This window comes from Pseudomonas sp. GW456-12-10-14-LB2 (genome assembly GCF_002884345.1).
GTDB classification, from domain to species: domain Bacteria; phylum Pseudomonadota; class Gammaproteobacteria; order Pseudomonadales; family Pseudomonadaceae; genus Aquipseudomonas; species Aquipseudomonas paraglycinae.
The window spans coordinates 115,343-159,738 of record NZ_POHV01000013.1; the positions used below are offsets into that span (position 1 = coordinate 115,343).

At 61.4% G+C, this 44,396-nt stretch carries 48 protein-coding genes (1 of these 48 cut by a window edge); 33 read left to right on the forward strand and 15 right to left on the reverse strand.

Going from position 1 to position 44,396, the window contains the following annotated elements; translation table 11 throughout:
• The 13 genes from flhF to C1X29_RS11445 all read left to right on the forward strand — a co-directional run.
• Positions 1-263: the 3' portion of a flagellar biosynthesis protein FlhF gene (gene flhF / locus C1X29_RS11385; RefSeq protein ID WP_085747102.1), read on the forward strand. 1,078 nt of this gene lie to the left of the window's left edge; only the last 263 of its 1,341 coding nucleotides appear in the window; its start codon lies beyond the left edge, outside the window; the stop codon is at positions 261-263.
• Positions 264-376: 113 nt separating this feature from the next.
• The gene (gene fleN, locus C1X29_RS11390) at positions 377-1,207 is read left to right on the forward strand and encodes a flagellar synthesis regulator FleN (protein WP_003222917.1); all 831 of its coding nucleotides are present in this window, start codon (positions 377-379) and stop codon (positions 1,205-1,207) included.
• Positions 1,204-1,944 carry an RNA polymerase sigma factor FliA gene (gene fliA / locus C1X29_RS11395; RefSeq protein WP_011333070.1) on the forward strand — a complete coding sequence of 247 codons (741 nt, stop codon included), beginning with the start codon at positions 1,204-1,206 and terminating at the stop codon, positions 1,942-1,944. Before fleN ends, fliA begins: the two co-directional genes overlap by 4 nt.
• Before the next feature lie 167 nt (positions 1,945-2,111).
• The gene (locus C1X29_RS11400; RefSeq protein ID WP_003183998.1) at positions 2,112-2,483 is read left to right on the forward strand and encodes a chemotaxis response regulator CheY; all 372 of its coding nucleotides are present in this window, start codon (positions 2,112-2,114) and stop codon (positions 2,481-2,483) included.
• Between the two features lie 18 nt (positions 2,484-2,501).
• A complete protein-coding gene (locus tag C1X29_RS11405) occupies positions 2,502-3,290 on the forward strand; it encodes a protein phosphatase CheZ (protein ID WP_085605803.1) in 789 nt (262 codons plus the stop codon).
• A 39-nt stretch (positions 3,291-3,329) separates the two neighbouring features.
• The gene (locus C1X29_RS11410; RefSeq protein WP_102717475.1) at positions 3,330-5,600 is read left to right on the forward strand and encodes a chemotaxis protein CheA; all 2,271 of its coding nucleotides are present in this window, start codon (positions 3,330-3,332) and stop codon (positions 5,598-5,600) included.
• Positions 5,601-5,649: 49 nt separating this feature from the next.
• Positions 5,650-6,786: a chemotaxis response regulator protein-glutamate methylesterase gene (locus C1X29_RS11415; RefSeq protein WP_085747100.1), complete on the forward strand. Its 1,137-nt coding sequence runs from the start codon at positions 5,650-5,652 to the stop codon at positions 6,784-6,786.
• Positions 6,786-7,526: a flagellar motor protein gene (locus C1X29_RS11420; protein ID WP_064600715.1), complete on the forward strand. Its 741-nt coding sequence runs from the start codon at positions 6,786-6,788 to the stop codon at positions 7,524-7,526. The genes C1X29_RS11415 and C1X29_RS11420 overlap by 1 nt, the downstream gene beginning before the upstream one ends.
• A gap of 12 nt (positions 7,527-7,538) precedes the next feature.
• Positions 7,539-8,429: a flagellar motor protein MotD gene (gene motD, locus C1X29_RS11425; RefSeq protein ID WP_007959218.1), complete on the forward strand. Its 891-nt coding sequence runs from the start codon at positions 7,539-7,541 to the stop codon at positions 8,427-8,429.
• 43 nt (positions 8,430-8,472) lie between these two features.
• Complete coding sequence (locus C1X29_RS11430; protein ID WP_007959220.1) at positions 8,473-9,261, forward strand: ParA family protein; 789 nt, start codon at positions 8,473-8,475, stop codon at positions 9,259-9,261.
• A 2-nt stretch (positions 9,262-9,263) separates the two neighbouring features.
• Positions 9,264-10,217 (forward strand): CheW domain-containing protein, encoded by a 954-nt coding sequence (locus C1X29_RS11435; RefSeq protein WP_102717476.1) that lies wholly within the window; start codon positions 9,264-9,266, stop codon positions 10,215-10,217.
• Between the two features lie 73 nt (positions 10,218-10,290).
• On the forward strand, positions 10,291-10,776 hold the full coding sequence (locus tag C1X29_RS11440) for a chemotaxis protein CheW (RefSeq protein WP_007959223.1): 486 nt from the start codon (positions 10,291-10,293) through the stop codon (positions 10,774-10,776).
• Positions 10,777-11,172: a DUF2802 domain-containing protein gene (locus tag C1X29_RS11445; RefSeq protein ID WP_007959226.1), complete on the forward strand. Its 396-nt coding sequence runs from the start codon at positions 10,777-10,779 to the stop codon at positions 11,170-11,172.
• 56 nt (positions 11,173-11,228) lie between these two features.
• On the opposite strand, the gene C1X29_RS11450 is transcribed toward C1X29_RS11445, so the two are convergent.
• Both C1X29_RS11450 and C1X29_RS11455 read right to left on the reverse strand, forming a co-directional pair.
• Positions 11,229-11,558 (reverse strand): EscU/YscU/HrcU family type III secretion system export apparatus switch protein, encoded by a 330-nt coding sequence (locus C1X29_RS11450; protein WP_007959228.1) that lies wholly within the window; start codon positions 11,556-11,558, stop codon positions 11,229-11,231.
• A complete protein-coding gene (locus C1X29_RS11455; protein WP_102717477.1) occupies positions 11,555-13,129 on the reverse strand; it encodes a flagellar hook-length control protein FliK in 1,575 nt (524 codons plus the stop codon). The genes C1X29_RS11450 and C1X29_RS11455 overlap by 4 nt, the downstream gene beginning before the upstream one ends.
• A 197-nt stretch (positions 13,130-13,326) precedes the next feature.
• Between C1X29_RS11455 and ccmA the strand changes: the two genes are divergently transcribed.
• The 12 genes from ccmA (at position 13,327) to C1X29_RS11515 (ending at position 21,563) form a co-directional block, all read left to right on the forward strand.
• Positions 13,327-13,962, forward strand: a complete 636-nt coding sequence (gene ccmA, locus C1X29_RS11460; protein WP_007959232.1) for a cytochrome c biogenesis heme-transporting ATPase CcmA — start codon at positions 13,327-13,329, stop codon at positions 13,960-13,962.
• Positions 13,959-14,627, forward strand: coding sequence for a heme exporter protein CcmB (ccmB, locus tag C1X29_RS11465; protein ID WP_011333083.1), 669 nt, complete (start codon positions 13,959-13,961; stop codon positions 14,625-14,627). The genes ccmA and ccmB overlap by 4 nt, the downstream gene beginning before the upstream one ends.
• Before the next feature lie 78 nt (positions 14,628-14,705).
• Positions 14,706-15,461 carry a heme ABC transporter permease gene (gene ccmC, locus C1X29_RS11470; protein ID WP_102686055.1) on the forward strand — a complete coding sequence of 252 codons (756 nt, stop codon included), beginning with the start codon at positions 14,706-14,708 and terminating at the stop codon, positions 15,459-15,461.
• Positions 15,458-15,634, forward strand: a complete 177-nt coding sequence (ccmD, locus tag C1X29_RS11475) for a heme exporter protein CcmD (protein WP_011333085.1) — start codon at positions 15,458-15,460, stop codon at positions 15,632-15,634. The genes ccmC and ccmD overlap by 4 nt, the downstream gene beginning before the upstream one ends.
• On the forward strand, positions 15,631-16,086 hold the full coding sequence (gene ccmE / locus C1X29_RS11480; RefSeq protein WP_011333086.1) for a cytochrome c maturation protein CcmE: 456 nt from the start codon (positions 15,631-15,633) through the stop codon (positions 16,084-16,086). Before ccmD ends, ccmE begins: the two co-directional genes overlap by 4 nt.
• A 3-nt stretch (positions 16,087-16,089) precedes the next feature.
• The gene (locus tag C1X29_RS11485; protein ID WP_064594418.1) at positions 16,090-18,078 is read left to right on the forward strand and encodes a heme lyase CcmF/NrfE family subunit; all 1,989 of its coding nucleotides are present in this window, start codon (positions 16,090-16,092) and stop codon (positions 18,076-18,078) included.
• The gene (locus C1X29_RS11490; protein WP_007959246.1) at positions 18,075-18,611 is read left to right on the forward strand and encodes a DsbE family thiol:disulfide interchange protein; all 537 of its coding nucleotides are present in this window, start codon (positions 18,075-18,077) and stop codon (positions 18,609-18,611) included. The genes C1X29_RS11485 and C1X29_RS11490 overlap by 4 nt, the downstream gene beginning before the upstream one ends.
• Positions 18,608-19,078, forward strand: a complete 471-nt coding sequence (locus tag C1X29_RS11495; protein ID WP_011333089.1) for a cytochrome c-type biogenesis protein — start codon at positions 18,608-18,610, stop codon at positions 19,076-19,078. Before C1X29_RS11490 ends, C1X29_RS11495 begins: the two co-directional genes overlap by 4 nt.
• Positions 19,075-20,277 (forward strand): c-type cytochrome biogenesis protein CcmI, encoded by a 1,203-nt coding sequence (gene ccmI / locus C1X29_RS11500; RefSeq protein WP_102717478.1) that lies wholly within the window; start codon positions 19,075-19,077, stop codon positions 20,275-20,277. The genes C1X29_RS11495 and ccmI overlap by 4 nt, the downstream gene beginning before the upstream one ends.
• A gap of 25 nt (positions 20,278-20,302) precedes the next feature.
• Entirely contained in the window at positions 20,303-20,710 is a 408-nt protein-coding gene (locus C1X29_RS11505) for a hypothetical protein (protein WP_085605822.1), read from the forward strand.
• A 236-nt stretch (positions 20,711-20,946) separates the two neighbouring features.
• Positions 20,947-21,159, forward strand: coding sequence for a type II toxin-antitoxin system HicA family toxin (locus C1X29_RS11510; protein WP_085611511.1), 213 nt, complete (start codon positions 20,947-20,949; stop codon positions 21,157-21,159).
• Positions 21,159-21,563: a type II toxin-antitoxin system HicB family antitoxin gene (locus tag C1X29_RS11515; RefSeq protein WP_011333093.1), complete on the forward strand. Its 405-nt coding sequence runs from the start codon at positions 21,159-21,161 to the stop codon at positions 21,561-21,563. Before C1X29_RS11510 ends, C1X29_RS11515 begins: the two co-directional genes overlap by 1 nt.
• A gap of 45 nt (positions 21,564-21,608) precedes the next feature.
• Here the strand turns inward: C1X29_RS11515 and C1X29_RS11520 are convergent, their stop codons facing one another.
• Complete coding sequence (locus tag C1X29_RS11520; protein ID WP_011333094.1) at positions 21,609-22,796, reverse strand: MFS transporter; 1,188 nt, start codon at positions 22,794-22,796, stop codon at positions 21,609-21,611.
• A 241-nt stretch (positions 22,797-23,037) separates the two neighbouring features.
• Between C1X29_RS11520 and C1X29_RS11525 the strand changes: the two genes are divergently transcribed.
• A complete protein-coding gene (locus C1X29_RS11525; RefSeq protein WP_102717479.1) occupies positions 23,038-23,658 on the forward strand; it encodes a DUF5666 domain-containing protein in 621 nt (206 codons plus the stop codon).
• A gap of 55 nt (positions 23,659-23,713) precedes the next feature.
• Here C1X29_RS11525 and C1X29_RS11530 read toward each other — a convergent pair whose 3' ends face one another.
• The 8 genes from C1X29_RS11530 to gcl form a co-directional block, all read right to left on the reverse strand.
• A complete protein-coding gene (locus C1X29_RS11530) occupies positions 23,714-24,712 on the reverse strand; it encodes a sulfate ABC transporter substrate-binding protein (RefSeq protein WP_085747093.1) in 999 nt (332 codons plus the stop codon).
• Positions 24,713-24,818: 106 nt separating this feature from the next.
• Positions 24,819-25,643 carry an ion transporter gene (locus C1X29_RS11535; RefSeq protein WP_102717480.1) on the reverse strand — a complete coding sequence of 275 codons (825 nt, stop codon included), beginning with the start codon at positions 25,641-25,643 and terminating at the stop codon, positions 24,819-24,821.
• 21 nt (positions 25,644-25,664) lie between these two features.
• On the reverse strand, positions 25,665-26,579 hold the full coding sequence (locus tag C1X29_RS11540; protein WP_102717481.1) for an urea transporter: 915 nt from the start codon (positions 26,577-26,579) through the stop codon (positions 25,665-25,667).
• A gap of 144 nt (positions 26,580-26,723) precedes the next feature.
• Complete coding sequence (pyk, locus tag C1X29_RS11545; RefSeq protein ID WP_085710519.1) at positions 26,724-28,139, reverse strand: pyruvate kinase; 1,416 nt, start codon at positions 28,137-28,139, stop codon at positions 26,724-26,726.
• Entirely contained in the window at positions 28,136-29,410 is a 1,275-nt protein-coding gene (locus tag C1X29_RS11550) for a glycerate kinase (RefSeq protein WP_102717482.1), read from the reverse strand. Before C1X29_RS11550 ends, pyk begins: the two co-directional genes overlap by 4 nt.
• A gap of 177 nt (positions 29,411-29,587) precedes the next feature.
• Positions 29,588-30,481: a 2-hydroxy-3-oxopropionate reductase gene (locus C1X29_RS11555; RefSeq protein ID WP_039769769.1), complete on the reverse strand. Its 894-nt coding sequence runs from the start codon at positions 30,479-30,481 to the stop codon at positions 29,588-29,590.
• Positions 30,482-30,523: 42 nt separating this feature from the next.
• The gene (gene hyi / locus C1X29_RS11560) at positions 30,524-31,306 is read right to left on the reverse strand and encodes a hydroxypyruvate isomerase (protein ID WP_096822135.1); all 783 of its coding nucleotides are present in this window, start codon (positions 31,304-31,306) and stop codon (positions 30,524-30,526) included.
• An 88-nt stretch (positions 31,307-31,394) separates the two neighbouring features.
• Positions 31,395-33,170, reverse strand: coding sequence for a glyoxylate carboligase (gene gcl, locus C1X29_RS11565; protein WP_102717483.1), 1,776 nt, complete (start codon positions 33,168-33,170; stop codon positions 31,395-31,397).
• Between the two features lie 268 nt (positions 33,171-33,438).
• On the opposite strand from gcl, the gene C1X29_RS11570 reads away from it, so the two are divergent.
• Both C1X29_RS11570 and C1X29_RS11575 read left to right on the forward strand, forming a co-directional pair.
• The gene (locus C1X29_RS11570) at positions 33,439-33,879 is read left to right on the forward strand and encodes a heme-binding protein (protein ID WP_011333104.1); all 441 of its coding nucleotides are present in this window, start codon (positions 33,439-33,441) and stop codon (positions 33,877-33,879) included.
• A gap of 210 nt (positions 33,880-34,089) precedes the next feature.
• Positions 34,090-34,548 (forward strand): transposase, encoded by a 459-nt coding sequence (locus C1X29_RS11575; RefSeq protein ID WP_064384024.1) that lies wholly within the window; start codon positions 34,090-34,092, stop codon positions 34,546-34,548.
• A gap of 147 nt (positions 34,549-34,695) precedes the next feature.
• Here the strand turns inward: C1X29_RS11575 and C1X29_RS11580 are convergent, their stop codons facing one another.
• Positions 34,696-35,301, reverse strand: a complete 606-nt coding sequence (locus C1X29_RS11580) for a TetR/AcrR family transcriptional regulator (RefSeq protein ID WP_007959290.1) — start codon at positions 35,299-35,301, stop codon at positions 34,696-34,698.
• A 134-nt stretch (positions 35,302-35,435) separates the two neighbouring features.
• Between C1X29_RS11580 and C1X29_RS11585 the strand changes: the two genes are divergently transcribed.
• Positions 35,436-36,350, forward strand: coding sequence for a DUF808 domain-containing protein (locus C1X29_RS11585; protein ID WP_007959291.1), 915 nt, complete (start codon positions 35,436-35,438; stop codon positions 36,348-36,350).
• A 64-nt stretch (positions 36,351-36,414) separates the two neighbouring features.
• Here C1X29_RS11585 and C1X29_RS11590 read toward each other — a convergent pair whose 3' ends face one another.
• Positions 36,415-37,203 carry a VacJ family lipoprotein gene (locus tag C1X29_RS11590; RefSeq protein WP_085747085.1) on the reverse strand — a complete coding sequence of 263 codons (789 nt, stop codon included), beginning with the start codon at positions 37,201-37,203 and terminating at the stop codon, positions 36,415-36,417.
• A complete protein-coding gene (locus C1X29_RS11595; RefSeq protein ID WP_007959293.1) occupies positions 37,196-38,494 on the reverse strand; it encodes a serine protein kinase PrkA in 1,299 nt (432 codons plus the stop codon). The genes C1X29_RS11590 and C1X29_RS11595 overlap by 8 nt, the downstream gene beginning before the upstream one ends.
• Before the next feature lie 223 nt (positions 38,495-38,717).
• On the opposite strand from C1X29_RS11595, the gene C1X29_RS11600 reads away from it, so the two are divergent.
• Positions 38,718-39,089 (forward strand): hypothetical protein, encoded by a 372-nt coding sequence (locus C1X29_RS11600; protein WP_102686061.1) that lies wholly within the window; start codon positions 38,718-38,720, stop codon positions 39,087-39,089.
• 49 nt (positions 39,090-39,138) lie between these two features.
• On the opposite strand, the gene C1X29_RS11605 is transcribed toward C1X29_RS11600, so the two are convergent.
• Entirely contained in the window at positions 39,139-40,734 is a 1,596-nt protein-coding gene (locus C1X29_RS11605) for a beta (1-6) glucans synthase (RefSeq protein WP_102717484.1), read from the reverse strand.
• Between the two features lie 287 nt (positions 40,735-41,021).
• On the opposite strand from C1X29_RS11605, the gene C1X29_RS11615 reads away from it, so the two are divergent.
• The 3 genes from C1X29_RS11615 to C1X29_RS11625 all read left to right on the forward strand — a co-directional run bounded on the left by C1X29_RS11615 (position 41,022) and on the right by C1X29_RS11625 (position 44,070).
• Complete coding sequence (locus C1X29_RS11615; protein WP_102717485.1) at positions 41,022-41,873, forward strand: glycine betaine ABC transporter substrate-binding protein; 852 nt, start codon at positions 41,022-41,024, stop codon at positions 41,871-41,873.
• Between the two features lie 230 nt (positions 41,874-42,103).
• Positions 42,104-42,415 (forward strand): DUF485 domain-containing protein, encoded by a 312-nt coding sequence (locus tag C1X29_RS11620; protein WP_007959307.1) that lies wholly within the window; start codon positions 42,104-42,106, stop codon positions 42,413-42,415.
• Positions 42,412-44,070 (forward strand): cation acetate symporter, encoded by a 1,659-nt coding sequence (locus C1X29_RS11625; protein WP_064594474.1) that lies wholly within the window; start codon positions 42,412-42,414, stop codon positions 44,068-44,070. Before C1X29_RS11620 ends, C1X29_RS11625 begins: the two co-directional genes overlap by 4 nt.
• Positions 44,071-44,396: the final 326 nt, after the last annotated feature.

A 44,396-nucleotide genomic window follows, 5' to 3' on the forward strand; every position in this document is an offset into this window, starting at 1 on the left:
GTTGCGGGCTGGCTGGCTGCATCCTGACTAAACTGGATGAGACGGCCAGCCTTGGCGAAGTGCTGAGCCTGGCGATCAGTCATGAACTGCCGGTCGCCTACCTGACCGACGGCCCACGGATTCCGGATGATCTGCATCTGCCGCGCCGTCATCAACTGGTCAGCCGCGCCGTCAGCGTGCAAATGCAGGAAGAACCCAGCGAAGAAGCCATGGCTGACATGTTCGCTGATATCTACCACAGTCCGACCAAGCAGGTTGGCTGAGGTAATGAACCGTTTTTGTACCTACATCGATGGTCTGCCATGCATTGTTCCGGTTGTGAACGCGCAGCCAGTAATGTGGCCTCCGTCTATGCAAGACAAGGTAAAGAAATAACATGGGCAGCATGCATCCCGTACAGGTGATCGCGGTGACCGGCGGCAAAGGTGGCGTCGGCAAGACTAATGTGTCAGTGAACTTGTCCTTGGCGCTGGCAGAGCTTGGCCGTCGGGTCATGCTGCTGGACGCCGACCTGGGGCTGGCGAACGTCGACGTTCTGCTGGGCCTCACACCCAAACGCACCCTGGCCGACGTGATCGAAGGCCGCTGCGAGCTGCGCGACGTGCTGTTGCAAGGCCCCGGCGGAATCCGCATCGTGCCGGCCGCTTCCGGCACCCAGAGCATGGTTCACCTGAGCCCGGCCCAGCATGCCGGCCTGATTCAGGCGTTCAGCGACATCGGCGACAATCTCGACGTACTGGTGATCGACACCGCTGCGGGTATTGGTGACTCGGTAGTCAGTTTCGTTCGCGCAGCCCAGGAAGTGTTGCTGGTGGTCTGTGACGAGCCGACCTCGATCACCGACGCCTACGCGCTGATCAAACTGCTGAACCGCGATTACGGCATGAATCGCTTCCGCGTCCTGGCCAACATGGCCCAGAGCCCGCAGGAAGGTCGCAATCTGTTCGCCAAGTTGACCAAGGTCACGGATCGCTTCCTCGACGTCGCCCTACAATACGTCGGCGCGGTGCCCTACGACGAAAGCGTGCGCAAGGCGGTGCAGAAGCAGCGTGCGGTCTATGAAGCCTTCCCGCGTTCCAAGTGCGCACTGGCGTTCAAGGCGATCGCACAGAAGGTCGACACCTGGCCGCTGCCCGCCAACCCGCGCGGCCACCTCGAATTTTTCGTCGAGCGCCTCGTGCAGCAAACGGCAGGACCTGTGCTATGACCGCCAGCGGTATGAATTTCTACAAGAAGTCGGCGCGTGACGCGCAGTACGAGCTGATCGAGCGTTACGCGCCACTGGTCAAACGCATCGCCTACCACTTGCTGGCGCGATTGCCGGCCAGTGTGCAGGTCGAAGACCTGATCCAGGCCGGGATGATCGGCCTGCTCGAAGTCTCGACCAAATACGACGCCAGCAAGGGCGCCAGTTTTGAAACGTACGCGGGCATCCGGATCCGCGGTGCGATGCTCGATGAAGTCCGTAAGGGGGACTGGGCGCCACGCTCGGTTCACCGCAATACCCGTATGGTCAGCGACGCAATTCGCTCGATTGAAGCTAAAACCGGCCGTGACGCTAAAGATCACGAAGTTGCGGCCGAACTCCAATTGAGTCTCGACGATTACTACGGGATTTTGAACGACACCCTGGGCAGCCGGCTGTTCAGTTTCGACGATCTGTTGCAGGACGGCGAACACGAAGGGCTGCACGAGGATGGCGCCAGTGCTCATCTGGAGCCGTCGCGCGATCTGGAAGACGAACGTTTCCAGGCCGCGCTGGCGGACGCGATTGCCAATTTGCCGGAGCGTGAGCGACTGGTGTTGGCGCTGTACTACGACGAAGAGCTGAACCTCAAGGAGATCGGTGAAGTCCTTGGCGTCAGTGAATCGCGGGTCAGCCAGTTACACAGCCAGTGCGCGGCCCGCTTGCGGGGGCGTTTGGGGGAGTGGCGAGCGCGCTGAAGGCAGTGTGGGGACACTGCGAACGAGGCTGGTGCGGTGGTGAACGGCACCGGTCTCGATCTGTTGTGCTCCAGACAGTCATCGAGTGTTTTGCCGGATTGATTGAAATGGCGCGTCCAGGTGCTGGGCGCGTTTAAGACTGCTTGGAGGTCGAATTGAACAAAGACATGAAAATCCTCATCGTTGATGACTTCTCAACGATGCGGCGGATCATCAAGAACCTGTTGCGTGATCTGGGGTTCACCAACACCGTTGAAGCCGACGATGGCACCACTGCCATTCCGGTACTCAACAGCGGCAGCATCGACTTTCTGGTGACCGACTGGAACATGCCCGGCATGACCGGTATCGACCTGCTGCGCCACGTGCGTGCCGATGAAAAGCTCAAGCACCTGCCAGTGCTGATGGTGACCGCTGAAGCCAAGCGCGAGCAGATCATCGAAGCGGCCCAGGCCGGCGTTAACGGCTACGTGGTCAAACCTTTCACGGCCCAGGCGTTGAAAGAAAAAATCGAGAAGATTTTCGAACGCATCGGCTGATGAACGCGCGGGGGAGCTATGGAGCATAACGAATCTTCACAGGGCGATTTTGAGTCGACCCTGAAAAAACACGCGGTCGAACTGGTCGAGAGCCTTGAAAAAGGCAAGTTCGGCGACGCTGTGCAACTGATCCATGAGCTCAATCAGACCCGTGACCGTGGCCTGTACCAGGAAGTGGGCAAGCTCACGCGTGAACTGCACAGTGCGATCGTCAATTTCCAGATCGATCCGCACATGCCACAGGCTGAGGAAGTGTCGCAAATCACCGACGCTACCGAGCGCCTGGGCTACGTGGTCAAACTGACCGAAGCTGCCGCCAACCGCACCATGGATCTGGTGGAAAGCGCGACCCCTGTGGTCAATGGCCTGGCTGACGAAGCCCAGGCCTTGAGCGCCGATTGGAGCCGCTTCATGCGCCGTGAGGTCGGGGCTGAAGAGTTCCGTGAACTGGCGCGCCGGGTCGACGGTTTTCTGGCACGCAGCAGCGCGGACAACCGCGCGGTGTCGAGCAATCTGAACGACATTCTGCTCGCCCAGGATTACCAGGACCTCACCGGTCAGGTGATCAAGCGCGTGACCCAATTGGTCACCGAAGTCGAAAGCAACCTGCTCAAGCTCGTGCTCATGGCCAGCCAGGTGGACCGCTTTGCGGGCATCGAACATGACCGTGCGGCGATGCTTGCTGAAAAAGATCCACAAAAACATCTCTCGCAGGGTGAAGGTCCGCAGATTCATGCCGATAAACGAGAAGACGTTGTGTCCGGTCAGGACGATGTGGACGATTTGCTATCCAGCCTTGGATTTTGAGTTTTTTTGGGTTTTTAGACCTGTAGGAGCACCCCATTAATGAGCTTCGGCGCCGATGAAGAGATCCTTCAGGATTTCCTGGTTGAGGCCGGCGAGATTCTTGAGCAACTGTCCGAACAACTGGTCGAGCTGGAAAGCCGCCCGGATGACGCAGATCTGCTCAACGCAATTTTTCGCGGTTTCCACACTGTAAAAGGGGGCGCCGGCTTCCTTCAGCTCAACGAGCTGGTGGAGTGCTGTCACATCGCCGAAAACGTGTTCGACATCCTGCGCAAGGGTGAACGACGCGTCGATGCAGAACTGATGGACGTGGTGCTCGAAGCGCTGGACGCGGTGAACAGCATGTTCAGCGAAGTCCGCGATCGCAGCCCGATCACCGCCGCCACCCCGGAACTGCTGGCCGCCCTGGCGCGTCTGGCCGAACCGCAATCGGCGGATGAAGCTCCGGCTTCGCCGGTTGCCGAGATGATCGAAGAACTGGTCGTCGAAGGCGATTCGGGCGACATCACCGATAACGAATTTGAACAGTTGCTGGACTCGCTGAACGCCGTCAAGGCCGAAGCCGAAGCCCCGGCGGCTGCCGCTGCGCCGACTTCCAGCGAAGCGGCCAGCGATGAAATCACCGACGCCGAGTTCGAGTCGCTGCTCGACCAGTTGCATGGCAAGGGCCAGTTCGCGGCCGACGCCGTGGCACCGGCGGCCGCTGCACCTGCTGCTCCAGCGGCGGGCGACAGCTCGGACATCACCGACGACGAATTCGAGGCCTTGCTCGATCAGTTGCACGGCAAGGGCAACTTTGCCGTTGATGCGCTGGAGTCGGCGATTGCTTCGGTTCCTGCAACGGCTGCTCCGGCAGCGGCTGCGGCCGGTAGCGATCTGATCAGCGATCACGAGTTCGAATCGCTGCTCGACGATCTGCATGGCAAAGGCAAGTTCACTGACGTCGCCACCGGTGCCGTCGTGACGGCTGGCAATGCTTCTGCTGTTGCAGCGCCTGCTGCGAAGGCCCCGGCCGCTGCGGCAAAACCTGCTGCAAAAGCGCCTGAGCCGAAAGCCGAACCGGCCAAACCGGCTGCCGCTGCGGCACCGGCTCCGGCCCGTGCACCGGCGACGCCGCCACCGGAAAAACCGGCGAGCGAAGCCGAGACCACCGTGCGTGTGGACACTGCACGTCTCGACGAAATCATGAACATGGTCGGCGAGCTGGTACTGGTGCGTAACCGTCTGGTGCGCCTGGGCTTGAACAGCGGCGACGAGTCGATGCAGAAGGCCGTGTCGAACCTCGACGTGGTCACCGCCGACTTGCAGACCGCGGTCATGAAGACCCGGATGCAGCCGATCAAGAAAGTCTTCGGCCGCTTCCCGCGTCTGGTTCGCGACCTGGCACGCCAGCTCAAGAAAGAGATCAACCTGGAACTGGTGGGCGAAGAGACCGACCTCGACAAGAACCTCGTCGAGGCACTGGCCGACCCGCTGGTCCACTTGGTGCGCAACGCGGTTGACCACGGCATCGAGTCGCCGGAAGAACGTGAAGCTTCGGGCAAGGCCCGTGGCGGCAAGGTGATTCTGGCGGCCGAGCAGGAAGGCGACCACATCCTGCTGTCGATCTCCGACGACGGCAAAGGCATGGACCCGAACGTCCTGCGCGCCATCGCCGTGAAACGCGGTGTGATGGACAAGGATGCCGCCGATCGCCTGAGCGACACCGAGTGCTACAACCTGATTTTCGCCCCGGGTTTCTCGACCAAGACCGAGATCTCCGACGTGTCCGGCCGCGGTGTCGGCATGGACGTGGTGAAGACCAAGATTTCCCAGCTCAACGGTTCGATCAACATCTACTCGACCAAGGGCCAGGGCTCGAAGATCGTCATCAAGGTGCCGCTGACGCTGGCGATCATGCCGACCCTGATGGTGATGCTCGGCAATCAGGCGTTCGCGTTCCCGCTGGTGAACGTCAACGAAATCTTCCACCTCGACCTGTCGACCACCAACGTGGTGGATGGCCAGGAAGTGGTGATCGTGCGGGACAAGGCGCTGCCATTGTTCTACCTCAAGCGCTGGCTGGTCAGCTCTGCCGCTCACGAAGAGCAGCGCGAAGGCCATGTGGTGATCCTTTCGGTGGGCACCCAGCGGATCGGCTTCGTCGTCGATCAACTGGTCGGCCAGGAAGAAGTGGTCATCAAGCCATTGGGCAAGATGCTCCAGGGAACTCCGGGCATGTCCGGCGCCACCATCACCGGTGACGGCCGCATTGCACTGATTCTCGATGTTCCGAGCATGCTCAAGCGTTACGCCGCACGGCGTATTTGAATCCGGTGCGGCGGGGCGACAACGTCCCGCCGCACCTAATGGAGTGTTTATGGCAGTCAAAGTCCTGGTGGTGGACGATTCGGGTTTTTTCCGCCGCCGCGTCTCGGAAATTCTTTCAGCGGATCCGAGCATCCAGGTTGTCGGCACGGCAACCAACGGTAAAGAGGCGATCGATCAGGCCCTGGCCCTCAAGCCGGACGTGATCACCATGGACTACGAGATGCCGATGATGGATGGCATCACGGCCGTGCGGCACATCATGCAGCGCTGCCCGACCCCGGTGTTGATGTTCTCCTCGCTGACGCACGAAGGCGCCCGGGTCACCCTGGATGCGCTGGATGCCGGCGCGGTGGATTTCCTGCCGAAGAATTTCGAAGACATCTCCCGCAATCCGGAGAAGGTCAAGCAACTGCTGTGCGAGAAGGTTCACAGCATCTCGCGCAGTAACCGTCGTTTCAGTGCCTACAGTGCGCCGGCGCCTGCCGCTACACCTGCACCTGCGCCGACTCCGGCAGCAGCGCCGTCGAGCTTTGGCAGCCACAGTGCTCCGGCCCGTCCGGCACCTGCGCCTGCACCGACTCGCGCGCCAGCGGCCAGCGCTTCGTCGCCGGCCCCGAAACGCAAAAACTACAAGCTTGTGGCGATTGGTACATCGACCGGCGGCCCGGTAGCGCTGCAACGGGTTCTGACCCAGTTGCCGGCCAACTTCCCGGCACCGATCGTGCTGATCCAGCACATGCCGGCAGCCTTCACCAAGGCCTTCGCCGAACGTCTGGACAAGCTGTGCCGCATCAGCGTCAAGGAAGCCGAGGATGGCGACATCCTGCGTCCGGGCCTGGCGCTGCTGGCGCCGGGTGGCAAGCAGATGATGATCGATGGCCGTGGCGCGGTGAAAATCCTGCCGGGCGACGAGCGTCTGAACTACAAGCCGTGCGTGGACATCACCTTCGGTTCTGCAGCCAAGTCCTACAGTGACAAAGTTCTGGCGGTGGTACTGACCGGCATGGGCGCCGATGGCCGCGAGGGTGCACGCCTGCTCAAGCAGGGCGGCAGCACGGTCTGGGCTCAGGACGAAGCCAGTTGCGTGATCTACGGCATGCCGATGGCCATCGTCAAAGCTGACCTCGCCGACGCGGTGTACAGCCTGGACGATATCGGCAAGCACATCGTCGAGGCATGCGTCTGATGGATGTTCTAAGCCTTATCGGGATCATCATGGCGTTCGTCGCCATCATCGGCGGCAACTACCTGGAAGGTGGTCACCTCGGCGCGCTGGCCAACGGCCCGGCGGCGCTGATCGTGCTCGGTGGCACCGTCGGTGCCGCGCTGCTGCAATCGCCGATGAGCGCGTTCAAGCGCGCCATGCAGATTCTGGCCTGGATCTTTTTCCCGCCGCGTGTGGATCTGGCCGGCGGTATCGACCGCGTGGTCAACTGGAGCCTCACCGCGCGCAAGGAAGGCCTGCTGGGCCTGGAAGGCGTGGCGGATGCCGAGCCCGACGCCTACTCGCGCAAAGGCCTGCAACTGCTGGTCGACGGCGCCGAGCCGGAAGCGATCCGCAGCATCCTCGAAGTGGATTTCTACACTCAGGAAGCCCGCGATGTCGAAGCGGCCAAAGTGTTTGAAAGCATGGGCGGCTACGCGCCGACCATCGGCATCATCGGTGCGGTGATGGGCCTGATCCACGTGATGGGCAACCTGGCCGATCCGTCGCAACTGGGCAACGGTATTGCGGTCGCGTTCGTCGCTACCATCTACGGTGTAGCCAGTGCCAACCTGATCCTGTTGCCGGTGGCCGCCAAGCTCAAGTCAATCGCGTTGCGACAGTCGCGTTATCGCGAAATGTTGTTGGAAGGGATCTTGTCGATCGCTGAAGGTGAAAACCCACGCTCCATCGAGTTGAAGCTTCAGGGCTTCATGGATTAAGGGACTAACCTCATGGCACGTCGTCGCCAGCATGAAGAGCACGTAAACCATGAACGTTGGCTGGTTTCCTACGCCGACTTCATCACCTTGCTCTTTGCCTTTTTCGTGGTGATGTACTCCATCTCGTCGATCAACGAAGGCAAGTACAAGATCATCTCCGAAGCGCTGATCGGGGTCTTCACCGACTCCGACCGCGCGCTCAAGCCGATCCCGATCGGTGAAGAACGACCGAAGACCGTGACCCCGGCCAAGCCGCTGGTCAAGGACGCCGAACAGGTCGACGCCGGCATCGCCGGGGCCAGCGATCCGCTGAAAAGCATCGCCGATGACATCAGCGCCGCGTTCGGTGACCTGATCTCCTCGAACCAGATGACCGTGCGCGGCAACGAGCTGTGGGTCGAGATCGAACTGAACTCCAGCCTGTTGTTCGGCAGCGGTGATGCGATGCCCAGCGATATCGCGTTCAACATCATCGACAAGGTCGCAGCGATTCTCAAACCGTTCGACAACCCGATCCACGTCGAAGGCTTCACCGACGATCAACCGATCCGCACGGCGCAGTACCCGACCAACTGGGAACTGTCCTCGGCGCGTTCGGCGAGCATCGTGCGCATGCTGGCGATGCAGGGTGTCAACCCTGGCCGCATGGCGTCGGTGGGCTACGGCGAATTCCAGCCGGTGGCCAACAACGCCACCGCCGAAGGCCGGGCGAAGAACCGTCGTGTGGTGCTGGTGGTGTCGCGCAATCTTGATGTGCGCCGCAGCCTGACCGGCACCGGAACCGCCCATGCGCAACCGGATGCCGCGTTGAAGCGTGCTGGCACACAAACTGCACCGACCCCGGTCAAGACGCCGGGACGCGAGAGTGCCGTCAATTCTCCGTCGCCCGCATTAATACGCTGAACCATGTCTCGGCCGAGTATCCCGGCCGGGAGGAACGATCTGAATGAGAGTCTGGGCAGTCGCCAATCAAAAGGGTGGTGTTGGTAAAACCACTTCTTCCATCGCTTTAGCCGGTTTGCTGGCAGAGGCGGGCAAGCGCGTGGTCGTGGTCGATCTGGACCCGCACGGCTCGATGACCAGCTATTTCGGTTACGACCCCGACAGCCTGGAACACAGCAACTACGACCTGTTTCTGCACAAGGGCAGCGTGCCGCAAGGCCTGCCGGGCCAGCTGCTGCTGTCGACCAGCGATGAACGCATTTCCCTGTTGCCGTCGAGCACCGCGCTGGCCACCCTCGAGCGCCAGTCGCCGGGGCAGAGTGGCCTGGGTCTGGTGATCGCCAAGAGTCTGGCGCAGCTGTGGCAGGACTTCGATTACGCGATCATCGACAGCCCGCCGTTGCTCGGAGTGTTGATGGTCAACGCCCTGGCCGCGAGCCAGCAACTGGTGATCCCGGTGCAGACCGAGCACCTGGCCGTCAAAGGCCTGGAGCGTATGGTCAATACCCTGGCGATGATCAACCGCTCGCGCAAACAGGCGCTGCCGTTCAGCATCGTGCCGACCCTGTTCGACCGCCGCACTCAGGCGTCGATGGGCACCTTGCGCGTGCTGCGTGACAAATTCCCCGACGAGATATGGCAGGGTTACATCCCGGTCGATACCCGTCTGCGCGACGCCAGTCGTGCCGGTGTCACCCCTTCGCAGTTCGACGGCAAGAGCCGTGGCGTGCTGGCTTACCGCGCGCTGCTCAAGCATCTGCTGGCGCAGCAACTCGTTCCGCAGGTGGCTTGAGCATGAATCGGCCGATCAAGCTGACGTCCAAGCCGCAACTGGCGCTGCAGTCCTATCTGGACGGCTTGCTGCAGGAAGTGCCGGACGAGGTCGAGCAGCAAATCGCAGCCCCGGTCGAGGTGGTCGAGACCGCCGCGGCGCTCGATGAATTCCAGGCCGCCGTGCTTGAAGAGCAGGCCCGGGATGCGCAAAAAACCGCCCGGCCGATCGCCCCGGTTGCAGCGCCTGCCGCTGTAGTAGCGAAGGCGCCTGCGACGTTGATCAAAGAGCCTGAGCCGGTGCGCGTGGTATCGACCCTGGCGCCGCTGCTGCAAACCCAGCTTCTGCAAACGCCTCCGGCTCCCGTAGTCCCAGAGCCAGAATCTGAAGCACCTGCGCCAGCCCCGGTCGAACCAACCCTGGTTGCGCCGCTGGTGGAAGTGCATCTGCCGCCCAGCAACACGCCGCCACCGGTAGAAACCGACGGTCGTCCAGCCTGGGCTTCGGAAGCGTTCGAATGCCTGCTGTTCGACGTCGCCGGGTTGACCCTGGCCGTGCCGCTGGTGTGCCTGGGCTCGATCTATTCGCTGGCCGGCCATGAGCTGACGCCGCTGTTCGGTCAGCCGGAATGGTTCCTCGGGATTCTGCCGAGCCAGGCCGGCAACCTGAAGGTGCTGGACACCGCACGCTGGGTCATGCCGGATCGCTACCGCGATGATTTCCGTCAGGGCCTGCAATACGTGATTTCGGTGCAGGGTTACGAGTGGGGCCTGGCGGTGCATCAGGTCAGTCGCTCGTTGCGTCTGGAGCCGAATGAAATCAAATGGAGAAGTCACCGGGGTCAGCGGCCATGGCTCGCCGGGACGGTGATTGAACACATGTGCGCCTTGCTCGATGTTTCCGCACTGGCCGAGTTGATCGCCAGCGGTGGGGCAAAGCACATGTCCGGCAGTAAGCCGAACCACAAACCGACATAAAGACAGTACCGGCATTCAAATGCCGGCGAACGAAACACACACCGCCAGGCGCGGTTTTTCGAGGGGCTAGGGTATGAACGACAAGGCTACGGCGGCAAAGGGTTCCGAAGATCCGATCCTGCAATGGGTGACCTTCAAGCTGGACAACGAAACCTACGGCATCAACGTGATGCGCGTTCAGGAAGTCCTGCGCTACACCGAGATCGCTCCGGTTCCGGGTGCGCCAAGCTACGTGCTGGGCATCATCAACCTGCGCGGCAACGTGGTGACCGTGATCGATACCCGTCAGCGCTTCGGCCTGATGAGCGGTGAGATCAGCGACAACACCCGTATCGTCATCATCGAAGCCGACAAGCAAGTGGTTGGCATCATGGTCGACAGCGTGGCCGAAGTGGTTTACCTGCGTCAGTCGGAAATCGAAACCGCACCGAACGTCGGTAACGAAGAGTCGGCCAAGTTCATCCAGGGCGTGTGCAACAAGAACAACGAGTTGCTGATCCTGGTCGAGCTGGACAAGATGATGAGCGAAGAAGAATGGTCGGAACTGGAGAACATCTGATTGATTCTCGAGGTAGCGGTCATTGTCCTGTTCCTGTTCTGGGCAGGCACGCTGGCGATGTTTCTGGCGTACATCAAGGCGCAGCGGGTGATCGCTGCGCAACAGGCCCAGGGCGATGCGCTGCGTGATCAGCGCATCAAGGACCTGGCCAAGCGTGTCGACGATTACCAGAACGGCAACGTGCGCATGGGCGAAGCCCTGCACGAGCTGCGCTCGGTCGTCGGTCCGATCCCGGACAAACTCGCCCAGCTCGAGCAGCGTGATCCATCCAGCCTGTCATTCGCCCAGGCGGCGAAACTGGTGGGGATGGGCGCGAGTGTCGATGAGCTGACCCAGTCCTGCGGGTTGACCCAGGCTGAGGCGGAGTTGATGCGCAAGCTGCACAGAAGCAGCTAAAAGCCTCAGGTGGGAACGAAAAAACGCAGTCATCGATGACTGCGTTTTTTTTGCCTTCAGTAATCGTCGCCGCGTTCGGTGACGTCTTTCTCGACCATCGGTGCATCCGGGTTGTGTCCCGCCGGGAACTTGCCCTTGAGGTTCCAGGCGAACGCGATGATCTCGGCGATCGTGCGGTACAGCTCTTCGGGGATGCTGTCGCCCAGTTCCATCCGCGCCAGCAACTTCACCAGTTCGGCGTTTTCGTAGATCGGCACTTCACAGTCGCGGGCGATCCGCAGGATTTCTTCGGCCAGTTCTTCGTCGCCCTTGGCGGTGAGGGTCGGGGCGTGGCTGCCGTCGTATTTGAGGGCGATGGCCTGGCGTGGAGCGGTGGTGTCATTCATGCGGTTTCGTCGACCCAGCGGTGTTCGAGGCGGGTTTGGATGCCTTGCGGCGGGGTGCCGAGGTGGCAGTCGATGTCGCCGACGTTCAGCCCGGAATCCAGCAGGCGCTGGCGCAGTGCAGTCAGATTGCTTTCGATCAGGCTCGCGGTGTACGGCCGCTCGGCCCATAGCTGACTGGACAGGCTGCCGCTGATCAATTGCGCCTGAATCTGCATCGGCCCCAGCGGTTCCATGTCGAACGCCAGATCGACGCGCCACAGTTGTTGTTTCGGCTCGCGCTCATCGCGGCGCTGCTCGTTCGCTTCCTGTTTCTCCGGTGCTTCTTCGCGCTGGAACTTGACCTGCAACGGCACGATGTCCTGCAGGTTGCGCATCGGGATTTCCAGTTGCCAGGTGCTCAGCAGGCGGCCGTCGTCGGTGACGCCGGTCTGTTCCAGACTCGACAGCTGATGGCTTTGCAAGCGCGACACGGCGGCTGCGGCGAGGCGCAGCAAATGTTCCAGATCGCCTTCACCTTCCAGACTTTGCAGCAGCCGGTCGGGCAGCGGAAAACTGCTCGGCACCGGCTTCGCACTGACCTGACCGAGCATGCCCAGGGCGTTGCGCACAAAGCTCGGCAGCGCCTGGGCCAGCGTGTTGGCGGCGATGATCGCATTCAGGTTGGTATTGCCGGGCAGGCCGGGGGTTATCTGGGCGATCAGCTTGAGCAGATCGGCTTTCATGTCCGGGGCCAGTGTCGGGTTCTGTCCGGTCAGCAGTTTGGTTTCGAGGAACACGCCGCTGTTGGCCAGCGCCTGGGCCAGACCTTTTGGGGTGCTCAGTTGCTGCACGTCCGGCAGGTTGGCGAGCAGTTTGTCCACGGCGGCACGCAAATCCTGGGAGGTCTGATCGGTGGCGGGGGGCAGGCTCTGGAGCATTTTCAGCAAGCCGTCGAGCGAGCCCTGACGGCTTTGCTGACTGACCAGTTGCTGGCTGACCGCCAGTTGTTCCTGGCGATTGCTCAGCGGCAGGAACTTCAGGGTTTGCGAGTCCTGCACCAGCGCCGACAGCAAGGTGCCGATACGCAACGGTTGCGGGCTGTCGATGCTCAGGGTGGTGCCGCTCAACGCGGTGTTGAGCAGGCTGACCATCGAGCGATACACCGTCGGTTGCCCCGGCACCTGCGGCAAGACCTGAGCCGTCAGCACCTTGCCTTGTAGCAGCGTGCCGACCGGCAGTTGCGCGGTGTCGATGCGGGTGAGGGTGGCGACGCTGCTGGCGATGGCCTGTTGCACGGTGATCGCCAGATTGCCCGCCGACGGCTGGGTGATCGCCAGGCTGGTGCCCTGAGGCAGCGGCAGATTGCTGGTCGCCTGCACGGTGGTCTGACGGCCGCTGTCCAGCGTCACCTTGAGCAGCAACTGAAAGGTCTGATCCGCCTGCTTGAGCGACAACACCTCGGCCTTGGCGCTCTGGCCGGCGGCAATCAGCCCGTCGACCGGCGTCAGCAACTTCAGCAACTCACCCACCTGCGGGCGAACAGTCGCCGGGGTGGTGGGCGGGAGCGGGAGGATGTTCATTTCGCCTGTCATACGCGGACACAACCTGAGGAAAATGCACTCGGGAGAGAGGATGGCGACATGTATAATGCCGCCCGTCGTTCCAGGAGTGGCGAAAACATTGCAATTGTTTGACGCAGCTCTCTAGATCGAGCCGTCATTGCATTTATGCTGCAACTCTTTAACGGCCGCGCCAGAGCCGACTTGAACCGTATAAGGCCCGTAAACCCTTGACCAGTCCTGTCCTGCAAACCGTTGCCCTCGCGTGTGAACGTGATCTCAGACTGCTCTTCGACAATCTCGAATTGAGACTGGCCAGTGGCGATATGGTGCAGATCAGCGGCCCCAACGGCAGCGGCAAGACCAGCCTGCTGCGTTTGCTGGCCGGTTTGATGCAGCCGACCGACGGTCAGGTACTGCTCAACGGCAAGCCGCTGGGCGAGCAACGCAGCGAGCTGGCGCGCAACCTGCTGTGGATCGGCCATGCCGCCGGGATCAAGGATCTGCTCACGCCGGAAGAAAACCTCGCCTGGCTCTGCGCCCTGCATCAACCCGCCGAACGCGACGCGATCTGGCAGGCCCTGGCGGCGGTTGGATTGCGCGGTTTCGAGGATGTTCCCTGCCACAGTCTGTCCGCCGGCCAGCAGCGCCGCGTGGCATTGGCGCGGTTGTATCTGGACAGCCCGCCGTTGTGGATTCTCGACGAACCGTTCACCGCCCTCGACAAACAGGGCGTGGCACAGCTTGAAGAACACCTGGCCGGGCACTGCGAACGGGGAGGGCTGGTGGTGCTCACCACGCACCATACGCTGAGCCGGATGCCGGCCGGTTATCGCGACATCGATCTGGGGAATTGGGCGGTATGAGTGTGTTCGGCCTGCTGGTTGCCCGTGAATCCCGACTGCTGTTCCGCCGCCCGGCGGAGCTGGCCAATCCGCTGATTTTCTTCGCCATCGTCATCGCGCTGTTCCCGCTGGCCGTCGGACCGGAAACTCAAGTATTGCAAAACTTGTCCCCGGGGTTAGTCTGGGTGGCGGCACTTTTGTCGGTCCTGCTCTCGCTGGACGGGCTTTTCCGCAGTGATTTCGAAGATGGCTCCCTTGAACAGTGGGTCCTTTCGCCGCACCCCCTGCCACTTCTGGTATTGGCCAAGGTGCTGGCACACTGGCTTTTTTCCGGGCTGGCACTGGTTTTGCTCTCGCCGTTACTGGCGTTGATGCTCGGGTTGCCGGCTGCGTGTCTGCCGGTTTTGCTGCTTTCGTTGCTGCTGGGAACACCGGTGCTGAGCTTGCTCGGCGCGGTGGGCGCGGCGCTGACGGTCGGTCTGAAACGTGGTGGCCTGTTGCTGGCGCTGCTGATTCTGCCGTTGTACATCCCGGTGTTGATCCTCGGCAGTGGCGCCTTGCAGGCGGCATTGCAGGGCATGCCGGCGCTTGGTTATCTGTTGTGGCTTGGCAGCCTGACCGCCCTGGCGATAACCCTGACACCTTTTGCAATAGCGGCTGGCCTGAAGATCAGCGTCGGCGAATAATGAGGTCTGGTTAAAATTTAACCAGCAAAGACCCTGAGACTGCTCACACCGATGAGCGGCACCCGTGATGGAAACAGTATGAACTGGACCTGGTTTCACAAGCTCGGCTCGCCCAAGTGGTTCTACGGCATCAGCAGCAAGTTGCTGCCGTGGTTGAGCCTCGCCGCGTTGTTGCTGATCTGCGTTGGCGTCATCTGGGGCCTGGCCTTCGCGCCGCCGGACTATCAGCAAGGCAACAGCTTTCGCATCATCTATATCCACGTGCCCGCCGCGATGCTCGCTCAGTCGATCTACGTGATGCTGGCGGTGTGCGGGGTGGTCGGGCTGGTGTGGAAGATGAAACTGGCCGATGTCGCCCTGCAGTGCGCCGCACCGATCGGTGCGTGGATGACCGCCGTGGCGCTGGTCACCGGGGCGATCTGGGGCAAACCGACCTGGGGTTCGTGGTGGGTCTGGGACGCGCGTCTGACCTCGATGCTGATTCTGCTGTTCCTGTATTTCGGCGTGATCGCGCTGGGCAACGCCATCAGCAACCGCGACAGCGCCGCCAAGGCCTGCGCGGTGCTGGCCATCGTCGGCGTGATCAACATTCCGATCATCAAATACTCGGTGGAGTGGTGGAACACTCTGCACCAGGGCGCGACCTTCACCCTCACCGAAAAACCGGCGATGCCCGTCGAGATGTGGCTACCGCTGCTGCTGACGGTGCTGGGTTTCTACTGTTTCTTCGGCGCCGTGCTGTTGCTGCGCATGCGCCTTGAAGTGCTCAAGCGCGAAGCCCGCGCCAGTTGGGTGAAAGAAGAAGTGCAGAACAGCCTGGAGGCCGCTCGATGAGTTTCGCGTCATTCGGCGACTTCCTCGCCATGGGCCATCACGGCCTGTATGTCTGGTCGGCCTACGGCATCTGTCTGGCGGTACTGATCCTCAACGTGGCGGCGCCGATCGCGGCCCGCAAGCGTTATCTGCAACAAGAGGCGCGTCGTCTGCGCCGGGAGAACGGCAAGTGAATCCGCTGCGTAAAAAGCGTCTGATCATCATCCTGGCAATTCTGGTCGGGGTCGGCGCTGCCGTCGGCTTGGCCCTGAGCGCCCTGCAGCAGAACATAAACCTGTTTTACACCCCGACCCAGATCGCCAACGGCGAAGCGCCGCAGGACACCCGCATCCGCGCCGGCGGCATGGTCGAGAAGGGCTCGCTGCAACGCTCCACGGATTCGCTGGACGTGAAATTCGTGGTCACTGACTTCAACAAGTCCGTGACCATCACCTACCGTGGAATCCTACCGGATCTGTTCCGTGAAGGGCAGGGCATCGTCGCACTGGGCAAGCTCAACGCCGATGGCGTGGTAGTCGCCGATGAAGTACTGGCCAAGCACGACGAGAAATACATGCCGCCGGAAGTGACCAAAGCCCTGAAGGACAGCGGCCAATCCGCGCCAACCCCTGCGAAGGAGGGTTGATCGATGACCTCCAGCATTTTCATTCCTGAGTTGGGCCATCTGGCCATGATCCTCGCGCTGTGTTTTGCGCTTGTGCAGGCGGTGGTGCCGTTGCTCGGTGCCTGGCGCGGCGATCGTCTGTGGATGGGGCTCGCCCAACCGGCGGCGTGGGGGCAGTTCGCATTTCTGCTGTTCGCCTTCGGTTGCCTGACCTACGCCTTCATGACCGACGATTTCTCCGTGGCTTACGTCGCGATGAACTCCAACAGCGCGCTGCCGTGGTACTACAAGTTCAGCGCGGTGTGGGGCGCCCACGAAGGGTCGCTGCTGCTGTGGGCGTTGATCCTTGGCGGCTGGACCTTCGCCGTGTCGGTGTTCTCCCGGCAACTGCCGCAAGTGATGCTCGCTCGCGTGCTGGCGGTGATGGGCATGATCAGCACCGGTTTCCTGCTGTTCCTGATCCTCACCTCGAACCCGTTTTCGCGGATCCTGCCGCAGATCCCGGCCGACGGTCGTGACCTCAACCCATTGCTGCAGGACATCGGCCTGATCGTCCATCCGCCGATGCTGTACATGGGCTACGTCGGTTTCTCGGTGGCCTTCGCGTTCGCCATCGCCGCATTGCTCGGCGGTCGTCTCGATGCCGCGTGGGCACGCTGGTCGCGTCCGTGGACCATCGTCGCCTGGGCCTTCCTCGGCATCGGCATCACCCTCGGTTCGTGGTGGGCTTACTACGAACTCGGCTGGGGTGGCTGGTGGTTCTGGGACCCGGTGGAAAACGCCTCCTTCATGCCATGGCTGGTGGGCACGGCGCTGATTCACTCGCTGGCGGTCACCGAGAAACGTGGCGTGTTCAAGAGCTGGACGGTGTTGCTGGCCATTGCCGCGTTCTCCCTGAGCCTGCTCGGCACCTTCCTCGTGCGTTCCGGCGTGCTGACCTCGGTGCACGCGTTTGCCTCCGATCCTGAGCGCGGCGTGTTCATCCTGATCTTCCTGCTGTTCGTGGTCGGTGGTTCGCTGACCCTGTTTGCGCTGCGCGCGCCGGTGGTCAAGAGCCAGGTCGGTTTCAATCTGTGGTCGCGAGAAACCCTGCTGCTGGGCAATAACCTGGTGCTGGTGGTGGCAGCGTCGATGATCCTGCTCGGCACCCTGTATCCGCTGATTCTCGACGCGATCAGCGGCGCCAAGCTGTCGGTCGGCCCGCCGTACTTCAACGCGTTGTTCATTCCGTTGATGGCGCTGTTGATGTTGGTGATGGCGGTCGGCGTGATCGTGCGCTGGAAAGACACTCCGGTGAAATGGCTGGTCAGCATGCTGACCCCGGTGCTGCTGGGCAGCGTTGCGCTGGCGGTGGTAGCCGGCGTCGCCTACGGCGATTTCAACTGGGCCGTCATCGCGACGTTCCTGCTCGCGGCCTGGGTGTTGCTGGCCGGCGTGCGCGACATCTTCGACAAGACCCGCCACAAAGGTCTGATCAAAGGCCTGCCGACCCTGACCCGCAGTTACTGGGGCATGCAGATCGCCCACCTCGGTATCGCCGTCTGTGCGCTGGGCGTGGTGTTGTCGAGCCAGAACAGTGCCGAACGCGACCTGCGTCTGGCACCAGGCGAGTCGATGGATCTGGCCGGTTATCAGTTCGTGTTCGAAGGCGCCAAGCACTTCGAAGGCCCGAACTTCACCTCCGACAAGGGCACCGTCCGGGTGATCCGCAACGGTCAGGAAATCAGCGTGCTGCACCCGGAAAAACGTCTGTACACCGTGCAGAACTCGGTGATGACCGAGGCCGGGATCGACGCCGGTTTCACCCGCGACCTCTACGTCGCCCTGGGCGAACCGTTGGGCGATGGCGCCTGGGCGGTGCGGGTTCACGTCAAGCCGTTCGTGCGCTGGATCTGGTTCGGCGGTCTGCTGACCGGTTTCGGTGGTCTGCTGGCGGCGCTGGATCGGCGTTATCGAGTGAAGGTCAAAGCCCGCGTGCGTGAAGCGCTGGGCATGGAAGGAGCCGCTGCATGAGACGTTGGTTGATGCTGGTGCCATTGGCGATTTTCCTGCTGGTGGCCGTATTCCTTTATCGCGGTCTGTATCTGGATCCGGCGGAGCTGCCGTCGGCGATGATCAACAAGCCGTTCCCGGAGTTTTCGCTGCCGGCGGTGCAGGGCGACAAGACCCTGACCAAGGCCGACATTCTCGGCAAACCGGCACTGGTCAACGTCTGGGGCACCTGGTGCATTTCCTGCCGGGTCGAGCACCCGGTGCTGAACAAACTCGCCGAGCGCGGCGTGGTGATCTACGGCATCAACTACAAGGACACCAACGCCGATGCGTTGAAGTGGCTGGCCGAATTCCACAATCCGTATCAACTCGACATCCGCGACGACGAAGGCTCCCTGGGCCTGAACCTCGGTGTCTACGGTGCGCCGGAAACCTTCTTCATCGACGCCAAGGGCATCATCCGCGACAAGTACGTCGGGGTGATCGACGAGCAGGTCTGGCGGGAAAAACTGGCGGCCAAGTATCAGGCGCTGGTCGACGAGGCCAAGCCATGAAGCGCTTTTTAGCTGCCATGGTGCTGGGCTTGAGCCTGGCCGGTGTGGCCCACGCCGCCATCGATACTTACGAGTTCGCCAAAGAAGGCGATCGCGAACGTTTTCGCGAACTGACCAAGGAACTGCGCTGCCCCAAGTGCCAGAACCAGGACATCGCCGACTCCAACGCGCCGATTGCCGCCGACCTGCGCAAAGAGATTTTCCGCATGCTCGGCGAGGGCAAGGACAATCAGCAGATCATCGACTTCATGGTCGACCGCTACGGTGATTTCGTCCGCTACAAACCGGCGCTCAATGCCAAGACCGCTTTGCTCTGGTTCGGCCCGGCCGGCCTGTTGCTGGGTGGCTTCGTGGTGATCGCGGTGATCGTCCGCCGCCGTCGCGGGCAGCGCGCCGAGACGCCGCAATCGCTGTCCCCTGAAGAGCGTCAGCGCCTCGACCAACTGTTGGATAAAAACCAAGAATGATTGATTTCTGGCTTGCCGCAGGGCTGTTGCTTCTGGTCGCCCTGAGTTTCCTGCTGATCCCCGTCCTGCGTGAACGTCGCGCCCAGCGTGAAGAGGATCGAACCGCTCTCAACGTCGCGCTGTATCAGGAACGCGTCGCCGAACTGCAATCGCAGCAGGCCGAAGGCGTGCTCGACGCCGCGCAAATGGACAGCGGCCGCGCCGAAGCCGCCCGTGAATTGCTGGCCGACACCGAAGGCGTGGCGCCGGCGCGGGTTTCGCGTTTGGGTAAACCACTTCCATTGCTGGCAGCCGTGCTGGTGCCGGTGTTGGGACTCGGTCTGTATCTGCATTTTGGCGCGAGCGACAAGGTCGAACTGACCCGGGAGTTCGCCCAGGCGCCGCAGTCGATGGAAGAGATGACTCAGCGTCTGGAGCGCGCAGTTGCCGCACAACCGGATTCGGCTGAAGGCGTGTATTTCCTCGGTCGTACCTATATGGCTCAGGATCGCCCGGCGGACGCGGCGAAGATGTTCGAGCGCGCGGTCAATCTCGCCGGTCGCCAGCCGGAACTGCTCGGCCAGTGGGCGCAGGCCCAGTACTTTGCCGACAACAAAAAATGGTCGGACAAGGTTCAGGCCCTGACCGACGAAGCGCTGAAAGCCGATCCGAAGGAAGTCACCAGCCTCGGTCTGTTGGGCATCGCCGCGTTCGAAGGCGAGCGTTATCAGGAAGCCATCGACTACTGGAACCGTCTGCTGGCGCAACTGCCGCCACAGGACAAATCCCGCGAGGCCCTGCAGGGCGGCATCACCCGCGCCACCGAAAAGCTGCAGGCCAGCGGTGGCAAGGTCGCCTCGGCGCCAGCAGCGAAAGCGGCGGCGTTGTTGAAAGTGCGTGTGGATCTGGCCAGCGAGCTCAAAGCCAAGGTGCAACCGGGTGACAGCGTGTTCATTTTTGCCCGCGCCACCTCGGGCCCGCCGGCACCGCTGGCAGCCAAGCGCCTGACCGTCGCCGATCTGCCGGTGACCGTGGAGCTGGGCGATGCCGACGCGATGATGCCGCAATTGAAACTGTCGAACTTCCCCGAAGTCCAACTGGTTGCGCGCATCTCCCGTGCCGGTCAACCGACCGCCGGTGAGTGGGTCGGTCGCAGCGGGCCTCTGGCCAGCAGCACCACCGCGCCGCAGACACTGACCATCGACAGCCCGGACAAATAGCCGGAACCAACAGGAAAGCACCGCCATGAACGCCATCGCCCGAATCACAGTCCTCACACTGGCCCTGGGCTTGAGCGCATGTGCGGTGCAACGACCGGAGCCGACCACCAGGCTGCCGCCTATCCCGCCGTCACAACCCAGCCCGACCCCGTCGACCACCCCGACGCCGAGCAAGCCGGGCATCCCGGCCAAACCCGCCAAACCCGTCCCGCGCACCTCGGCCAGCTTCGCCCCGCCCCCGGGCGGCAACAGCCACTGGGACCAGAAACTGGGCGTGTACGTGCTCGACGACCAGACCAACACCTTCTACCGCCAGCGCACCTACTACCGCTGGAACAACGGCTGGAGCCGCTCGATCAGCCCCAACGGCCCGTGGGAAGAAACCAACATCCACGGCGTACCGGCGGGACTGGGCAAGCAGTTCGGGGAGTAATGAAAAACGGCGATCTCAGGATCGCCGTTTTGCTGTCTGGGGTGATGAGCAATGCCTCACTCGTATCCTGTCATCAACGCCTGAGCTTGCTTTGCGAGAAGCGCCAATGCCAGCTCGCTGGGGCAGTGCATCAATCACATGCTGCAAAACAACCGAACGTCGTGCTGCGAATTTCTGTGCTTGAGTAAAGATAACTCTAGGGTTACTTTTGTTAAGCCGAAGCAAGGAGGCGGTTGGTGCAGAGCAGGTTATTGATCAAGGAGCTGGAGGAGGCAGGCTGGACGCTGGACCGGATAACCGGCAGCCACCACATCTTCACGCACCGTTACAACCCATACACGATTCCCGTCCCGCATCCGAAAAAGGATTTGCCGGTCGGGACGGTCAAGAGCATCAGGAGGCGTGCCGGGTTGTACAACCCGCCAGCCAGTTACAGAGGAGATCCGTAATGCAATACCCAATCTGCATCGAATGGGGTGACGAGAACACCGCCATCGGGATTCAGATCCCCGATATTCCCGGCGCGATTACTGCCGGAGATACGTTTGAGGATGCCTACAACGCGGCCGTCGAGATTGCCCACATCATGCTGCAGGAGATTGCGGCCGATGGCGACTCGATTCCGATGCCGACTTCGGCGGCGACCCATCGCAACAACCCGGAGTTCGCGGACATGGGTTGGGGCATGCTCGAGCTGGACATCTCGCCGTACATGGGCAAGACCGAAAAGGTCAACGTGACGTTGCCGGGCTATGTCATCCAGCGAATCGACCGCTACGTGCGTGAGCACAACGTCAAAAGCCGCTCTTCCTTTCTGGCGGATGCCGCCATGGAAAAACTGGTCCGGCATTGAGCATCAAGCACTGTCGGATCAGCAATCCGGCAGTGCTTTCAGATTCTAGGCCGTTGCCAGAACAGGCTTCTGCGAAGCACTCAAAAACCGCACAAGCGCCAGCAGCGGGAACGCGCTGCCAACAATCACGATCCACAACCAGCCGCCATGCTCGTACACCGCACTCGCCACTGACGAGCCGAAGGCGCCGCCGACGAAGATGCTGGTCATGTACAGCGCGTTGAGGCGGCCGCGGCTTTTGGCGTCGAGGGAGTAGACCGCGCGCTGGCCGAGCACCATGTTCATCTGTACGCAGAAATCGAGCACAACGCCGGTCACGGCCAGGCCGATCACGCTGTAGGCCGGGTGGATGAAGGCGGGCAGGAAACTCAGACTGGCGAACAGCATGGCCAGCAGCGAGGCTATGCGGGTGTGGCCGGCGTCGGCCAGGCGTCCGCTGATCGGCGCGGCGATGGCACCGATGGCGCCGACCAGGGCGAAGATCGCGATTTCACTCTGGGACAGGCCATGGTTGCGCGCCAGTTCCAGCGGCACGGCGGTCCAGAACAGGCTGAAGGTGGCGAACATGCAGGCCTGATAAAACGCTCGCTGACGCAGCACCGGTTGTTTGCGCAGCAGCGTCCACAACGATCCGAGTAACTGGCCGTAGGAGGCGCTGTGATCCGGCTGGCGCTTGGGCACAGTCAGCGCCAAAACCACGCTGATCGCTGCCATCAAGCCTGCCGCGATCATGAACATCGCCCGCCAGCCGAGATGGTCGGCGACCACGCTCGACACCGGCCGCGCCAGCAGAATCCCCAGCAGCAAACCGCCCATGATCCCGCCGACCACCCGGCCACGGGATTCTTCCGGCGCCAGATGAGCCGCCAATGGAATCAACACCTGCACCGACACCGAGCTGAACCCCACCAGCAACGAAATCAGCAGGAACACATTCGGTTGATCGGTAAACGCCGCGCCGAGCAGGCTGGCAATTGCCACCACGGTGGTGATGATCATCAACCGGCGGTTTTCCAGCAGGTCCGCCAGCGGCACCAGAAAGAACAGGCCCAGCGCATAGCCGATCTGGGTCAGCGACACGATGAAACTGGCCATGGTGTCGCTCAGGCCGATGTCCGGCGCGATCAGGCCGATGATCGGCTGGGCGTAGTAAATGTTGGCAACGATGGCGCCGCAGCAGAAAGCGAACAGCAGCACCATGCCTCGGGTCATTGCGTGAGTTGTGGCGGTCATAGGGTTTCTCGATCCAGCGAAAAGGAATGCGGTGAGGCTAAGGGACGGGCCGAGCCGGCAGTAGAGGCTTCTGATCGATATCAGTTATTCCGTTGCGGAACAGGTGGCGCCGAACAATCCATTGTTCATCGGCGAACCTTGCGTCCGACCGTTGAGCGTCGATGATACATTCACTTACATCTTGTTCGATAGCGTGCTTATGTTGTGACCGGGTTTCAGCGTTCATCAACGGAGGATTGCGATGTTTCGTCAGTTGCTTCGCCACACCACAACGATTGCCCTGATCAGTCTGCTCGGCGCCACTGCCGCACAGGCCGCCGAAGCGCCCGGCATGCGCATGGGCGTGCGCGGGGAAATTACCGGGGTCAGTTCCGACTCGCTCAAGGTTCACGTCAACAGCGGTGAAAACGTCGTGATCCAGTTGACCCCGGACACCAAGGTCCGCGCGGTTACCCTGGCCAATATCGAAGACATCAAGCCCGGCAGCTACATCGGCTCGGCCGCCATTCCCCAGGAGGATGGCACGCTCAAGGCGCTGGAGGTTCACGTATTCCCGCCGGAGCTGGCGGGCAGCGGCGACGGTCATCGGCCGTTCGACCTGGCCAAGGGCAGCAGCATGACCAACGGCAGCGTCGGCGATCTGGTGGTCAGCAACGGCCGGGTGCTGACCGTCAACTACAAGGGCGGCCAGCAGAAGATCCTGGTGCCGGAGGACGTGCCGATCGTCAACCTGACGCCGGGCGATCGCAGCCTGCTCAAGGTCGGGGTGAAGATCGTCACCTTCGTGACCCAGAGCGCGGATGGCACGCTGACTGCGCAATCGATCTCGGCGGGCAAGGATGGCGTCAAGCCGCCCATGTAGCCGCCCACAAAAAAGGCGACCTCTGCAGGTCGCCTTTTTCATGTCAGCTCAAGCCTTACTGGCCGCTGTAGATCTGGTCGAAGATCCCGCCATCGTTGAAGTGGGTCTTCTGCACGGTGCGCCAGTCGCCGAAGGTCTTCTCGACCGACAGGAAGTCGACTTTCGGGAAACGGTCGGTGTACTTGGCCAGTACCGCCGGGTCACGTGGACGCAGGTAGTTGGCGGCCGCGATTTCCTGACCTTCCGGCGACCACAGGAACTTCAGGTATTCCTCGGCAGCGGCGCGGGAGCCTTTCTTCTCGACCACTTTGTCGACCACCGACACCGGCGGCTCGGCTTCGGCGGAGACGCTCGGGTAGATGACTTCGAACTGGTCGCGGCCGAACTCGCGGGCGATCATTTCGGCTTCGTTTTCGAAGGTCACCAGCACGTCGCCGATCTGGTTGGTCATGAACGTGGTGGTCGCGGCGCGGCCACCGGTATCCAGCACTGGCGCCTGCTTGAACAGCTTGCCGACGAAGTCTTTCGCCTTGTTCTCGTCACCGCCGTTTTTCAGCACGTAGCCCCAGGCCGACAGGTAGGTGTAGCGGCCGTTGCCCGAGGTTTTCGGGTTCGGCACGATAACCTGCACGCCGTCCTTGAGCAGGTCCGGCCAGTCTTTCAGGGCTTTCGGGTTGCCTTTGCGCACGATGAATACGGTCGCGGAGGTGAATGGCGCACTGTTGTTCGGCAGGCGGGTGACCCAGTCCTTCGGCACCAGTTGGCCGTTGTCGGCCAGGGCGTTGATGTCGGTGGCCATGTTCATGGTGATGACGTCAGCCGGCAGGCCGTCGATGACCGAACGGGCTTGCTTGCTCGAACCGCCGAAAGACATCTGCACCGTGATGTTTTCGTTGTGTTCGGCCTGCCAGTGTTTCTGGAACGCAGTGTTGTAGTCCTTGTAGAAATCGCGCATCACGTCGTAGGAAACGTTGAGCAGGGTCGGTGCGGCCTGAGCCACGCTGCCGAAGGCAAGACCAGCGGCGAGAAGTGAGGCGCCAAAGAGTTTTTTCACTGCGCATTCCTTGTTCTGTGGGGGTGTTTTTTTACAAAGATGAGGCCATTTGCCAGCGACTATAGCGGGGCGCGCATAGTCGTTTAAAGATTAAAAAGAACTTTGCTTATTCCATTTTATTGAATAACTGATTACCGCAGCGCGAACAGAATGCCGCGCCGCTTTCATGGCTCTTTTTCTGGCAAACCGGGCAGTCGTGTTGCAACTGTTCACCACGCATCGCATTGGCCAGTTCGGCGGTGAAGATCCCGGTGGGTACCGCGATGATCGAGTAACCAGTGATCATCACCAGCGACGAAATCACCTGGCCCAACGGAGTCTTCGGCACGATGTCGCCTAAGCCGACGGTGGTCAGGGTCACGATAGCCCAATAGATGCCCTTGGGAATGCTGGTGAATCCGTGTTCCGGGCCTTCGATCACGTACATCAACGTACCGAACACCGTTACCAGTGTGCAGACGCTCACCAGAAACACCACGATCTTCTGCTTGCTGCCACGCAGCGCCGACATCAGGTAGTTGGCTTGCTTGAGGTACGGACTGAGTTTGAGGACGCGGAAAATTCGCAGCATCCGGATGATCCGGATAATCAGCAGGTACTGCGCATCGCTGTAGTACAGCGCGAGAATGCCCGGCACGATCGCCAGCAGATCCACCAATCCATAAAAACTGAAGGCATAGCGCAGCGGTTTGGGCGAGCAGTACAGACGCAGAATGTACTCGCCGGCAAAGATGATGGTGAACCCCCACTCGATATACGCCAGCACATCGGCGTAATTGCGGTGAACGCTGTCGATGCTGTCGAGCATCACGATCACCAGGCTGGCCAGAATGATCAGCAGCAGAATGCCGTCGAAACGTCGCCCGGCGGGGGTGTCGCTCTGGAAAATCATGACGTAAAGCTGTTCACGCCAGTGCTTGTTACTGTCCATGGATCGCGCCTGAATCAAAGATCAGCGCAGCCTAGGTTGATTCTCCCCGTGAGCGCAAGGCGCGCCGCTGATCTGCGGTTGCTGCATCAGGCGAATGCCGGTGCGCAGCAGCCAGCAGGCAAGAATGAACGGTGCAGTAAGAGTCGCAAGACCCAGGGCACTGAACAGCGGCGTCAGCAGCAGCGCCAGGCCGATGCCGAACAGCGGCAGCCACGGTTGCTGGCGCTGGGCGCTGAAGGCGAGGGCGGCGAGCACCGCGTTGTAGCCACCCAACCCCAGCAACGCGACCTGGCTGTCGTGGTGCAACAGACTGGAACCCAGACCGATTACCGAAGCCAGCAGCGCCCAGGCAAAGGCCCGGCGATCGGCGATCAGCAAACCGGCGGCGATCAATCCACCGGCCAACGGATGGTCGAGGAACATCACCTGACCGAAGCCTTTCAGGGCGGCACCGAGCAGGTTCACGGTGTTCAGCTCAAGTGCCGGAGCCGGCGTCGAAGGCTCGGCGAAACACAGGAACACCCAGCTCAACAATACGAACGGTGCAGTGTAGGCGGGCAGGTACTCGGTGAGGCGTGCGCGCTTGAGCCATTGCTGCGTGATCATCGCGCTCAGACCGCCGGCCGCCAGAATCAGCGGCGGCAGCATCGGCGACCAGGGGAAATACAGGCTCAGCAACAGACCGACCAGCACGCCGTTGTAGCTGAACAGTCCGGCCTGGCGATCCGCCTTGGCGTAGTTGCGCCGTTGCGCGGTGAGCAAACCGGCGACCGCGCCCAGCAGCGCGCCGGCGAACAGCACCGGCGCGGTAAATAAAATGGCCAGAAGGCACAGGAGTCCACACAGCGGATGGCGCTGGAGGAAGATTTGACTGAAGCCGTTGAGCAAGGCCTCGGCCCAGTCAGGGCAGTGGGTGTTGAAATGATTGGCAGGCATGTCTGGAGAATCTGGGCAGTGGGAAAATCAAAAGGTCTTGCTTGAAGCGGTGGCGAGGAGCTCGTGCCCGGTGAATGCGGTGTCTCTTGTGGAAACCGTCATGCCGGGCGGCGGGAGCACGCTCCCTCGCCACACAGGTGTTGCTTAAATCAATGTTTCGATCCGCAGCGAATTGGTCGACCCCGGCTGCCCGAACGGCACACCCGCGGTGATCAGCAACGTATCGCCACGCTCGGCCATTCCTTGAGCCTGAGCGATTTCCAGCGCGGTCGAGCACACCTCATCCACCTGACGCAGGCGATCATTGACCACCGAATGAATGCCCCACGCCACGCTCAACCGGCGGGCGGTCTGCAGGTTCGGCGTCAGGTTGAGGATCGGCGCTTTCGGCCGCTCCCGCGCTGCACGCAGACTCGATGCGCCGGACTCGCTGTAATTGACCAGCACCGCCACCGGCAGCACGTTGCTGATCCGGCGGATCGCGCAGCTGATTGCATCGGACACGGTCGCTTCGGCTTTCGGCCGGCTGACGTCGAGTTGGGTCTGGTAGTCCGGACCGTTTTCCACCTGGCGGATGATCTTGCTCATCATCTGCACGGCTTCCAGCGGATACTCGCCGGATGCGGTTTCGGCCGACAGCATCACCGCATCGGCGCCTTCGGCTACGGCGTTGGCGACGTCGGTGACTTCAGCGCGGGTCGGCGCCGGCGAGAAGCGCATCGACTCGAGCATCTGCGTCGCCACCACCACCGGTTTGCCGAGCTGGCGGCACGTGGTGATGATGTTTTTCTGGATCTGCGGCACGCTCTCGGCCGGCACTTCCACGCCCAGGTCGCCGCGAGCCACCATGATCGCGTCGCTCAGTTCGGCGATCTCGCGCAGTTGCTCGACGGCCGACGGCTTCTCGATTTTCGCCATCAGGAACGCCTTGTCGCCGATCAGTTCGCGGGCCTCGATGATGTCTTGCGGGCGCTGCACGAACGACAGCGCGACCCAGTCCACACCCAGCTCCAGACCGAAGCTCAGGTCGCGACGATCCTTGGTGGTCAACGGGCTCAGGTCGAGCACCGCTTGCGGCACGTTCACGCCTTTGCGGTCCGACAGTTCGCCGCCGTTGAGCACGGTGGTGTCGATCGCGTCGGAGTATTTGGTCACGACTCGCAAGCGCAGTTTGCCGTCATCGAGCAGCAGATCCATCCCGGCTTCCAGCGCGGCGATGATCTCCGGATGCGGCAGGTTAACCCGGCGTTCGTCGCCCGGCGTTGCGTCCAGGTCGAGGCGGAAGGCCTGACCGCGATGCAACTGAACCTTGCCGTCAGCGAACTTGCCGACCCGCAGTTTCGGGCCTTGCAGGTCCATCAGGATCCCGAGCGGGTAGTTGAGCTGGCGCTCGACTTCGCGGATCCACTGATAGCGCTTGGCGTGGTCGGCGTGATCGCCGTGGCTGAAGTTGAGGCGGAAGATATTGACCCCGGCCTCGACCAGCTCGCGGATGTCTTCGATGCCGTCGACGGCAGGCCCGAGGGTGGCGAGGATTTTGACCTTTTTATCAGGCGTCATGATTTAGAGCTCTCGAGGATCAGGATGGCGCGGAAGTCGTTGACGTTGGTGCGGGTCGGCTCGGTGACGATCAGCGCATCGAGCGCCTTGAAGTAGCCGTAGCCGTTGTTGTTATCCAGCTCGTCGCTGGCGCTCAGGCCCAGGGCGGCGGCGCGGGCGTAGCTGTCCGGGGTCATGATCGCGCCGGCGTTGTCTTCCGAGCCGTCGATGCCGTCGGTGTCACCGGCCAGCGCATAAACGCCGGGCTGGCCCTTGAGGCTGTCGGTGAGGCTGAGGAGGAATTCGGCGTTGCGGCCGCCACGGCCATTGCCGCGCACGGTCACCGTGGTTTCACCGCCGGAGAGAATCACGCACGGCGCTGCCAGCGGCTGGCCGTGATGAATGATCTGGCGCGCGATGCCGGCGTGGACTTTCGCCACTTCGCGGGATTCGCCTTCCAGGTCGCCGAGGATCAGCGTGCTGAAACCGGCCTGACGGCATTTCACTGCCGCGGCATCCAGCGATTGCTGAGGGCGGGCGATCAACTGGAAGTGACTGCGGGCCAGGCTCGGATCACCGGGTTTGACGGTTTCCGATTCCGGGCTCTGCAGCCAGCTGCGCACGGAGGCCGGAATCTCGATGCCGTAGCGCTTGATGATCGCCAGCGCTTCGGCGCTGGTGCTCGGGTCGGCCACGGTCGGGCCGGAGGCGATGACCGTGGCGAGGTCGCCCGGTACATCGGAAATCGCGTAGGTATAAACAGTCGCCGGCCAGCAGGCCTTGCCCAGGCGTCCGCCCTTGATCGCCGAGAGGTGCTTGCGCACACAGTTCATCTCGCCGATGGTCGCGCCGGATTTGAGCAGGGCCTTGTTGATCGACTGCTTGTCGGCCAGGGTGATGCCTTCGGCCGGCAGCGCCAGCAGGGCAGAGCCGCCGCCGGACAACAGGAAGATCACGCGGTCGTCTTCGGTCAGGTTGCTGACCAGTTCCAGCACGCGTTTGGCCACGGCCAGACCGGCAGCATCCGGCACCGGGTGCGCGGCTTCGACCACTTCGATTTTTTCGCACGGGGCGCCGTGACCGTAGCGGGTCACCACAAGGCCCGAGACTTCACCTTCCCAGCAGCGCTCGACCACTTGCGCCATGGCAGCGGCAGCCTTGCCGGCGCCGATGACGATCACGCGACCTGTGCGATCGGCCGGCAGATGCGCTTCGAGGACCTGGTTCGGATGGGCCGCGTCGATGGCTGTGGCAAACAGCTCGCGCAGCAGTTGTTGCGGATCGACCGACATGGCGGGCTCCCATTCTTATTGTTCTTGGTTAGTGCGGGTGATCGTTCCCACGCTCTGCGTGGGAATGCCTCAATGGACGCTCTGCGTCCGCTTCGGCAGGGACGCGGAGCGTCCCGGGCTGCATTCCCACGCAGACGGTTCGACGCCTCGACGTGGGAACGAGCGACGGGGCAGGGCTTACTTCTTGTCGCGAATCGAGAAGTTGGCCATGTGTTCCAGGCCCTTGATCAGCGCCGAGTGGTCCCAGTTGCTGCCACCGATGGCCGCGCAGGTGCTGAACACTTGCTGGGCGTTGGCGGTGTTCGGCAGGTTGATGTTCAGCTCCTTGGCGCCTTGCAGGGCCAGGTTCAGGTCCTTCTGGTGCAGGCTGATGCGGAAGCCCGGATCGAAGGTGCCCTTGATCATGCGCTCGCCGTGCACTTCGAGGATCTTCGAGGAGGCGAAACCGCCCATCAGCGCTTCACGCACCTTGGCCGGATCGGCACCGTTTTTCGAAGCGAACAGCAGGGCTTCGGCGACAGCCTGAATGTTCAGGGCAACGATGATCTGGTTCGCCACCTTGGCGGTCTGACCGTCGCCATTGCCACCAACCAGGGTGATGTTCTTGCCCATGGCCTGGAACAGCGGCAGTGCGCGTTCGAAGGCATCGGCATCGCCACCGACCATGATGCTCAGGGTCGCGGCCTTGGCACCGACTTCACCACCGGACACCGGGGCGTCGAGGTATTGCGCGCCTTTCTCGTTGATCTTCGCAGCGAAAGCCTTGGTGGCGGTCGGCGAGATCGAGCTCATGTCGATCACGACCTTGCCTTTGCCGATGCCGGCAGCGACGCCGTCGGCGCGGAACAGCACGTCATCGACCTGCGGGGTATCCGGCACCATGACGATGATGAATTCGGCTTCTTGAGCCACGTCACGCGGGTTGGCCAGAGCGACGGCGCCAGCGGCGACCAGGTCGGCAGGGGCGGCGTCGTGGTGCGCCGACAGGAACAGGCTGTGACCGGCTTTCTGCAGGTTCGCCGCCATTGGGTGGCCCATGATGCCGGTGCCGATGAATCCGATTTTAGCCATGAGAAAATCCTCTTGTTTTTGTCTTGCTCAAGCAAATAGGGGTCAGATCGCGTTGTGGCTCTTCAGCCAGCCGAGGCCCGCTTCAGTGGTGGTCAGCGGTTTGTACTCGCAGCCGACCCAGCCCTGATAACCGATGCGATCGAGGTGTTCGAACAGGAAGCGGTAGTTGATCTCGCCGGTGCCCGGCTCGTTGCGGCCCGGGTTGTCGGCCAGCTGCACATGGTTGATCTCGGCCAGGTGCGATTGCAGGGTGCGGGCCAGATCGCCTTCCATGATTTGCATGTGATAGATGTCGTATTGCAGGAACAGGTTGGCGCTGCCGACCTGCTCGCGAATCGACAGGGCCTGCGCCGTGTTGTTCAGGTAGAAGCCCGGGATGTCGCGGGTGTTGATCGCTTCCATCACCAGTTTGATGCCCACGGCTTGCAGCTTGTCGGCGGCGTACTTGAGGTTGGCGACGAAGGTCTTTTCAACGGTGGCATCGTCCACGCCCTGCGGACGGATACCGGCCAGGCAGTTGACCTGGGTGTTGCCCAGAACCTGTGCGTAAGCGATGGCCAGATCGACCCCGGCGCGGAACTCTTCGACCCGGTCCGGCAGGCACGCGATACCGCGCTCGCCCTTGGCCCAGTCACCGGCCGGCAGGTTGAACAGCACTTGGGTCAGACCGTTGGCGTCGAGTTTGGCCTTGATTTCGGCAGAGCTGAAATCGTACGGGAACAGGTACTCGACACCGCTGAAGCCAGCCTTGGCGGCGGCGTCGAAACGGGCAAGGAAATCCTGTTCGGTGAACAGCATGGACAGGTTGGCTGCGAAACGCGGCATGGTGGTCTCCTAAAACAGTTTTGACACGGTTGGTCAGACTGAACGCGATCAAGTCCCCTCTCCCGGAGGGAGAGGGAGCCGGTTACGTTCAGTCGAGCAACGAAATCGCCGTAGGCGCATCGTTGCCGACCAGCGCCAGGTCTTCGAATTCGTTGACGGCGTTGATCTCGGTCCCCATGGAGATGTTGGTCACACGCTCCAGAATGATCTCGACGATCACCGGCACCTTGAACTCTTCGATCAGCTCTTCGGCCTTGCGCAGGGCAGGGGCGATGTCAGCCGGTTCGAACACACGCAGCGCTTTACAGCCAAGGCCTTCGGCGACTGCGACGTGGTCGACACCATAACCGTTGAGTTCCGGCGCGTTCAGGTTATCGAAGGACAGCTGCACGCAGTAGTCCATATCGAACCCTCTCTGGGCCTGACGGATCAGCCCCAGGTACGAGTTGTTCACCACGACGTGGATGTACGGCAGTTTGAACTGAGCGCCGACCGCCAGCTCTTCGATCATGAACTGGAAGTCATAGTCCCCCGACAGGGCCACGACTTTACGGTTCGGATCGGCCTTCACCACGCCCAGCGCTGCCGGAATGGTCCAGCCCAACGGGCCGGCCTGGCCGCAGTTGATCCAGTGACGCGGCTTGTAGACGTGCAGGAACTGCGCGCCGGCAATCTGCGACAGACCAATGGTGCTGACGTAGCAGGTGTCCTTGCCGAACACCTGGTTCATTTCTTCGTAAACGCGCTGCGGCTTGACCGGCACGTTGTCGAAGTGGGTCTTGCGATGCAGGCTGGCCTTGCGCTGCTGGCAGTCCTGCAGCCAGGCAGAACGGTTTTTCAGCTTGCCGGCGGCTTGCCATTCACGGGCGACTTCGATGAACACGGTCAGCGCGGCTGCGGCGTCGGAAACGATGCCCAGGTCCGGGGTGAACACGCGGCCGATCTGGGTCGGTTCGATGTCGATGTGAATGAACTTGCGGCCTTCGGTGTAAACGTCGACCGAACCGGTGTGACGGTTGGCCCAGCGGTTGCCGACGCCCAGTACCACGTCGGATTTCAGCATCGTGGCGTTGCCGTAGCGGTGCGAAGTCTGCAGACCGACCATGCCGACCATCAGCGGGTGATCGTCAGGAATGGTGCCCCAGCCCATCAGGGTCGGGATTACTGGAATGCCGGTCAGCTCGGCGAACTCGACCAGCAGTTCGCTGGCGTCGGCGTTGATGATGCCGCCGCCGGCGACCAGCAATGGACGTTCGGCCTGGTCCAGCATCGCCAGGGCTTTTTCGACTTGCACGCGTGTGGCGCTCGGCTTGGCCAGCGGCAGTGGCTGGTAGGCGTCGATGTCGAATTCGATTTCAGCCATCTGCACATCGAACGGCAGGTCGATCAGCACCGGGCCTGGACGGCCGGAGCGCATTTCGTAGAAGGCTTTCTGGAAGGCGTAAGGCACCTGGCCCGGCTCCAGAACGGTGGTCGCCCACTTGGTCACCGGCTTGACGATGCTGGTGATGTCGACGGCCTGGAAGTCTTCCTTGTGCATACGGGCGCGGGGGGCTTGCCCGGTGATGCAGAGGATCGGGATCGAGTCCGCGGAGGCGCTGTACAGACCGGTGACCATGTCGGTACCGGCCGGGCCGGAAGTACCGATGCACACGCCGATGTTGCCGGCCTTGGTGCGGGTGTAGCCCTCGGCCATGTGCGAGGCGCCTTCAACGTGGCGAGCGAGGACGTGATCGATGCCACCGACTTTCTGCAGGGCGGAGTACAGCGGATTGATTGCAGCGCCTGGAATGCCAAAAGCGGTATCAACCCCTTCACGGCGCATCACCAGAACGGCGGCTTCGATTGCTCTCATTTTGCTCATGGTTTTGTGCCTCTTTACGTTTTGTAATTGTATACAAGTGGCTTTGCGCAGAGTGTATTCACGGCGGACGGCGCAGGTCAATCCATTTTCTCAAGCGCCTGTTTCATTCGTCGGAAGCCCGTTCTGCTGTGGCTTTTCGTCGCATGAGGCGCTTTTCGAGAATTATTGTATACAAAAAAATAATTCATTGTGTTCTATTTGTTGCATCGGGCTGCGGCAGAAAAGCGCAGCCCAACGACTTTCCCAATAACAAAATGAGGACGGCACCATGAGCGCTTTAACCTTGAAAGTCGCAGTCAAGCTGGTCAACGAAGCCATCAATGCAGGGCGGGCCATCTCCGCCGCGCCGCTGACCATCGCGGTACTGGATACCGGCGGCCATCTGGTCACCTTGCAACGCGAAGACGGCGCCAGCCTGCTGCGCCCGAACATCGCCATCGGCAAAGCCTGGGGCGCCATCGCGCTGGGCAAGGGCTCACGCCTGCTGGCGCTGGACGCGCAACAACGCCCGGCGTTCATCGCCGCACTTAACAGCATGGGGCAGGGCAGCGTCGTGCCGGCACCGGGTGGTGTGCTGATTCGTGATCAGGCGGGGAACGTGCTGGGTGCGATCGGCATCAGCGGCGATCTGTCGGATATCGATGAGCAGGTGGCAATCAAGGCCGTGGAGGCCCTGGACCTGCGGGCGGATGCGGGGGTGGCTGCGTGATTTGCGGCGTTTGATCGAAAGTCATCGCTGGCAAGCCAGCTCCCACACATTGTGCGTTGCATTCAAACTCTGCGAACGGCACCAAACCCTGTGGGAGCTGGCTTGCCAGCGATGGCGGCCTGACTGACACATCAAGAAAAAAGACTTACCCAGTCAAACAGCACACTGAGGTCTAGCCTTCTGATGAGCTCATCATGAAGGGGCAACGGATTGCCTGATCTTCCTGCTTCGCATCGGCTGCGAACCGGTCGCTATGCCGAGCCGAATCAAATCTATTTACTGACTTCAAACACTCTTGATCGAGAACCGATCTTTGCCGATTTCGCGTTGGGCAGACTGGTTGTTCATCAACTTCGTCGCGCACAGGACCACGGAATGGCGAAATCGTTGGCGTGGGTTGTGATGCCCGATCATTTTCACTGGCTGGTCGAGCTGGAAAATTGCTCTCTCCGCAAACTGATGCGCGAGACCAAATCCCTGATTGCGCGAGAGGTGAATCTGCACAGTGGCAGACATGGGCCGTTATGGCAGCAGGGTTACCATGACCGGGCGTTGAGGCGGGAAGATGACTTGGTGAAAATGGCACGGTATGTAGTGGCCAACCCTTTGCGCGCTGGGCTGGTGGGTAAAATCGGCGACTATCCGCTGTGGGATGCAGTTTGGCTTTAGCAACTTTGAACCGAGTTGCCTTCATCGCTGGCAAGCCAGCTCCCACAGGGGATTTGTGTTGTTTGCTAAATCTGAATTCAGCACAGAAACCTGTGGGGGCCCCGGTGCGACGATTCGACTTGCTCGAGATAGTCGCACCGCGAATTTTCAGTCCGGCTCGCAGCCCTTGAGCACCAACCGGATGATGGTTTGTGCTGCCGCTTCATAGTCGGCTTCGTCGAGCTTGTCCTTGCCGGTGACGGCGGAGATCTGCCAGTCGAAGTCGGCGTAGGTCTGGGTTGCGGCCCAGATGCTGAACATCAGGTGGTTGGGGTCGATCGGGGCGATCTGGCCGCGGTCGATCCAGGTCTGGATGCAGTCGATGTTGTGCTTGGCCTGGCCGTTGAGCTGCTCGACCAGGTCGGCGCTCAGGTGCGGGGCGCCGTGCATGATTTCGCTGGCGAACACCTTGGAGGCGAAAGGCAGGTCGCGGGAGATGCGAATCTTCGAGCGGATGTAGCCGCTCAGCACTTCGCTCGGTACGCCGTCCGGGTTGAACGGGGTCGAGGCCTGCAGGATCGGCACGATGATACTTTCCAGCACCTCGCGGTAGAGGTTTTCCTTGGACTTGAAGTAGTAATAGACGTTGGGCTTGGGCAGTCCTGCCTTGGCGGCGATGTCGCTGGTTTTGGTGGCAGCGAAGCCCTTGTCGGCAAACTCTTCACTGGCTGCACGCAGGATCAGTTCTTTGTTGCGCTCGCGGATTGTGCTCATAAACCCGGTGGTTCCTTGCCTGTTCTGGCGGTTGCGCATGGTAGCACCGGCCTCGCGCGGCGCTCAACAATGCCCCGTGTGGCCTGCAGTCGCGGTATGCTGCGCGGCATTATTCACATAAGGAAACAAGATTCATGGCAGGAAGCAGTTTGCTGGTGCTGATCGACGACATCGCCACCGTTCTGGACGACGTTGCGTTGATGACCAAAATGGCTGCCAAGAAGACCGCCGGCGTGCTCGGCGACGACTTGGCGCTCAACGCCCAGCAGGTCTCCGGCGTACGCGCGGAGCGGGAAATTCCCGTCGTTTGGGCGGTGGCCAAGGGCTCGTTCGTCAACAAACTGATTCTGGTGCCGTCGGCGCTGGCGATCAGTGCGTTCGTGCCGTGGCTGGTGACGCCGCTGCTGATGGTCGGTGGCGCCTACCTGTGTTTCGAGGGTTTCGAAAAGCTCGCGCACAAGTTCCTGCACAGCAAGGCCGAAGACGAGGCCGAGCATGCGCAACTGGTCGAGGCCGTGGCTGATCCGGCAACCGATCTGGTGGCGTACGAGAAGGACAAGATCAAAGGCGCGATCCGCACCGACTTCATCCTCTCGGCGGAAATCATCGCCATCACCCTCGGCACCGTGGCCGATGCTTCGCTGACCCAGCAAGTGATCGTGATGTCGGGCATCGCCATTGTCATGACCGTGGGCGTTTACGGCCTGGTGGCCGGTATCGTCAAACTCGATGACCTCGGTCTGTGGCTGACTCAGAAGCCCGGCCAGATGGCCAAAAGTATCGGCAACGGCATCCTGCGCGCCGCGCCCTACATGATGAAAAGCCTGTCGGTAATCGGCACCGCAGCGATGTTCCTGGTCGGTGGCGGCATCCTGACCCACGGCGTGCCGGTGGTGCATCACTGGATCGAAAGCGTCGGCGCAGCGGCCGGTGGCGCCGGGTTTGTGGTGCCGATGCTGTTGAACGGCGTGGCGGGGATCATCGCGGGTGCGGTGGTGCTGGCGGGCGTGTCCGTGATCGGCAAAGTCTGGAAAGCGCTGAAGGGTTGAATCCTGAGGCAAACAAAAAGGCCATTCGACTCGCATCGAATGGCCTTTTTTGTGGCCGGCGTTTTTACTCGGCGATCTGCAACTTACGCGACTCGGTGTAGACGTAGCGCACCTTCTCGTACTCGAACGGTGAGTTCAGCTGACCGTAGCGGAAGCTGGTCTGGTAACGCTTGTCGATGCCACGCAGTACCCACACTTCCGGATGGTTGGAGCTGACTTCCGAGACGTTGAGGAAGTTGATCGCGGACTCGGCGGTGTAGTCCACGGCCAGACCTGCAGTATCACGCAGATTCGACGGGCCGAGGATCGGCAGCACGAAGTAGGCGCCGCCCGGTACGCCGTAGAAGCCCAAGGTCTGGCCGAAGTCTTCGTTCTGACGCGGCAGGCCCATGGCGGTGGCCGGATCCCAGAGCCCGGCGATGCCGATGGTGGTGTTGAGCAGCAGGCGCGCGGTGGTTTCCATCGAGCGCTTGCCCTTGAACTGCAACAGGCTGTTGACCAGGTTCGGCACGTCGCCAATGTTGTTGAAGAAGTTGCTCACGCCGGTGCGCACGAAGCTCGGAGTGATGTAGCGATAGCCATCGACCACCGGCAGGAACACCCATTGGTCAAAGCGGTAGTTGAAGTGGTAGACGCGGCGGTTCCACTCTTCCAGCGGGTCGTAGACGTTCAGCGCGTTGAGGGTCGAGCGCTCGAACTCGCGCTGATCCAGCCCCGGGTTGAACTTGAGTTTGGACAGCGGCTCCTTGAAGCCGTCGCTGTCGATGACCACCGGTGCATTGGCTTTGCTGTTGTCGGCCTGGGCCATACCTGCACTGAGGAGCGCTGCAATCAGCAGGAGATATTTAGCCACGGAAGAACTCCAGCATGGCGTCGCTGTTGACGCGGTAGTTAAGGTTGCCGCAATGGCCGCCCAGCGGGTAAACGGTCAGGCGATCGCCGAAGGTGCGGCGCAGGAAACCGAGGTCGCCCGGGCCGAGGATCACGTCGTCGGCGTTGTGCATGACGGCGATTTTCGGGCTGTCGTGCAGGTAATCCTTCAATGCGTACAGGCTCACCTGATCGATCAGTTGCAGCAGGCTGCCGCCGTCGGTGCGGGCGCGCCACATCGGGATTACCTGTTCGGTGAGGTAGCAGTCGAAGTCGCATTGCAGCGCACGCTTGAGGAACGGCGTGAGGCTGGTGCCTTCGGTGATCGGGAATTTCGGCGGGGTGATCAGGCCGCGACGGTTGATCAGGTCCGAAGTGAACGCGATATCGGCCGCCGAGAAGCGGAACGAAGTGCCGATCAGCATCGCCATCTGCTCGTTGCTCAGGTGCTGCTTGGACTGCTGGAAGTCGTAGAGCAGCGCATCGTTGAGGTCGATGTAACCCTTCTGCTGGAAGTAACGGGTCAGTTTGCTCAGCACCAGTTCATAGAACGTGGTGCTGTTGTTGATGCCCTTGACCTCGGTCTGCACCAGCTTGTCGAGGTTGGTGATCGAGGTGTAGAGGTTGACCGGCGGATTGAGCAGCAGGACTTTCTTGAAGTTGAAGCTGCGCCGGGTTTCATCCAGGTGGGCAACGAACGCCGCGTCCAGCGCGCCGAGGCTGTAGCCGCTTAGGTAATAGTCGGTGACCGGCAGTTTCGGGTTCTGCGCCCGCACGGCCTGCATCACCCGGTACATGTCTTCGGCATCTTCCTTGGTCACGCCGGGGGTGGCGAAACGCGAGGCGGCGCTCATGAAGTCGAAGCTGGTCGGCGAAGACAGCTGCACCACGTGGTAGCCGGCCTTGTAATAAAGCTTCTTCAGGTATTCGTTGAGCGTGCTGTCGTAGCGCGCGCCGGTGCCGGCGATCAGGAAGATCAGCGGCGCGGCCTTGTCCTGGGTGGCGATGCGGTAGGTGAGTTTTTTCACCGGCCAGAAATTGTCCGGCAGGATGAATTCGCGCTCGGGGCGCAGGGTGACGCTGCGATCGGTCTGATCGATGTCGTCGTCCAGTGGCAGTTCAGGGCGCAAGTCCGGCGGCGTGGTGGCGATGGTCGCCTCGAACGGATTGGTCAGGGGATAGCCATAGCTGGCGGCGTCGATATCCACCGCCAGCGCGGACGCACTCAGAATAAGGCCGCCAAACAGGGCGGCGAAGCGCAAGGAACGGAGCATGACTAGATCCCTTAGAGGAAGGTGCCGAATGAGGTTCGCAGGCTATGACCACCGGCTTTGCGCCAAAGTGCCATGCCACGGCACCAAACTGACGGAATTCGGAGTAATAGTAGCCGGACGATACACTTTGCAAGGAAGGAATGACCAGTTAAGAGTTGTTAGTCCTTGCGTATACGCGGCGGCAGATTAAGCTGGCCGCCGATTTCATCGATTGGAGTGTTCCATGTCCCGCCGCTTGCCCGTGATTCTGCTGCTCGTTCTGTTGCCGTTGTGGCTGGCCGCCAGTTATGGCGCGCGTTATGGCTTCATGGAAGATGCGCAGTGGGTGGGCATCTGCGTGGATGAGGCGAGCCGCTGGGAATGCTCGGTGCGCTCGAACCTGGGCCTGATGATTCATTTCCAGATGCTGGGCTGGGCGGCGGTCGCGGCTGCGGTGATCGGTTTTGTCGTGCCGGGACGGGCAGGGTGGTGGCTGGCGGTGCTGGCGCTGGTGTTCGGGTTGCCGGCGCTGGCGCTGTACAACACGACGCTGGCGGTGTTTGCGGTGGTGATTGCCGGGTTGCGACTGGTGCGGGAATCGCGCGACGCCAAGTAGTCATGCATCGCGGGCTCGCCCGCGATGCAATGCTTTCAGATGCTGAAGGTCAGCCCTTGCGAACCCGCAGGCAGCGCCAAAGTGCAGCCACCATCAACACGCTGACCAGCGCCCAACCCCACGCCTGCTGATTCTGCAATCCTTCACGGAACAGCTGCGGCGCAATGCCTGCGCCGATGATGAAGGTCAGCAGGGCAATCTCTCGACGGGCCACTCGCACTGGACGGCACAGGTAAAACAGCGCCGGCAGGATGAGCGCCACGCTCGGGAAGCTGCGATAGCGCGGATCGAACACCAACTCCAGCATCATCACCGCAGCGGCAAAACCGGCTGCTGCCACCAGCCAGCCGGCCCGTCGCTCGAAAGCTTTGAACGCCTGTTTACGCCAGCCACTGCGGGCGCTCAAGGTCAGCGCGGCATGGGCCAGCACCAACAGATTCAGAGCCGTCAGCAACCCGACCCACAGCCATTCGCTGGCAAATCGCGTGGTCACCCGGGCCAGATCACCCCAGGCACCAATCGAACAGGCGGCGAGGGCGCCGAGCAGCGGCAGGATCAGTGCCGAACGCGTTGTACGAACCCGACCGCCCAGCAGCAATGTTCCGAGGAAAATCAGCCCGCCGATGGTCAGCCACTGCGACCAGTACGGCACGTTCGACACCGGCCCGGCCAACACGCCCTTGTCCTGGCGATTCGCATCGAACAGCCCCCAGTAACCGCCGACCGCGCCTTCGCTGCCGCGCTTCCACGGCTGGTCGAACGCTTCGATCAGGTTGTAACGCCAGCCTTCCTGTTCGGCGAGGGTGACAAAACCACGAATGAACTTGGCCTCGTTGACCCGGCTCGGCAGCGCGGTCTCACGCTGGCGGCCTTCGCTCGGCCAGCCGGTTTCGCCAATCATCACGTCTTTTGGGGCGAACTTGTTGCCGAACACCTGACGCACTTCGGCCACATGATGCAGGGCCGCGTCGATGTTCGATGGATCGTCTTCCCAGTACGGCAGCAAGTGAATGGTCAGGAAATCTACCGCCGGCGCGACTTCCGGGTGCTTGAGCCAGAATTCCCAGACATCGGCGTAGGTCACCGGCTGCTTGATGTGGCTCTTGACCTTGTTGATCAGCTTCACCAACTGGGTCGCGGTGACCTCTTTGCGCAGCAAGGCCTCGTTGCCGACGATTACGGCGCTGACCACGTCCGGGTTGGCGTTGGCCGAGGCAATCAGCAGATCGACTTCCTTCTCGGTGTCCACCGGATTGCTGTTGACCCACGCGCCGATCATCAACTTCAAACCGTGCTTGCGCGCCAGATCCGGCAGCGCTTCGAGGCCCGTCATCGAGTAGGTACGGATGCATTCGAAACGGGTGGCGAGCAGGGCGAGGTCGGCGTCCATGCGCTCCGGGCGCAGTTTGAACGGCACGTCGAACGGCGACTGGTCCTTGTCGAACGGGGTGTAGGAGGCGCATTGCAGCTTGTGGCTCGGGGTGGCGACGTCCGGCAGGATCACCGGTTTACCGAGGCCGTACCAGAAGCCGCACAGGGCAAACAGCCCGAGCAGGCAGGCGAACACATAAGGAAGAAAGGGGAAGCGGGAAATCGCGGACATGGTCAGGCCGAGTGGCTGCAAAGCGACGCATGTTACCTGCATTTATAAGCAGGTTGGTGGCCCGCACGATTTTGACATGCAAAGTTCGGGCGGATTGTCTGGCGCCAAATATCCGGACGCAGTTAATGGCTTTCTGATGTCGTTTCTCGTTGCTTCGAGGTCGCTGGCAGAGCAGGTCTTAACGGGCGTCAGGTTGATGATCGGACTCATCAGTACTCCGCTGATGTTCGAACGAGTTCGCGAACGGGCGTGATGGGGGCGCCGAGCACCATAACAATACGTTGACGATGCCCGGCATCCGTCGGGCGCAGCATTTCGGGGAAGTAACGATGAAGATGCGACGACTTTTAGGCGCAGGTGCCGCTCTGGTGCTTGCGATGGGCTCCACTTTCGCCAGCGCTGAAAAACAGACCCTGAACATCGGTTACGTTGACGGCTGGTCCGACAGCGTCGCGACCACCCACGTGGCGGCCGAAGTGATCAAGCAGAAACTCGGCTACGACGTGAAACTGCAAGCCGTCGCCACCGGCATCATGTGGCAGGGCGTTGCCACCGGCAAACTCGACGCCATGCTCTCGGCCTGGCTGCCGGTGACTCACGGTGACTACTGGACCAAGAACAAGGATCAGGTCGTCGATTACGGCCCGAACTTCAAGGACGCGAAAATCGGTCTGATCGTGCCGGAGTACGTCAAGGCCAAGACCATCGAAGACCTGAAAACCGACGACTCCTTCAAGAAACGCATCGTCGGCATCGACGCCGGTTCAGGCGTGATGCTCAAGACCGATCAGGCGATCAAGGATTACGACCTGACCGGCTATCAACTCAAGGCCAGTTCCGGCGCCGGCATGATTGCCGAGCTGACCCGTGCCGAGAAGAAAAACGAATCCATCGCCGTCACCGGCTGGGTGCCGCACTGGATGTTCGCCAAGTGGAAACTGCGCTTCCTCGACGACCCGAAAGGCGTGTACGGCGCGGCTGAAACCGTGAACAGCATCGGCAGCAAGGAACTGGCGACCAAGGCGCCGGAAGTGGCCAAGTTCCTGAAGAACTTCCAGTGGGCTTCGAAAGACGAAATCGGCGAAGTCATGCTGGCGATTCAGGACGGTGCAAAACCTGACGCAGCGGCCAAGGATTGGGTTGCCAAACACCCGGAACGTGTTGCCGACTGGACCAAGTGATTTAAGCCGAAGCGTCTAATCTGCGCTTCCCGGGGCCGCCCGACATGACAGTCGGGCGGCCTTTTTTGTTTGCCCACTATTAATAAGCAGCGTTGGCCGTTTTCGGCTTGTCTGGAAATTGGCAAAAACGTCATGGCGTTCTACTACTAAGGTCGTCTGGAACCCGGCTCGCAGCCGCATACAGTGGATATGTTCCAAAAATAAAAATCTGTGCTGCGAGGATAAAAACAATGAACGACAGCATTTACCTCTCGATTCAGAACAGCCCGCGCTTCAAGGAGCTGGTCAAGAAAAGAGAAAGGTTCGCCTGGATACTCTCGGCGATCATGCTCGGGCTCTACTCCGGCTTCATCCTTCTGATCGCGTACGGGCCGCAAGTGCTCGGCACGAAAATCAGTCCTGAATCGTCCATCACCTGGGGCATCCCGATCGGTGTCGGACTGATTATCTCGGCCTTTATCCTGACCGGCATTTACGTGCGCCGCGCCAATGGCGAGTTCGACGACCTGAACAACGCGATTCTCAAGGAGGCTCAGCAATGATCCGGCGTCTACTGGCTCTTTTGAGCATCGCAGCGTTCGCTCCAGCCGTCTGGGCCGCTGACGCCCTGACCGGCGAAGTCCACAAACAACCGCTCAACGTTTCCGCGATCGTCATGTTCGTCGCGTTCGTTGGCGCGACCCTGTGCATCACTTACTGGGCGTCCAAGCGCAACAACTCGGCGGCCGATTACTATGCGGCGGGCGGCAAGATCACCGGTTTCCAGAACGGTCTGGCGATTGCCGGTGACTACATGTCGGCGGCGTCCTTCCTGGGTATTTCCGCGCTGGTGTTCACCTCCGGCTACGACGGCCTGATCTACTCGATCGGCTTCCTGGTGGGCTGGCCGATCATTCTGTTCCTGATCGCCGAGCGTCTGCGTAACCTGGGCAAATACACCTTTGCCGACGTGGCGTCCTACCGCCTCGGGCAAACCCAGATTCGCACCCTGTCTGCCTGCGGTTCGCTGGTGGTGGTGGCGTTCTACCTGATCGCGCAAATGGTCGGTGCCGGCAAGCTGATCCAGCTGCTGTTCGGTCTCGACTACCACGTTGCGGTGATTCTGGTCGGTATCCTGATGTGCATGTATGTGCTGTTCGGCGGCATGCTGGCGACCACCTGGGTGCAGATCATCAAGGCGGTGCTGTTGCTGTCCGGTGCCTCGTTCATGGCGCTGATGGTGATGAAGCACGTCAACTTCGACTTCAACACCCTGTTCTCCGAAGCCATCAAGGTTCACGCCAAGGGCGAAGCGATCATGAGCCCGGGCGGTCTGGTCAAAGATCCGATCTCGGCGTTCTCCCTGGGTCTGGCGCTGATGTTCGGTACCGCCGGCCTGCCGCACATCCTGATGCGCTTCTTCACCGTTAGCGACGCGAAAGAAGCCCGTAAGAGCGTGCTGTACGCGACCGGTTTCATTGGCTACTTCTACATCCTGACCTTCATCATCGGCTTCGGCGCGATCCTGCTGGTCAGCACCAACCCGGCCTTCAAAGATGCGGCGGGCGCTCTGCTCGGCGGCAACAACATGGCGGCGGTGCACCTGGCCAACGCCGTGGGCGGCAGCGTGTTCCTCGGCTTCATCTCGGCGGTGGCGTTCGCGACCATTCTGGCAGTAGTGGCCGGTCTGACTCTGGCCGGTGCTTCGGCGGTGTCTCACGACCTGTACGCCAGCGTGATCAAGAAGGGCAAGGCCAACGAGAAGGATGAGATCCGCGTTTCGAAGATCACCACCATCGCACTGGGCGTTCTGGCCATCGGCCTGGGCATCCTGTTCGAAAGCCAAAACATTGCGTTCATGGTGGGTCTGGCGTTCTCCATCGCGGCGAGCTGCAACTTCCCGGTGCTGCTGCTTTCGATGTACTGGAAGAAGCTGACCACCCGTGGCGCCATGATTGGCGGCTGGCTGGGTCTGGTGAGTGCGGTGGGTCTGATGATCCTTGGCCCGACCATCTGGGTGCAGATTCTGCATCATGAGAAGGCGATCTTCCCTTACGAGTATCCGGCGTTGTTCTCGATGATCATTGCGTTTATCGGGATCTGGTTCTTCTCCGTTACCGACAAGTCGGCGGCGGCTGAGAACGAGCGTGCGGCGTTCTTCCCGCAGTTTGTGCGTTCGCAGACTGGGTTGGGGGCTAGTGGGGCGGTTTCGCACTGAGGCTTTGTAAGTTGAGTTGAATGGAAAATGCCCTGGTCGAGAGATTGGGGCGTTTTTTTGTGGGCGGTTATCGGGCTTTCTTTGGGGTGGTTTTGGTTTGTGTGTATATCCGTTGCTGCGGTAACGGCTTCTTAGGGTTCCGCCCTTACGGCGGGTCACTTTTGGCAAACGCCCCAAAAGTAACCAAAAGGTCTCTAACCCTGACGTACGGCCCCTCGCTGAGGCTCGTGGTTCCTTCGCTCCGGGATCGATCCGGGGGCATCGCCTACGGTTTGCTTCGCTGCACCTCCTCTCGATGCATGCGGCTGCGCCGCACGGTCGCTGCG

Excerpts from the sequence above, each read along its gene's own strand:
- fleN (WP_003222917.1), top strand. The coding sequence starts at position 377 with ATGGGCAGCATGCATCCCGTACAGGTGATCGCGGTGACCGGCGGCAAA.
- fliA (WP_011333070.1), top strand. The coding sequence starts at position 1,204 with ATGACCGCCAGCGGTATGAATTTCTACAAGAAGTCGGCGCGTGACGCG.
- C1X29_RS11400 (WP_003183998.1), top strand. The coding sequence starts at position 2,112 with ATGAAAATCCTCATCGTTGATGACTTCTCAACGATGCGGCGGATCATC.
- C1X29_RS11405 (WP_085605803.1), top strand. The coding sequence starts at position 2,502 with ATGGAGCATAACGAATCTTCACAGGGCGATTTTGAGTCGACCCTGAAA.
- C1X29_RS11410 (WP_102717475.1), top strand. The coding sequence starts at position 3,330 with ATGAGCTTCGGCGCCGATGAAGAGATCCTTCAGGATTTCCTGGTTGAG.
- C1X29_RS11415 (WP_085747100.1), top strand. The coding sequence starts at position 5,650 with ATGGCAGTCAAAGTCCTGGTGGTGGACGATTCGGGTTTTTTCCGCCGC.
- C1X29_RS11420 (WP_064600715.1), top strand. The coding sequence starts at position 6,786 with ATGGATGTTCTAAGCCTTATCGGGATCATCATGGCGTTCGTCGCCATC.
- motD (WP_007959218.1), top strand. The coding sequence starts at position 7,539 with ATGGCACGTCGTCGCCAGCATGAAGAGCACGTAAACCATGAACGTTGG.
- C1X29_RS11430 (WP_007959220.1), top strand. The coding sequence starts at position 8,473 with ATGAGAGTCTGGGCAGTCGCCAATCAAAAGGGTGGTGTTGGTAAAACC.
- C1X29_RS11435 (WP_102717476.1), top strand. The coding sequence starts at position 9,264 with ATGAATCGGCCGATCAAGCTGACGTCCAAGCCGCAACTGGCGCTGCAG.
- C1X29_RS11440 (WP_007959223.1), top strand. The coding sequence starts at position 10,291 with ATGAACGACAAGGCTACGGCGGCAAAGGGTTCCGAAGATCCGATCCTG.
- C1X29_RS11450 (WP_007959228.1), bottom strand. The coding sequence starts at position 11,558 with ATGAATGACACCACCGCTCCACGCCAGGCCATCGCCCTCAAATACGAC.
- C1X29_RS11455 (WP_102717477.1), bottom strand. The coding sequence starts at position 13,129 with ATGACAGGCGAAATGAACATCCTCCCGCTCCCGCCCACCACCCCGGCG.
- ccmB (WP_011333083.1), top strand. The coding sequence starts at position 13,959 with ATGAGTGTGTTCGGCCTGCTGGTTGCCCGTGAATCCCGACTGCTGTTC.
- ccmC (WP_102686055.1), top strand. The coding sequence starts at position 14,706 with ATGAACTGGACCTGGTTTCACAAGCTCGGCTCGCCCAAGTGGTTCTAC.
- ccmD (WP_011333085.1), top strand. The coding sequence starts at position 15,458 with ATGAGTTTCGCGTCATTCGGCGACTTCCTCGCCATGGGCCATCACGGC.
- C1X29_RS11485 (WP_064594418.1), top strand. The coding sequence starts at position 16,090 with ATGACCTCCAGCATTTTCATTCCTGAGTTGGGCCATCTGGCCATGATC.
- C1X29_RS11490 (WP_007959246.1), top strand. The coding sequence starts at position 18,075 with ATGAGACGTTGGTTGATGCTGGTGCCATTGGCGATTTTCCTGCTGGTG.
- C1X29_RS11495 (WP_011333089.1), top strand. The coding sequence starts at position 18,608 with ATGAAGCGCTTTTTAGCTGCCATGGTGCTGGGCTTGAGCCTGGCCGGT.
- ccmI (WP_102717478.1), top strand. The coding sequence starts at position 19,075 with ATGATTGATTTCTGGCTTGCCGCAGGGCTGTTGCTTCTGGTCGCCCTG.
- C1X29_RS11505 (WP_085605822.1), top strand. The coding sequence starts at position 20,303 with ATGAACGCCATCGCCCGAATCACAGTCCTCACACTGGCCCTGGGCTTG.
- C1X29_RS11515 (WP_011333093.1), top strand. The coding sequence starts at position 21,159 with ATGCAATACCCAATCTGCATCGAATGGGGTGACGAGAACACCGCCATC.
- C1X29_RS11520 (WP_011333094.1), bottom strand. The coding sequence starts at position 22,796 with ATGACCGCCACAACTCACGCAATGACCCGAGGCATGGTGCTGCTGTTC.
- C1X29_RS11525 (WP_102717479.1), top strand. The coding sequence starts at position 23,038 with ATGTTTCGTCAGTTGCTTCGCCACACCACAACGATTGCCCTGATCAGT.
- C1X29_RS11535 (WP_102717480.1), bottom strand. The coding sequence starts at position 25,643 with ATGGACAGTAACAAGCACTGGCGTGAACAGCTTTACGTCATGATTTTC.
- C1X29_RS11540 (WP_102717481.1), bottom strand. The coding sequence starts at position 26,579 with ATGCCTGCCAATCATTTCAACACCCACTGCCCTGACTGGGCCGAGGCC.
- pyk (WP_085710519.1), bottom strand. The coding sequence starts at position 28,139 with ATGACGCCTGATAAAAAGGTCAAAATCCTCGCCACCCTCGGGCCTGCC.
- C1X29_RS11550 (WP_102717482.1), bottom strand. The coding sequence starts at position 29,410 with ATGTCGGTCGATCCGCAACAACTGCTGCGCGAGCTGTTTGCCACAGCC.
- C1X29_RS11555 (WP_039769769.1), bottom strand. The coding sequence starts at position 30,481 with ATGGCTAAAATCGGATTCATCGGCACCGGCATCATGGGCCACCCAATG.
- hyi (WP_096822135.1), bottom strand. The coding sequence starts at position 31,306 with ATGCCGCGTTTCGCAGCCAACCTGTCCATGCTGTTCACCGAACAGGAT.
- gcl (WP_102717483.1), bottom strand. The coding sequence starts at position 33,170 with ATGAGCAAAATGAGAGCAATCGAAGCCGCCGTTCTGGTGATGCGCCGT.
- C1X29_RS11570 (WP_011333104.1), top strand. The coding sequence starts at position 33,439 with ATGAGCGCTTTAACCTTGAAAGTCGCAGTCAAGCTGGTCAACGAAGCC.
- C1X29_RS11580 (WP_007959290.1), bottom strand. The coding sequence starts at position 35,301 with ATGAGCACAATCCGCGAGCGCAACAAAGAACTGATCCTGCGTGCAGCC.
- C1X29_RS11585 (WP_007959291.1), top strand. The coding sequence starts at position 35,436 with ATGGCAGGAAGCAGTTTGCTGGTGCTGATCGACGACATCGCCACCGTT.
- C1X29_RS11595 (WP_007959293.1), bottom strand. The coding sequence starts at position 38,494 with ATGCTCCGTTCCTTGCGCTTCGCCGCCCTGTTTGGCGGCCTTATTCTG.
- C1X29_RS11600 (WP_102686061.1), top strand. The coding sequence starts at position 38,718 with ATGTCCCGCCGCTTGCCCGTGATTCTGCTGCTCGTTCTGTTGCCGTTG.
- C1X29_RS11605 (WP_102717484.1), bottom strand. The coding sequence starts at position 40,734 with ATGCAGGTAACATGCGTCGCTTTGCAGCCACTCGGCCTGACCATGTCC.
- C1X29_RS11615 (WP_102717485.1), top strand. The coding sequence starts at position 41,022 with ATGAAGATGCGACGACTTTTAGGCGCAGGTGCCGCTCTGGTGCTTGCG.
- C1X29_RS11620 (WP_007959307.1), top strand. The coding sequence starts at position 42,104 with ATGAACGACAGCATTTACCTCTCGATTCAGAACAGCCCGCGCTTCAAG.
- C1X29_RS11625 (WP_064594474.1), top strand. The coding sequence starts at position 42,412 with ATGATCCGGCGTCTACTGGCTCTTTTGAGCATCGCAGCGTTCGCTCCA.